We start from the raw sequence: 56,667 nt of genomic DNA, 5'->3' as shown, positions 1-56,667 counted from the left end.
CCCGCCTGCTGGCCGAACTCGCCGAGCTCAGGCTGATCGAGACGACCCCGGCCGGCCGCTACCGCTACCGCCCGGCGGTCCGCAGGCACGCGGAGGAGGCCGCGGCGCGCGAGGACGGCCTCGCGGCGTGCGCCGCCTCCGTCGACGCCACCGTCGGGCGGCTCGTCCGCTTCGCCGTCCAGGCGGACTTCGCCGCGCTGAAGCAGCGCTGGCACATCGGCCCGCTGTACGACGAGCTCGGACCCGGCCCCTACCAGGACGAGGGCCGGGCGCTGGCCGCCCTCGCCGACGAGCTCGGCAACCTGGCCGAGGCCGTCCGCGCCGCCGAGGACTTCGACCGGCCGGACCGCGTCTGCGAACTCGTCGAGGCGCTCTGGGCGTTCCAGCTCAAGGTGGGCCGCCAGGAGGACCTGCTGCCCGCCCTGCGGGCGGGGGCCCGCGCCCAGGCCCGCTACCCGGACCAGCGGATGGCGGGCCGGATGCACGGCCAACTGGCTCTGGCCCTGATGGAGTTGCACGCCCACCCGGAGGCCGAGGAGCACCTGCTCGCGGCCGCCGACGCCGAGGAGCGGGCCGGGCACGCGCGGGGCCGGGCCACGGCCGTCGAGTCGCTCGGCCTGCTCCGGCTGCGCCAGTGGAGGTTCCAGGAGGCGTACGACTGCTTCGAGCGGGCCGACCGGCTGCTCGACCGGATCGGGCCCGAGGACGACGGCGCCGCGGACCTGCCGCGCGCCCGCGCCCTGCTCGAACGCCACCGCGGCCGGGCACTGCGCGGCCTCGGCCGGTTCGACCGGGCCCGCGAACGGCTCTCCACCGCGCTGCTCTTCTTCCGCGGCAGCGGGGAGAGCTTCAACAGTGCCCGGATCCTCACCGACCTCGCCGAGATCCGCCTCGACGAGGGCCGCCCCGAGGACGCCCTGGCGCTGGTCGACGAGGCCGGCGCCGCGCTGGCGCGGGAGAGCGCCGAGATCCACCTCGGCTACCTCGCGGCCCTGCGCGGGCGGTGCGTCAGCGCAGCGGGGTGACCCGGACGCGGTGCACGGCCGGGCCGGTCCGGACGATGAGCCCGCTCGCGTACAGCTGCGCCGGGTCGCGATGCGCGCCGGGCGGGCCAGGTCTGCCGGGCTCGGTGCGCTCGCCGGGCTCGCCTAGGCCACCGCTGCTCAGCCACGCGAACAGCGCGGAGGCGAGCGCGGCGGGGTCGGCGGCGCCTGCGGCCTCCGGCGCGTCGGCGCTGGTCAGCCGGACCAGCAGCCCGCTGCGGTGCAGGACCGTACAACTGTCCCGCGCCGTGACATAGGCGGCGAGCGCACAGGACGGGTACCGGGCGAGCACCTCGGCGGCCCACTCCTGCGGCCGTCCCAGGCGGGGGTCGTCGGCGTCGCCGTAGCGGTAGATGACGTCGGCGAGGGCCGGCATCCCGGGGTCGAGGGTGTCCTCGTGCACCGCCAGATGACCACCACCGCCGGGGCCGTCGGGCTCGTACGACGGATCCCCGAAGCGACGGACCTCCACCTCGCCGCCGGCCGTGACGGCGGTGAGGACTCGCAGCGGCGCCGTGCGCAGCGGCGGGTCGTACGGTGGCAGGGGCAGCGGGTCCAGGACGGCGGGCCCGGCAGGCTCGGGGATGCCGATCAGACCGTAGAAGATCCCCCGCAGCAGGCGGGCCGCCCGGCCGGGCACCGAACTGGTCAACTCGCGTGGCCCCGACATGGGCTGATGATGGTTCAGCACCTTCTCCAGTTGCGGCAGCAGCTCCGCGTACGGGTCCAGGACGGGCGCCTCACGGACGAACGCGGCCACCGGGGTCGACGGCCCAAGGCCGTCCGTCGACGGCGCACCGAGCAGGACGGGCGTCCCGCAGGCCGCCGCGTAGTAGCTGACCGAGCCGAAGTCGCCCAGCACCAGGTCGGCGGCGATCAGCGCCTGCCGCCAGCCCTCCAGCGGATCGACCAGGGCGAGCCCGGCCCGGCGGGCCCGGTCCAGCCAGAGCCGGATCTGCCCCGGCCCGTGCCCGTGCCAGATGTTGGGGTGCAGCACGGCCGCGACGCGGTACTCGTCGGCGGGCAGCTCCGCGGTGAGCCGGGGGAGCAGCAGTGGCAGCACGTCCTCGGGCCCGCCGTCACCGAAGAGCGAGGAGGGGTTCCAGGTGGAGTTCAGCAGGACCAGGCGCTGTCCGTGGCGCACCCCCAGCGCCCGGCGGTACCGCTCCCGGTGGCGGGCGGCCGCGAGGATCCGGTCGAAGCACGGGTCCCCGCCCAGCACGGCCGTCGGCACCGCCTCGGGGCAGGCCTCACTCAGCCGCTCGAACTGCTCGGGATGCGAGAGGACCATGGCGTCCGCGACCGGGACGCCGTCGGAGAGCAGCCACTGCGGCGCCAGTCCGAACACGGGCGCCGGGTGTCCGGTGTCCGGTGTCCGGTGTCCGGTGTCCGGTGTGGCGAGCCTCTTATTGTAGCCAACCCCGTGCGAGAGGACCGCCAACTTCCCCTGCACGGCGTCGAGTTCGCCGCCCAGGCTCGCCGACACGGCGAGGTCGACCGGCGTGCCCACCGCCTGCTCCCACGGCAGGACGGGCACCCCGACGGCCGCCAGCAGTTCCGCCACCCCCGCCTGGAACGGCGATGACCCCGTACACGTCGCCAGCAGCTGCACCCGCAGGTCGTCGCGGAACAGCGGAATCACATCCAGCAGCCGCGTCGCGGCCGTCACGTTGTGCACGATCAGCAGCACCCGCCGGCAGCGCCCCCGAGTGGCCCACCGCAACGCCCCGTCCCCGACCGGGACGCGCACCCACCCGTCCAACCGCTGCCCCCACCCCACCGCCGAGCCGGGCCCGAGGCCCGAGACCGAAACAGCCAACCTACCGGCTGGCCGTGATGACGTGGGCGCCGATGCCTCGTGCGGCCGCCCCCCGCCGTTCGCTGAAGGCCGGACCCGGAGGGTGCCACCCCCCCCGTAGTACAGTCCGCAAAGACGATCACCCGGGGGGAACGGATGACAGCGACGCGGCGCAGGCGAATCGCGTGGTGGCTCAGAGGTCTGGCGGTGGCGACGCTCCTGGCGTACCTGCCGGGCTTTCAGGCATCCCACTCGGGCGGGCTGGTGGAGGTCGAGCGTTGGTTCGACCACCCGGTGCTGCTGGTCGGGGCCGCGGTCGTGCTGATCGTGGCCTCGGTGGTGGTCGAGTTGGAGTTCCGTACCAGGCGGTCGCAGATCGGCGGCGCGGCCGCCCTGGTGGCCCTCGGCGCCGTCGGGCTGCCGATCGCGTTCCTGGCGTTCGTGCAGGGGGGAGACGGGCGGGCGGTCGACCGGAAGGCGGACCCGGACCACCCGGCCCGTGTACTGACCGTGACCGATACCGCCTTCTCGATCGACCCGGTCTACCACGTGGAGCTGGTGACCGGCAGCGGCTGGTCCGCCCGCCACTGGGATCTGGGCACCTGGGGGGAGGGCGGACGCGACGACTTCAAGCGCGCCGAGTGGTCCGGGCCGGACCAGATCACGGTGACCGGACGGAAGGAGATCACGGTCTTCACCGTGTCCCCGGCCGGCCGGCCGAGCGAGCCCCGGGTGGCGCCCCGGTAGTCCGCTCGGCCACGCCGGCGCGGCCGCGGGCACGCGCGGCGGCCTCGTCGGGCCGTCTCGTCGGGCCGTACTGCTCCGAGATCTGTTCCGTGCGGGTCCATGGCCCAGGGGTCCGCGGGCGGTACGTGGGCGGAACTCAACCGGCTGCCGTGCAGGCCGACCTGGTGCCAGGGGGCGCGATGCCGACGATCACGAAGGACTTCCACTCTCAGCGGCTGACCTCGCGGGTGCGGAAGTCCTCGACGGACTCGCGGCGGATCAGGAGGCGCGCGCGGCCGGCCTGTGTGGCTACGAGGGCGGGGCGGCCGACGAGGTTGTAGCCGGAGGCCATCGAGAGTTGATACGCGCCGGCGGTGGGGACGGCGAGGAGGTCGCCGGGGCGGAGGTCGGCGGGGAGTCGGGCGGCGCGGACCAGGACGTCACCGGCCTCGCAGTGGCGGCCGACCACGTCGACCTCGCGGGTCTGCGGGGCGCCGGGCCGGCCGATCAGGCGGACGGAGTACTCGGCGCCGTACAGCGCGGGGCGCGGGTTGTCGCTCATGCCGCCGTCGACGGCGGCGAAGGTCCGGCCGTCGCCGGTCTGCTTGACCGCCAGCACCCGGTAGACGGCCACGCCGGCCGGTCCGACGAGCGCGCGGCCCGGTTCGACCAGCAGCCGCGGAACGTCCAGGCGGTGGCGTTTGCACCGGTCGGCCAGCCGTACCGGGACCCGGACGGCGAACTCGTCCAGGTCGAACTCGGCGTCGCCCGGCGCGGGCGGCACGTACGGCACGCCGTGACCGCCGCCGAGGTCGAGCTCCGGCAACTGGACGCCGTGCCGGGCGTGGATGTCGGCGAGGAGCTCGACCAGGCGGTCGACCGCGGTCAGGTACGGCTCCACGGAGGTGATCTGCGAGCCGAGGTGGCAGTGCAGCCCGGTGAGGAGCAGACCGGGCTGCTCCAGGACCCGGCCGACGGCAGCCAGGGCGTCGCCGCCCGCCACGGTGAAACCGAACTTCTGCCCCGCGACTCCGGTGCGGACGGCGTCGTGGTGCCCGGCCGACACCCCGGGCACCACCCGGAGCAGCACCCGCTGCGGCGCATCGGCGCTGGTGAGGGCGGCCAGCCGGGGGATCTCGGCGAGGTTGTCGATCACGATCCGGCCGACCCGCAGCCGCCGGGCCAGCCGCAGCTCCTCGGGGCTCTTGGCATTGCCGTGCAGCAGGATCCGCTCGGGCGGGAAGCCGGCCGCGGCGGCGAGCCGCAGCTCTCCCTCGGAGCAGACGTCGAGTCCGAGGCCCTCCTCGGCGATCCATTCGGTGAGGGCGCTGCACAGGAACGCCTTGGCGGCGTACAGCACTTCGGCTCCGGGCAGGGCGGTGCGGTAGGCCCGGCAGCGGGCGCGGAACTCGTCCTCGTCGAGGAGGTAGAGCGGGGTGCGGAAGCGGTCGGCGGCCTCGGCGAGGTCGACCCCGCCGACGGTGAGATCCCCGGCGGGCGTGGTGCGGGCGGAGGCGGGCCAGGGGGTGCCGACGGGGACGGCGGCGGCCTCGTCGGTGTAGAGGCAGGCGCGTACGGGGGTGAGGCTCATGCGACGGCGCTCCTTGCGAGCTGAGGGGCGGAAGCGGCTGTGACGGCTGTGACGGCTGTGACGGCCGCGATCGGAAGCGCGGGGGCTTCGGGGAGCAGGCGGCGTAGGACCAGTTCGACCTGCACCCTGGCGGCGCCGGCCAGGCGGAGCTCGGCGACGACGGCGTGCAGTTCGTGCTGGTCGGCGCAGGCCAGGTGGAGTTCCAGGTCGGCGTCGCCCGCGAGGCTGAGGCCGGACTGGACGGCGGGAAGCCGGGCCGCCAGCCGGTGGAAGTCCAGTGGTACGGGCCCGTGGGTGACCCGGGCGATGGCCTGTAGCGGGCGGCCGAGCGCGCCCGGGTCGACCTCGGCGTGGACTCCGGTCAGCACGCCGCTGTCGGCGAGCCGACGCAGTCTGCTGCCGACCGTTGCCTCGCTGAGCTGGAGGCGGCGGGCCAGGGCGCTGGCGCGGACCCGCCCGTCGGCGCGCAGGGCGCTGAGCAGTTGGAGGTCCACCTCGTCCAGCCGCGCGGCCGGATGGGGAGCTGCTGGGGGAGCCGGCAGGGGCCCGCGGAGGTCCGTCGCGGGCTGTCCGGCGGTCACCACTGGTGCTGCAGGGCGGGGAGGACAGGGACGGCCGGGATCGCCGGGGTGATCGCCGCAGGTGTGGCAGGCGGGACGGCCGGCGGGGCGACCAGCTGCGGGTCGACGACCAGGGTGGTGACGCCGAGTGGTGCCGCCAGCGCCCGCAGGGCGGGCTCGGCGAGGCGGATGCACCGCTGGGCGGGGCCGAGCAGGTCGGTGAGCGCGGTGGCCGAGGTGAAGGCGACGGCGCAGCGGCCGCCATCACGTCGGCGGAAGAGCCGCAGGGCGTAGCCGCTGCCCACGGAACGGACCGGGACGCAGAGCGTGGGCCGGGGTTCCGCAGGCTCCTTGGGGGCGGAATCGGTGCAGGTCACAGCGGAGCTCCGGGGAGATGGTGGAGAGTGGCCGGGTCCTCGTCGACCCGAAAGGGGTACAGCTCCGACGCTAGGCGTGCCGGTGCGGCGCGCGAGCGTTCCTGACGCCCTGTTGACTGTGGGGTGCTCCTCGCTGACGACTTCTTGACGCGGGCTTCGGCCGAAGGGGTGGTGGGCGGCGGGGTGGCCGGGCCGCCGACGCGGGCAGGAGCCCCGTCACGTTCGATCCACAGCAGCAGCAGCAGCCGCAGCCGCAGCCGCAGACACAGACACAGACACAGACGTGGGCGTGGCCGGCAGGCCACGCCCACGCCGTGGTCTGCCGCCCACGCCCGCTCGTCGGGCGCCTCGGGGCAGCTCAGCCCCGGTCGTTCCCGTCGCCCCGGCCCGGCTCGCCGCCGGGGGTGTGGTGCGGCAGGTGCTCGGCGGGGATGACGCCGAGCCGGCCGGCCTGGTAGTCCTCGATGGCCTGCCGCAGTTCGGCCTCGGTGTTCATCACGAACGGGCCGTAGTGGGCCACCGGCTCTCCGATCGGCTGCCCGCCGAGGATCAGCACCTCCAGGTCCGGCGTGCGGCTGTCCTGCCGCTGCGCCGCTCCGACGGTCAGCAGGTCACCCGCGCCGAGGACGGCCAGCTGGCCGGTGTGGACGGGGCGTCCCGCCGTCCCCACCGTGCCCCGGCCGGCGAGCACGTACACCAGCGCGTTGAAGTCCGGCCGCCAGGGCAGGGTGAGCTCCGCTCCCGCGTTGACGGTCGCGTGGATCATGGTGATCGGGGTGAAGGTCGAGCCGGGGCCGGTGTGGCCGGCGACCTCGCCGGCGATCAGGCGCACCAGCGCGCCGCCGTCCTCGGACGCGAGCAGGACCGCCTCGCGGCCTTCGATGCCCTGGTAGCGCGGGGGGTTCCACTTGTTGGCGCTGGGCAGGTTCACCCACAGCTGGATGCCGTGGAACAGGCCTCCGGAGACCACCAGGTGCTCGGGCGGCGCCTCGATGTGCAGGATGCCGCTCCCGGCGGTCATCCACTGGGTGTCGCCGTTGGTGATCACGCCGCCGCCACCGTTGGAGTCGGCGTGCTCGAAGATGCCGTCGATCATGTAGGTGACGGTCTCGAAGCCGCGGTGCGGGTGCCACGGCGTGCCCTTGGCCTCGCCGGGCGCGTACTCGACCTCGCCCATCTGGTCCATGTGGACGAAGGGGTCGAGCTCCCGCATGCCCACCCCCGCGAAGGCCCGCCGGACGGGGAAGCCCTCGCCCTCGAACCCGCTGGGCGCGGTGGTGACCGAGCGCACCGGTCTCTGGGCCAGAACGGCGCCGTCGGGCCGTGGGATGCGCGGGAGGGCGAGGATGTTCTGCACGGTGATCGCGGGCATCGGACTCTCCTTGGGAAGCCGTCCCCGAACTGCTCTGGATGTTACGCCTCAACGCGTGTTGAACGTTGAACATTCCCCGGGCGTCAGCCGGCCGGGAGCCCGTCCGGGGCCGGCTGCGCATCGGGCTCGAACCGGGCCGAGGCCTGCCCGCGCGAGGCGCTGTCCAGCAGGACGAGGGACGCCACCTCCGCGACCGCGGCCGGCACCGCGAGCCGCCCGCCCTCCGGTACCGGCGCCGGGGCCGCTGCCGTCGCCGACGGCCGCGGCACCGCCCGCAGCAGCCGGTCCAGGCCCCGGCAGTGGCGGGCGAAGACCCGCCGGGGCGCCCAGCGCCCGCGGGCCCGCTGGCCCGCGAGGGCCTCGGCCGGCCCGACGTCCAGCAGCACCAGATGCAGCTCCCGCCCCCGGCTCCCGGCGCTACGGGCCAGCCAGCGCCGCAGCCACGGGCGGCTGCCGCAGTCGTGCACCAGCAGCGGCCCGCCCCGGCGCACCGCCGCGCGCAGCCGACGGGCGTGCTCCAGCCGAGCCCAGGGCCGGTACACGGCGTACGGCAGAGCCTCCGGCATCACCGCCTGGCAGGCCAGGTGGACGTCCCGGGGGTCGACCACGGGCACCGTCGCCGACCAGCGCCGCAGCAGGGTGCTCTTACCGCTGCCGGGCAGGCCGGAGACGACCACCACGGCGTCCGGCGGGTAGCCGAGGGTGAGCTCGGCGTCCTCCCGCCCGCGCAGATCCACCAGTCCACGCGGACGCAACACCGTCTCCCGCCGTTCCCCGGGTGCGACCCGCAACCGCGCCGCACCCGGCGCTCCCGTACCGCTCACTCACCGCTCCCTGCCCCGACCCGACGGCTTCAAAGCCTCGCACGGGTCGGGGCCGGCGTCCCGCACCGGGTCGCCGCAGCTCAGACGGCGTCGATCCGGTAGCGGTAGACGTCGGTCTCGCGGCGGCTGAACCCGGCCCTCTCGTACAGCCGGTGAGCCGCCGTCCGGCTGGGCCGGGAGGTCAGGTCGACCTGGCGGGCACCCCGGTCGCGGGCGGCCGCCAGCGCGGCCCTCACCAGCGCGAGACCGGCCCCCCGCCCCCGCGCGGCCTCGTCGACCACCACGTCCTCCAGCCGGGCGCAGACGCCGGTGGGCAGCGTCACGATGACCAGGGTGAGCAGGCCGACCGTCCGCTCCCCGATCCGGGCGGCCAGGACGACGTTGGACGGGCAGCCGATCACCCGGGCGAGCCGCGCGGCGTCCAGCGGCGGTGCGTTCTTGTGCAGCTGCGGGATGAGGCGGTTGAAGTCCTCGACGCTCTCCTCGTCGACACGGTCGACGACCGTGATGACCGGCTCCGGCACGGCGGTACCTCCTGGCAGACATGGGATCGGATGGGACGGGCTCCGCAGGGCGGGCGGTCCTGCGGGCGGACGGGCGCTACGACAGCGGGATGAGGTGGCCGCGCAGCGGGATGGCGCGGCAGCCCTGCAGCCGCTTGGTCGAACCGTGCCCGATGCCGTAGTCGATCCGGTCCAGCCGCTCGCTCGACGCGCTGCTCATCGGCGCGTGGTAGGTGGCGGCCAGGGGCGCGAACGGGGTGTCCCGGCCCTGCTCGGTGGTGCCGGTGTAGATGTTCTGCAGAGTCCGGTTCTGCGCGAGGAAGAGGCTGTGGGCGACGATCCGGCCCGCGCGCTCGGTGGTGTACAGCCGCAGGTCCGGGCCGAAGGTGTCGATCAGGGTGCGCAGCCGCCGCCGCTCGCCGGCCTCGTCCACGGGCTGCCCGTACCGGCGGACGAGTTCGCAGCGGGCCTCGATCACCTCCTCGAACCTGGCCTCCGGGTCGCCCTGCCCGACCTCGGCGCCGAGTTCGGCCAGCCGGTTCAGCTGGCGCTTCATCTCGGCGCGTCGGCGGCGGCCGATCGCCTGCCGGAACCCCTCGGCGTCCGTCCAGGTGACCTCGCGGACCGAACGGGTGGTCAGGTCGAAGCTCTCGCCGCCGAGCGCCGCCACGGCGGGCTCGACGGTGCTGGCGGCGGCGGGGGTGGTGTAGAGCACGGTGACGGTGGCGAGCCCCGCCGACCTGGCCCAGGCGCAGACGCCGGCCAGGCACGCCAGGACCTCCTCGGGCCGCCCGGCGGCCGGGCCCACCGGATCCCCGAGGTAGCCGGGGGCGGTCAGGACGAGGCCGGGCAGCATCCGCTCGGGGGCGGCGCCCAGCTGCGGAGCCACCTGACGGCCGGAGGCGTACACCTCCTTGAAGACCGGTTCCGGGCCGCGCAGGATCAGCCAGGGGTTGTACGCCTCGTAGGCCTCGGGGTCCTCGACCACCGCGCCGACGAAGCCCACCGCGCCCCGCGCGCCGTCCGGCCCGGCGTGCACGGCCGTCACCGGCCGGCCGGGCAGCCGGCTGAGCATGGTGCTCAGCCAGCGGCCGCCCTGCACCGCGGTGCCGGGCCGCAGCGCGTCCCAGCGTGCGGCGTCGAACGTGTCGGACACCGTCGTCGCCCGCATGTCTCTCTCGCTCTCTGTCGATCTCGGCCGGCTCGGAGCTCGGCTCGCCGTGGCGTCGGGCGCCGGGGTCATCCCTGAGCCGGCGTGACGTCGGGAGCGGGCGTCGCACTTGGCGCCGGGGTGGCGCCCGGACCGGTGGTGCCCGGCTCCGGGCCGGCGTCCTGGGGCGGGGCGCCGCTCAGCCTCCGCACGCTCGGCGACAGCAGCGCCGCCAGGCTGACGCAGGCCGCCGCGGCGCCGGCGGTCAGGGCGGCGCCGCCGGCGTCCAGGACGCCGATCAGCGGGCCCATCAGCAGCGCGCCGAGCGGCATCAGGGCGTTGAAGCCGAGCAGGGCGAAGCTGCCCACCCGGCCCATCAGGTGCTCCGGCACCTTGTCCTGGAGCAGGCTGGGGAAGAGGGAGTTGAAGAAGTGCAGGCCGACGCCGTACAGCACGGCCATCGCCAGTGCGCCGTTGCCGCCGCCGATCAGGCCGGTGGCCGCCAGCGAGCAGGCCATCAGCGCGAGCATCAGGTAGAGCGTCACCCCGAGCCGGCGGACCGTCAGCTTCACCAGGACGGCCGCGCCGAGCAGCGCGCCGACGCCCTGCAGGGTGTAGAAGCCGCCGAGCGAGCGGGCGTCCTGTGCGCCCTCCGGTGCCATCAGCAGCGGGACCGCGACGTCCAGGACCCCGGCGTAGACGGCGTTGGTGCAGGCGCCGACCACGATGGAGATCAGCAGCCAGCGCACCCCGCGGACGTAGCTCAGGCCCTGGGTGACATCGCCCAGCAGCTGCCGCAGCCGCCCGCCCCGCCCGCCCGAGGCGTCCTGCGCGTCCTGCGGGGCCTGCGCGTCGGGCACGGTCTCCTCGGGCTCGGGCGACTCCCCGGCCCTGGCCCCGGCGGCCGCCGGGGGCTTCCCGATGGCCAGCAGCAGCACGCCGGAGAGCAGGAAGGTGAGCGAGTCGAAGGCGAACGTCCACTGCGCGCCGGCGGAGCTCACCAGGAACCCGCCGACCAGCGGGCCGCCGATCAGCCCGATCTGCTGGCTGACCGACAGCGCCGAGTTGGCCGCGACCAGCTTCTCCTTGGGGGTGATCTCCAGCATGTACGCGAAGGAGACCGGCTGGAAGAACCCGTCCGCGATGCCGATCAGCGCGGCGAGCACCACCAGCAGCGGCACGCTGTCCGTCCAGAGCGTGCCGAGCGCGATCAGCAGCAGGGTCAGGAACCGGGCCGCGTCGGCGGACACCATGATCCTGCGCCGCGACCCGGCCCGGTCCCCGACCGCCCCGCCCACCAGGTAGAACAGCAGGGAGGGCAGCAGCAGTACGGCCGTCGCCGTGGCCAGCACGGACGCCGATCCGCTGACGGTGATGATGTGGGTCGCGAACGCCGTCCGGAAGGCGTAATCGCCGATCAGCGACAGCGTCCGGGCCGACCAGTAGCAGCCGAAGCCGCGCTCGCCCACGATGCCCAGGCGCCCTGTCGGTGCTGCTTGCACGGGCCTGCTCTCCCTCTCCATCAGTGTGTGTCCGGGCCGGCGGCGTCCGGCCGCACCAGGGCGCCGGCCAGCGCGGCCGCGGCTTCGCGGGCCGGACCGAACGCTGCCTGGTCCAGCGGCAGGACGAAGGACGTCACCTCGTCCAGCCGGCAGCCCCGTTCGAGCTTGGTCGCCTCTGCGCCGTAGCTGAACGACAGCTCCCGGCAGCCCGTCAGGTACGCCTCCTCGATCGGCGCGTGGAAGCCGAGCTCGAAGTACGTGCCGGGCGATCTCGGGTCGGCGTAGTCCGTCCCCGTCATCCAGGCGTGCCGGATGCCGCCGGCCTCCAGGAACAGGCAGAAGCCGATGGTCCGCCCGTCGGCCACCGCCAGCTGGAGCCGGCCGTGTTCGCCGAAGGACGCGCGCAGGGTGTGCAGCTGGCTGCGCTCCCCGGCGGCGTCCGGCCGGCGCCCGTACTTGGCCCGGTGCTTCAGCCGCAGCCCGACCAGTTCCTCGATCAGCCGGTCGTCCGCGTCGCGCAGCAGTTGCCGCCGGACGGTGACGCCCCGGGTGGCCAGGCGCCGGCGGATCCGGGCCACCCCTTTGCGGGCGTCGCGGCCGAGCGAGGCCAGGTAGTCCTCGAAGGTGCCGCCCGGCAGCCGCAGGTTGGCCCGCAGCGCGGTCGGCACCTCCAGGAAGCCGGCCCGGCGCAGGGCGGCGGCCAGCTCCGTCTCCTCCGGCTGGACGTACAGGAACGCCACGCTGCGCAGCGCCGCGGCCCTGGCCTCGGCCACCACCTCGGCGATGGCGCCGTCCAGGGCCGCCGCCGAGTACCGCCCGGGGCCCAGCGGGAAGCACTCCAGCCCGGGGTAGGTCAGCACGAGGGAGGGGAACCACTGCTCCGGCGCCGGCCCGGCCGCGCGGGCCGCGGCCTGCCGCTCCAGCGCCTGCCGGGTCAGCGACCGGGCGGTGCCCGGTTCGAACAGCAGTCGCCACGGGTTCTTGGCCTCGGAGATCGAGCTGTCCTCGCTCACCGAGCCGAAGAACCCGACCTCCGGCCCGTCCCCGCCCGGCCGGTGGACCAACCACCAGTGCGCCCCCTCGATCCGGTCGCCCATCGCGGCGAGCCAGCGCGCGGAGGCGAACAGCGGCGGGTCGGCGTCCAGCGCGGCCCACTGCGGCGGGCACTGGCCCGCGGCCCTCATCCGCGGCCCGTCAACGCGGTGCGCCCGGCCCAGGCCCAGGACGCCCGGAAGGGTGCCAGCATGTCGGTGACCAGCGCCGGGCACCGCTCGTCGGGGAAGGACAGGTACAGCTCCTGCGCCAGGTCCAGGACGAGCTCCAGCGCCTCCCGCTGCGGCAGCCGGTCGACGAACAGCAGCCGCTCCCGCTGCGCGAAGAGCGCCGGCACCGCGGACGCGCCGGCCAGCGCGGCCGCCCGCCGCATCAGGTGCTTGCCGTCGTGGGTGATCCGGCCGAAGGCGTTCACCCCCGACATCAGCAGTGCCTCGGCGGAGCCGCGCAGCATCAGCTCCCGCGAGGGGGACTCCAGCACCGTGGTGTCCTCCAGCAGGCTCATCGCCCCGACGAAGGCCAGCGCGGCGGCGGAGGCCCGCACCACCTCGATGTCCACCAGGCGCCGCAGCCGGTCCAGGCGTTCGGCGCCGGCCAGCGGTATGCCGCTGTGCACGCGCTGCGCCAGGCGCAGCTCCAGGCCCTGGAGGTTGGGCAGGTCCACCTGCCCGCCGTCGGTCACCGCCCGCATCACCTGGCCGAGGTCCTCCAGCCGCCCCTCGGCCACGTACTCGATGTTGACCGGCAGGTCCGCGACCAGCCCGTCGAAGCTGTCACCGAAGATGGAGGGGTGGTTGACCGTGCCGGGCACCCGGCGGGCGCGCGGGCGCCGGGTGAGCACCAGTACGTCCAGGTCGGAGGTCGGGTTGGCCTCGCCCGAGGCGTACGAGCCGGTGAGCAGCACCGGCTCGTCCAGGTCGGCGTCGATCAGGCCCGCCACGGCCGGCAACGCGACTCCGCGCCGGGCCAGTTCGGTCCGTACGTGATCCGGTAGCGCGTCCAGCAGCGCCACGTCCATGGGGTGGGTCCTCTCTAGCGGTCGGCGGGCAGCAGCGCCCGGCGCAGCCGGGCCAGGCCGGTGTCCAGCTGCTCGGCCGGCAGGGCGAAGGACAGCCGCAGGTGGCCGGGGGCACCGAACGCCGCGCCGTCCACCACGGCGACCCGGTGCTGCTCGGCCAGCCAGCGGGCCGGGGCGCGGCGGGCGTCCTCGGGCGCGGTGGCCAGCCAGCCGCGGATGTCGGGGAACAGGAAGATGCCGCCGGCCGGCCGGCGGCAGGAGAGCCCGGGGATGTCCGCGAGCGCCCGCAGCGCCAGGTCGAGGTTGGCGGCGAGCTCCTTGCCGATCCGCTGCCGTTCGTGCTCGCCGCCGGCCAGCACGGCCGCCGCGGTGTCCTGGGCCGGGCCGCTGGTGTGGCCGATGAAGTGCGAGGCGACGGCGGCGGCGCCGGCGGCCGTCGCGGGGGAGGCGATCGCCCACCCGAGGCGCAGGCCGGCCAGCGCGTGGCTCTTGGAGAGCCCGTCCACCAGGACGCAGTGGCCCGGCAGCTCGGGGTACAGCCCGGTGATCGAGGGGGCGGGCCGGTCGGTGACCGCGACCCCCCGGTACACCTGGTCGAACAGCACCGTGATGCCGTGTTCGCCGGCCCACTCCACCAGCGCGCGCAGCGACTGCGCGGAGGCGACGGCGCCGTCCGGGTTGCGCGGCGAGTTGACGACGACCGCGCCGGTCCGCCCGGTGCGGTGAGCCTCCAGCGCCTCGATGTCCGGTGAGGCGTCACCGACCTCCCCGGGTACGGTGACGGCCCTGCCGCCGGCCATCTCGATCAGGTGCGGGTAGCTGGCCCAGTACGGCGAGGGCACCAGGACCTCGGTGCGCCCGCCGGTGAGCACGGTGCGCAGCACGGCGAGGATGGCCTGCCGGGCGCCGGGGGCGACCAGTACCTGACCGGCGTCGAGGGCGGCGGCGCCGGGGGCGCTCGCGCTCGCGGCGATCACGGCCCGCAGGCCCGGGTCGCCGGCGGGCGCCCGGTAGTGCTGGTCGGCGCCCCGGGCCGGGGCGGGGGGCAGCGCCGGGTGCAGCGGGATGCGGATGTCGCCGGTGGACAGCACCAGGACGTCCTGCGCGTGGGCGGCCGCGGCGGTGGGGGAGAGCAGGGTCACCGGCCGGCCTCCGGGGCGTGCACCCGGCCGACCAGGCCCTCGGTCCGGCCGTCCAGCGCGGCGCGCACCAGTTCGGCGACCCGGCGCCGGCTGCTGGCCTCGGCCTCCTCGGACAGGAAGGCCCGGTGGCTGGTGACCACCACGCCGGGGTGCTTCAGGACGGGGTGCCAACGTGCGTCCTGGTGCGGGTTCTCCGGCGAGAAGACGTCCAGGCCGGCGCCGGCGATCCACTGCTCGTCCAGCGCCCGGTACAGCGCCTCGGGGTCGATCAGCCGGCCGCGGGCGGCGTTGACCAGGAAGGATCCGGGCTTCATCCGGCGCAGCGCGGCGGCGTCGATCAGGCCGTCGGTCTCGGGGTTCAGCGGGCAGTGCAGGGTCACCAGGTCGGACTGGGCGAGCAGCTCCGCCAGGGTGTCGACCGCCTGCGCGCCGTAGCCCTCGGCGAGGTCCCGCCCGATGTACGGGTCGTAGACCCTGACCCGGCCGTAGAACGCGCCGAGCCGGCGGGCGACGGCCCGCCCGATCCGGCCGAAGCCGACGATGCCCAGGGTGCGGCGGTTGGTGCGGTGCGGGGTGCCGCCGGCGTAGATGTCGAAGGTGCCGCCGGCCAGGGTCTGGTGTTGCGGCACCAGTTGGCGCTCCAGCGCGAGGGCCAGGGCGGAGGTGTGGGTGGCCACCTCGTCGACGCAGTAGTCGGGCACGTTGTAGGCGGGCAGGCCGCGGGCGGCGAGCAGGCCGGCGTTGAGGTTGTCGACGCCGACGCCCTGCCGTACCACCACCTTGAGGCCGGCGCCGGCCGCGTCGAGCAACTCCTCGGTGACCTGGGTGCGGTAGACCACCAGCACGTCGCACCCGGCGGCCTGCTCCAGCATCGCGGGGTCGGTGATCTGGTAGCGCCCGTCCCGGTGCGGGCCGAAGCGCAGTTCGACCTCGGGCCCGAGCACCTCGCGTTCGACGCTCGCCAGCGCCGGGTCCGGGCGGCCGCCGTCGATGAGCCACGGCGGGTCGGTGTAGAGCACGCGGGGCTGAGTCATGGTCAGGGACCCTTCCTTCAGACGAGAAAGCGCAGGACGTCGGATTCGGTGAGCACGCACGGGTTGTTGCCGGCCCGGCCGGAGCCGAGGGCGGCGGTCAGCGGGGCCCGCCAGCGTTCGGCCGGCAGGGCGAGTCGGCGCAGGTCGGTGGGTTGCCCGCCGAGGGTGAGGAGCCGTACGAGCAGTTGCTGGACGTCGCCGGGGGTGTGCCGGGCGGCCAGCTCCTGGATGTGCGACACCCGGCGGCGCAGGGCGGCTGCGCCCTCCGGGTGGCGGCACTGGTCCTCGGTCGCCGCCGCGTGCCGCCCCAGCAGCCACTTCAGGTGGAGCGCGACGGCGGTGCCGTGCGGCAGGCCGAGCGCGGCCGTCAGCTCGTAGGACAGGGCGTGTGCGGCGGTGGTCCTGGTGAGGTCGATGGCGGCGCCCGCCAGGGAGGCGCCGTGCGCCATCTCGGCCCGCACCCCGGGGTCGTCGAAGCCGGCCCGGTCGGCGGCCCGGGCGAGCGCGGGCAGCAGCAGGTCCAGCGCGCCGAGCGCCAGCTCCCGGGAGGTCTCGGTGGCCGCCACCGCCCAGTAGGACTCGATGGCCTGGCTCAGCGCGTCCAGGCCGCCGGTGACGGACTCCCGCAGCGGCAGCGAGGCGCTGAGCGCGGGGTCGACCAGGACCAGGTCCGCCCGCACCTGGTCCTGGTCGAGCGAGTGCTTGACGCCGTCGACGTACACGGTGGCGAAGCGGGTCAGCTCGCTGCCCGAGCCGGCGGTGGTGGGCACCAGGACCAGTGCGCTCCACCGGGGTTCGGTGATCAGTTCGGGCCGCAGCAGGCAGTCCCGGGGGTCGGCGTCCTGTGCGCCGAGCACGGCGACGGCCTTGGCGACGTCCAGGCTGCTGCCGCCGCCGATGCCGACCACGACGTCCGGCCGGAACCGGCGGGCCAGGGTGAGGGCCTCCCGCACCTGGGCCAGCTCCGGGTTGGGCCGGACCCCGTCGTAGTGCTCCGTCTTGTACCGGCCGGCCCACTGCTCCACCAGCTCCTGGGCGCCCGAGTGCCGGTAGGAGGCGCGGCCGTGCACCAGCAGGACCTTCTCGGCGCCGAGTGCGGTGAGGGCGTCGCCGAGCCGGCCCGCGGCGCCCTCGCCCAGGTGCGCGGCGGGGTGCCCGGGCAGTGGCAGCAGGCCGGCCCGCGCGGCGGTGGCGGGGAGAGCGCTCATCAGGGGCGCCTCCCCCGATCGCCGCCCGCGTCGCCGTCGCCGCTCACGCTGCCGTCGCCGTCGCCGTCGCCCTCGTCGCCCGCGCTGCCCGCGGCGGCGAAGGAGGCGCCGAACCGGGTGCTGAGGTCCGTCACCGACAGGCTGCTGGAGGCCCGCTCACCGGGTGAGCCGCCGACCCTGCCGTCCACCACCAGCAGCGCGGGCCCCTGTGCGTCCAGCGCCACCCGCAGCGCGGGCCGCAGCCGGGCCACCGAGCCGATCCGGCTGACCTGGCGGTAGCCCGCGCCGCGGGCGATCGCGTCGAAGCTGACCGTCTCGGAGGTGGTCGGCTGGCCGCCGGTGGAGTCGTACGCCTGGTTGTCGAAGACGATGTGGACCAGGTTGCGGGGCGCGTGGTGGCCGACCGTGGCGAGCGTGCCCATGTGCATCAGCACCGAGCCGTCGCCGTCCAGGACGACGAAGCGCTCCTCGGGGCGGCTGAGCGCGGCGCCCAGCGCGATGCCCGACACATGGCCCATCGAGCCCTGCATGTAGAAGTTGCCCGGCCGGTCGCCGCGGTTGAACAGGGTCCGGGAGAGGTAGCCGGTGGTGGAGAGCACATGCTCGTCGCGCAGTTCGGCGACCAGCGCGTCGACCAGGTCGTCCCGGTCGGGCACCGTACGGTCCACCGCCGGGGCGGAGGCCGGCGCGGGGGCCGGGTCGTTCGCCAGCGCGCCCTTGGCGACCAGGACGAAGGCCGGCCGCCCGGACTCCAGGACGGGCCGCGCCTGCTCCAGCACGCTCTCGAACGAAGGCCCGTCCGGGGTGAGCATCCAGTGCGGGACCTCCAGCGAGTCCAGCCACCGCGGCACCACCTTGCCCATCCAGTGGTGCTGCGGCTCCCCGGCGTCGGCCTTCGGCCAGCCGCGCATGCTGACCAGCACCAGCAGCGGGATCCGGTACGGCAGCACCAGCGAGGTCAGCGGGTTGACCAGGTTGCCGAAGCCCGAGTTCTGGGCGAGCACGGCGCTCGGCCCGCCGGACAGCCGCGCGCCGGCGGCGATGGCCAGCGCGCTGCCCTCGTTCGCCGCCGGGACGTAGCGCACCCGCGGGTGGTCCTCCAGTAGCCGGATCGGTGCCTTGAAGTACGAGCAGGGCACCCCGGAGACCAGGCCGACGCCCTCCTTCTCCAGCGCGGCCACGAAGGCCGGTGCGGCGGTCACGGCTTGGTGCGGTAGTCGGAGGGCATGCCCTGCAGTGCGAACACCTCGGACATCGGGGCGATCCGCTCGCCCACCGCGCGGGCGTTGCCGGCGGTGTTGAGCTCCCGCAGCACCTCCTGTGCGCCCCGCACGGCGGCCCGCAGGCCCTGGTTGGCGTAGATCACCACGCGGTAGCCGGCCTGGTACAGCTCGTCCTCGGTGACGCTGTCGTAGGTGGTCGGGACGGCGACCAGCGGCACGTCCACGTCCCAGCGGGAGGCGAACTCCAGTACCTCGTCGGGCCGCCGGCTCTTGCTGTGCACCAGCACGGCGTCCGCCCCGGCGGCCGCGTACAGCCGGCCGCGGTCCAGCGCCTCCTCCATCCCGGCGCCCGCGATCAGGGCCTCGGTTCGGGCGATCAGCAGCATGTCGGGGTCGGGCTGGGCCTCCTTGCCGGTCTTGATCTTGAGGGCGAAGTCCTCGGCGGGCAGCAGGTCCTGGCCGTCGGCGGCAAAGCTGTTGATCTTGGGGAACAGCTTGTCCTCGATGCACATCGCCGCGATGCCGATCCGCGCGTAGCGCTTCACCGCGTACGCGACGTTCATCGGCCCGCCGAACCCGGTGTCGCAGTCCGCGATCACCGGGACGTCGGTCACGGCGTCCATGGCCGTGGCCGCGTCCAGGTACTGCGTCATCGTCACCAGGCTGGCGTCCGGCAGTCCGTGACTGGCCGAGATCTCGAAGCTCGACGCCCAGACGGCCTCGAAGCCGGCCTGCTGCACCAGCTTCGCCGACAGTCCGTCGTGCGCTCCCACCGCCCGCACCGGCGACGGCCCCCGCAGCAGCGCGCGCAGCGCCTGCGCCTTGTTCGCCGGCGCGCCCGGCGCCTCCGGCAGCCCGCTGGTCTCCTGTGTCACCATCAGTTCCCCTCCTTGCTGTACCAGAGCCGGTCTTCGGCGATGTACCTGTCCGGGCCGCCGGCCGCCATGGTGCCCAGCGCGTGGCGCACCTCGGGCGTGACGGCCCCCGCGATGCGCAGCAGCAGCAGCCTGGGCCGCCCCCCGTCCGGCGCGGTGAAGGTCACCGGGACCTGTGGCCGGATGTAGGCGGAGGCGCCCGCTTCGAGCACCTCCTCGAAGTGCTCGCCGGCGAACTCCCAGCGCACCCGTACACCCTCCCGGCCGAGCACGTAGACGTACTGGTGCTGGTAGGTGGTCAGCGGGGAGGGCCGCGCGGCGTCCGAGCCGAGGACGTCGAGCTGCAGGGCCGAGGTGTGCGGGTGCAGCGGGTCGCCGGCCAGCCTGGTGACCAGGTACGCCGGCCGCCCGTCCTCGCCCGGCAGCTCCCAGCGGCGTGCGTCCCGGGCGTGCTGGATCGCCACGCCGCCGTCGGTGCCCGTCCTGGGCGGCAGGAGATCCCGTACCGAGACGCCCAGTCCGAAGGCCAGCAGCGCCAGTTCGTCCGGGCCCGCCGGCTCGGCGCCGCCGACCAGCGCCTCGGTGCGCCGCTGCGGCAGGCCGGTGCGCCCGGCCAGCTCGGTGGCGGTCAGCGCGCCGGCGTCCATGAACGAGCGGATCATCCGGGCGGTCACCGAGGGATCGGCGGTCACCGGCAGCGCCAGGGCGTGGGCGGCGGAGCGCCCCAGTACGGCCAGCTCGCGCTGGGCGTCGCCGGTCAGACCGCCGCCGTAGGTGAGGGCGAGGATGTAGGCGGGCTCGGCGTCGGTGCGGGCGGCGAAGGAGTGCGGCGCGAAGGGCAGGCCCCACACCGAGTCCCCGGTCTCCATCGGGACGCAGCGCGAGCGGCCCTCCCAGCGGCAGTAGTAGTTGACCGGGCCGACGAAGTACGTGAACTGGTACAGCAGATGGCCGCGGTTCCACTGGACCAGCGGGTTGTCCGCCTCGTCGTCCCCGACCACCTGGAGCATCCGGATCCACTCCGGGCGGTAGGACGCGATCCGGGACATCGCGGTGTCCCGGTACTCGTAGTAGGGCCGGCCGGCCCGGCTGAGCACCCGGGCGCCGGCCATCGAGTCCTTCTCCCGCATCACGGCCAGGCCGCGCGGGCAGTCGTCGTGCGCCGGCAGCAGGTCCCGCTCGTTGAGTGGCCAGACCTCCGCCGCCCGGCGGATCAGCTCCCAGTCGAGCGGCCGCTGCCCGTCCGTGTAGCTGCGGAACGTGCCCCGCTCCAGGCCGAGATCACGCTCGGCGTGCTCGTCGTCGCGCTTGAGGTCGTTGGCGGCCGAGCGCAGCAGCGCCCCGGCCCGCCGTGCGAAGCCGTCTCCTTCTGGTGGCACGCGAAATCCCCCTGTCCTTGGCGTAACAGCTCGATGGGCGGCCCGCCGGGCCTGGTGGGGCCGGTCGGGCCGGGTGTGCCCGGCGGCGCGCCGCCGGTGCGGGCGCCGCTCCCCGCTCAAGGCGCCGCTCTCCGCTCAGGCGCGGCACACCGCGCGGGCCAGCCGGTGGGGCGTGAGGCCGTAGCGGGTCTTGAACACGTCGTTGCGCCGGCCGCACTCCAGCACCGGCAGCCCGGAGGCGAAGCCGGCCTCCAGCTCGGCGGCGAAGAGCACGTACTGCGGGCTCCAGTTGAGCTCCGGCGGGTACTCGCAGCCGCCGGCCCAGGCGTGCATCCGGCTGCCGTCGTACATGCAGATGGAGGCGGCCAGCAGCCGGCCGTCCAGTTCGATGCGCAGGATCCGGCAGGCCTCGCCCAGCCGGCGGATCAGGGCGCCCAGACGGTCCTGCGGGTAGTAGCCGGGCGCGTGCTTGTCGGCGGTGCCCAGGCACAGGTCCAGGACGGCCTGGTCCAGACCGTCCCGGCCGGTCACCAGCGTGGTCCGGGCGCCGGCCCGCTCGGCCCGGCGTACGTACTGGCGCAGGGTGCGCCGGGAGGGGCGGGAGACCGTGCTCAGGTGCTCGTCGAGGTCGGCCGGGCCGCCCGCGATCGGGAGCCGGTAGCGCGGTACGGTCTCCTCCAGCTCCACTCCGATGGCCTTCAGTTGGCTCGCCAGCTCGCTCTCCACGGCGATGTTGACCAGCCCCCACAGCTCGGCGCCGTGCTCGGCCGCCAGCGCGCCGAGTGCCGTCCAGAACTGCTCGACCAGCCAGGCGGTCAGCGGCTCGCGGCTGAGCAGTGTGGTGTCGTAGCAGTGCCAGACATGGCCGACCAGCGCGTTGAGGACGGGGCCGCCGCCGGGCTCGGTGGAGAACGGGTCCCTGGTCTCCTGGAGGTAGAGGGGCAGTGCCGCGACCAGCTCGCCGGTGGCGTCCCGGGCCATCAGGTAGCGGGCGCGGGAGGGGAAGGTGAGCGGCAGGCTCTCCACGCTGCTGAGGAAGTCGTAGCGGTAGAAGACGGACGCGTCGCAGGCATCGGCCAGGGCCGTCCAGGCCTCGCGGCCCGCGGCCTCGACGGAGTCCTCGACGGTGATCCACAGCTCGGCTGCCGCTCCGGCGCTCGGCGCGCCCGCGGACGCCTTCGATCCGGTGCCGGCGGTCGTCGCTCCGGCGGTCGTCGCTCCGGCGCGCCCTTCGGCTCGCCCGCCCGGTGCCGCGCCGGTCATCCGGCCACCTGCCGGCTGGCCCGCAGCGGCGGGAAGTGCAGCGAGGACTCCAGCACCACGCGCTCCCAGGCGTCGAGTGCCACACCGTGCACGCGCAGGGCCGCCTCGGCGGTGCCGATCCGCATGCCCTGCGCACCGCCGTTCATGCCGTCGTCCGTGCCGTCGTCCGCACCGCCGTCCGTACCGCCGTCCGCCGCACCGTACGCGCTGCCGTGTTCGAACTCGCAGCGCAGGGTGGCCAGCAGCGCGGCCGGGGCGTGCCCCTCCAGCAGAGCGGCGAGCCGTTCGCCGGCGCCGATCACGCCGAGGCCTCCGGCGCCGGGGAAGGCGGTGCGGATCCCCCGCCGGGCGGTGTCCGGCAGCTGCTCCCAGAGGGCGGCGAGCGCCCGGGTGCGCACGGAGGCGAGCACCTGCTCGAAGTCCCGGTGCTCGGGGGTGTGCGGGGTGATCAGCCGGCAGAGGTAGTCGATCTCCTCGGCCGCGCGGTCCGGGTCGGCGATGGCATCCTGCTCGGTCAGGCCGAAGACCGCGGCCTCCCGCTCGGACTCCACCGGGCCGTCCGAGCTGTGCATCAGCCCGACGATGCTGTTGATGGCGCCGAAGTCCCGTCGCAGGGTGCCGTGTTGGGCCTGTTCGGGGTGCTGGTAGCCCTTGCGGCGGGCCAGCAGCCCGTGGACGTCCTCCTCCTGCTCGTCCCCCTCGTACCGGCAGATCAGGGCGACGGCGGGCCCGAGCGCCAGGACGGCGTCCACCAGCCGGTAGCGCCAGGTCTGCCACTGGCCGGCGATCAGGTCGGCGTAGAGGTCGTCGATCAGCTCGGGGTCGGCGTCGATCGCCCGGGCGGCGACCGGTGCGAAGCCCTCCTTGCGAAGGCGCGCCACCATCTCGCCGTGGACGCCCCGGTACGCGGCGTCCGAGCTCAGGAGGACGAAGACATGGCGGGACCAGAAGCCTGGAGCGGGCACGGAACAGCTACCTTTCGGCCGAACGGCGGGCATGGGGGCGGAGCGGTGGGGGCGCGGTTGACCGGGGCGCGCGGCCGTACGCGATCGGCGGGTGGTCAGTGGGCGGTCAGTGAGCGAACGGGCAGGGCGAGGAGCCGACGGACTGGTCGTCGGGGAGCACGTACTGGCGCCACTTGTGGGCCGAGGACAGCGTCGGGTCGCCCAGGTAGGGGTGCGGCGCCACCTCGTCGTAGCTCAGCAGTCGCTCACGGATCCGCTTCTTGCCGGCCTTGCCCGCGACGGTGGAGCCGCCGAGGCCCTCGAAGACCCGCCTGGTCTGGAAGATGACGGTCAGGCAGGGGCCGAGGTTGCGGCTGCGCCGCTGCCGGTAGCCGGGGCTTGCGGCGAAGATGAACCACGGCTCGCCGCCGTAGCACCACTGCCAGCGCGGATCGTTGGTGTCCTGCGGCACGTCCGCCGGCCAGGGGGCCTGGTCGAGCGCGCCGAGTTCGTTGAGCAGATCCCAGAACCGGGCTTCGTGCGTCGCGAGATCCGCCTCGGGTTCCGGTGGGCCGATGAACGCGATCAGGGTCTGACGCTTGGCGCCCGACCAGGCGCGTTCCCGGAATTCCAGCAGGGTGCGACCGAGCTGCTCGACGCCGTACTCCCCCGGGTGGCGCGGATCGACGGCCGTGTACCAATTGTGGCCGCGCTGCTCACCCTGGATCCCGAAATGGCAGGGATAGTCGTCGGCCGGATCGAGAAGCCTCCGAGTGAATATGTTCCAGGTCTCCGGGAGCCAGTCCAGGGATTTCCCGGCGGCCTTTGCAGAAGATTCACCAGCGGTGGACCAAAGAGGAATATCGGACATCTCTACCAGCTTCCCCGTTCATGCGGCACACGAAGGACCCCTGCCGCAGCTGATGGTTCATCACAACATCACGATTGTTCGAGTGCTGTCAAGGATTGATCTTGAAACTTCTACATCACTGCAGATCAGCCGGGGTGAATGGTTGATCAACATTGTCTCCGGCGGGCCTGCCGGCCCGAACGCAGGGTGAATTCGGAGTGAAGTGCTCCGCTTGACTTCCCTGGACAGCCCCCTAGGTCCGTGTAAGTATCGGTGATCGCTTCGGCCGCACTGCCGATCCACACCTGAACGGGGAATGGGGGGATCCAGGTGTCTTTGGACGACCAGACGCCGAAAGTTCCTGTGGTACTTCTCGACCGAATCGGCTATGCCTTCTACCGGGATGCCGAAGGGCGGGCCTTCCTGCCCGCCGGCCAATTCGACGTAAGGCTGGTGACCTCGCTCGCCAAGGCCGGCGAGGCGAGCGGCGACGAGCTGGCTTCGGTCCTCGCCGTCGACGGCCACGACGAACGGGCGCTCATCGAGGCCGTCCGCTTCCAGAGCACCTTCGGCGGGCGCAAGGCGGCGCGCCTGGTCGCCGTCACCGAGCGCTTCCTGCTGCTCGCCGCCCGGCTGCGCGACGAACTCGGCATCCCGGGGCAGGGTGTGGCGCAGACCCTGCCCTTCCGGGACAAGGTCGTCATGAAGGAGCACCTGGCGCGGCACGGCATCAAGGTGCCCGCGTTCGCGCCCTTCACCGAGGCGGCCGCCCGCGAACTGCTGCGCTCCCACCGGGCCGTGGTCGCCAAACCACGGCTGGGCACCGGCTCGGTGGAGATCACCGTGCTGCGCGACGAGGCCGAGCTGGCCGCGTTCACCGCCGCCCACGCGGGCCGGCTGGCGGACTTCGAGGTCGAGCAGTTCGTCACCGGCCGGCTGTACCACGTGGACAGCATGGTCCAGGACTCCAAGGTGGTCGCCGCGATCGCCGGCGGGTACATCGACGAGACCACCTCGTACCAGCGGCTGCGCCCCTGCCGGGACGTCGCCGTGCCGCCCGGCCCGCTGCTGGACACCCTGCTGGCGTTCAACCGGCGGGTGCTGGAGACGTTCCCGGGCTTCACCGGCGTCACCCACCACGAGATGTTCGTCGCCGAGGACGGTGAGGTGTACCTCTGCGAGATCGGTGCCCGGGCGGGCGGCGGCGGCGTCATCGCGGGATTCCTCTCCCGCACCGGGATCAACCTGGACGAGGCGATGGTCCGGGCGCAGTTGGGCGAGCCCCTGCCCACCACCGAGGGGCCCGCCGACCACCTCACCGGGTTCATCGCCGTCTACGCCGGGCCGGGCACCGTCCGCGAGCCGATCGCCGCGCCGGACGAGCCCTGGGTGCTGGAGAGCCAGATCCTGGCCGAGCCCGGCGAGGTGCTCGACGGACCGCAGAACTGCAACGACGCCGTCGCCATCGTCTCGGTGCGCGGTGACTCGCCGGAGGAGGTCGTCCGCCGGCTCGACCGGGTCCATGACCACATGGCCGTGGCGCTCGGCTCCATCGCCGCCGGATGACCGGCCCGGCCGGCCCGGCGCCGGTACACGGCCCACTCAGTCGAACGAAGGGAAGCCCCCACATGTCCACCGCCCAGGAGCGCACGCTCGACCCGGCCGACTGGACCACCGGCCCCGTGGCCGACCTCTACTCCTCCTACGTCGCGGCCGCCGCCCTGTCCGCGGCGCAGGAGCTCGGCCTGCTCGACGAACTCGCCGAGCAGGGGAAGACCTCGTACGGCAACGGCGACCACCCGCACCTGGACGACGAGGTGGTCCGCACCATCCTGCGCGCCCTGCACTGGGCCGGGGTGGTCGTGATCGAGCCGGACGGCCCGGTCATGACCGGGCCCCGCTTCGCCGAGGCCTACGCGGCCCGCGGCTACTTCTACTGGCTGGTCAAGGGCTGCGGCGAGCTCTTCAGCATCGCGCCGCAGGTGGCGCGGCTGGAGAACAGAGTCGGGGACTTCTACCACCGCGACATGCGGGCGGTGGCGATCGGCTCGCGGATCATCGGCGAGGAGGAGGTGGAGCGGCTCTTCGACCGGGTCCTCGCCGCCCGGCCCGCGCGCAAGGTCGCCGACCTCGGCTGCGGCTCCGGCCAGCGGCTGATCCGGATCGCGGGCAACCACCCGGGGGTGAGTGGTGTCGGCGTGGACATCTCCCGGGCCGCCGTCCAGCTGGCCACGGAGTCCGTGGCGGGCGCGGGCCTGGCCGAGCGGATCTCCATCCAGCGCGGCAACGTCCTGGAACTCGACCCGTCCCCGGCCTTCGCCGACGTCGACACCATCACCTGCGTCTTCATGGGGCACGACTTCTGGCCGTACGACAGCTGCGTGGCGACACTGCGCCGGCTGCGCGCCGCGTTCCCCCGTGCGGAGCGGCTGCTGCTCTGCGACGTGGTGCGCACCACCGAACTCCCCGGGCCAGGCACCACCGTCTTCACCCTCGGCTTCGAGGGCGTGCACGCGTTGATGGGGGACTACCTGCCGACCCTCGACGAGTGGCGGCAGGCGTTCGCGGAGAGCGGCTGGGAGTGCCGCACGATCCACCCGACCGTCACGCCGCCGAACGGCCACTTCTTCGAACTGGCCCCGTCGGCCGGGTGAACCGGCGCCCGTTGCGCCGAGCCGGGGTGGGCAGCGCGCGCACCCCGGCCGCGCCCGGCCCGGCCGCGCGCACCCCGACTGCTCCCGGCCCGCGTCACAGCGCGCGCTCGCGCCCGTCGTGCGGAGCGAAGATCTTGAACGCGTCCTCCTCGGTGGCCCGCGCGTTGAGGCAGTAGTCCGCCCACTCGGCCGCCTGCCGGAACGTGGAGTCCTCGGCGATCCGGGCTGCCGCGCCGTCCACGTCGAAGCGGGTGGAGCGCAGCTGGACGCCCGGGCCCAGCAGGGCCCAGTGCGCACCGGCCCGCCCGTACGGCATGCCCAGACTGCCGGGGTTGACCACCAGCCGGCCCAACGCCAGCCTGGTGTAGGGCATATGGGTGTGCCCGCAGACGATGGTGGTGACGGCCGGGTCCACCCCGGCGAGGACCTCGCCCCAGCGCTCCAGGCTGGAGTCGACCAGCACCACCTCCTCGTCGTCCCGTGGCGTGGCGTGGCAGAACAGCACCTCGCCCAGCCCCCGGACCTCAAGGGTCAGCGAGGTGGGCAACCGCTCCAGCAGATCGACCTGGTCCTCGCGCAGCTGCTCGGCGGCCGAGGGCGCGATCGGGTCCGGGATGGAGTCCCGCAGGCCGCGCCGGTACTCGACCAGCTCGCGGTCCGCGTTGCCGCGGATCCACACCGCCCGGTCACCGAGCCCGGTCAGCAGGTCGAGCACCTGCACCGGCTGCGGCCCGCACGCGATGTCCCCGGTCAGCACGATCAGCTCCGCGTCCCGCACCTCGGGCTCGGCCAGTACGGCCTCCAGCGCGGGCAGTACGCCGTGGATGTCGGACAGCACAGCTACCTGGTTCACCATGGCCGCCAGTATTCAACACGGCGGCGCCCGGACAGGGCGGTTCGTGGAAAGAGGACCACGGGCCCGCCCGCCCGCCCGCCCGCCGGCCCGCCCGGGACCGGCGGGTGGGCCGGGCGCCGGAGGTGGGCACCGGGGCGGGTGGCGCGCCGGTGCCGGGCGGGCCGGTCGCTGCGTGGTACACCGGGCCCGGAGGAGGCGCGAACACCTTGGACGCCGTACTGCACGCCCTGTCCATCACCGGCTCGATGACCTGGGAGATCACCTGGGCGCTGGTGCTGGGCTTCGCCCTGTCCGCCGTGGTGCAGGCCGTGGTGCACCGGGCCACCGTCGTCCGCCTGCTGGGGGACGACCGACCGCGGACGCTGCTGCGCGCGGCCGGCCTGGGCGCGGCCTCCTCGTCCTGCTCCTACGCCGCCGTGGCGCTGGCCCGCTCGCTGCTGCGCAAGGGCGCGGACTTCACCGCCGCGATGGCCTTCGAGATCGCCTCCACCAACCTGGTCGTCGAACTCGGCGTCCTGCTGGCGCTGCTGATGGGCTGGCAGTTCACCGCGGCCGAGTTCACCGGTGGCCCGGTGATGATCGTCGTCCTGGCGGTACTGTTCCGGCGCTTCCTCCGTGACCCGCTGCTGCGCGAGGCGCGCGATCAGGCCGCGCGCGGGCTGGCGGGCTCGATGGAGGGGCACGCGGCGATGGACATGTCCATCCGGCGGCCGGGCTCCTTCCGGCAGCGGCTGCTGTCCGGCGAGGGGTTCACCGCGGTGGCGCACGTCTTCGTGATGGAGTGGGCCGCGATCGTCAAGGACCTGGTGGTCGGCCTGCTGATCGCCGGCGCGATCGCCGCCTGGGTGCCGGACTCGTTCTGGCAGGCGTTCTTCTTCACCGACCACCCGGTGGTCTCCAAGATCTGGGGTCCGCTGATCGGCCCGCTGGTGGCGATGGCCTCGTTCGTCTGCTCGATCGGCAACGTGCCGCTGGCCGTGGTGCTGTGGCAGGGCGGCATCAGCTTCGGCGGTGTGGTCGCGTTCATCTTCGCCGACCTGCTGATCCTGCCGATCCTCCACATCTACCGCAGGTACTACGGCGCCCGGATGGCGGCCTTCCTGCTGGTCACCCTCTACGTGGCGGCGGTGGTCGCCGGCTACGTGGTGGAGCTGCTGTTCGGCGCACTCGGCCTGGTGCCGGACCAGGAGGACGCGAAGGTCCCGACGGAGGGCGTCCGGTGGGACTACACCACCTGGCTCAACATCGCGTTCCTGCTGCTCGCCGCCGTGCTGGTGGCGCGCTTCCTGCGGACCGGCGGGCGGGGCATGCTCCGCGCGATGGGCGGCGGGCCCGGCGGCGGCTCGGGCGGTGGCCCGGGACACGGGCCGGACCCGGCGGGTGGCGACCACGGCGGCGGGCGGCAGCAGGGCGCCCGGCCCTGACGCGCGATCGCGGCCGCAGAGGTGGCCCCGCGTCAGGGGGAGCGGAGGACATGGGGTGGAGACACCGTGAAGACCACGGCCCCGCCGGTTTCCGCCCCGCACGGTGAGAACGTACCCGACCCCCCGGCCACTACGATGGGGAGGCGGTGGCACGGGAACGGGGAGGCGTGTGGTGACTGCCGAGGAACCCGGTGGGGCTTCGCTCGCGGACCGGATCGAGAGACTGTTCCAGATCGTCCGACGGCCCGGCGGTGACGCCTACAGCAACGAGGAGGTCGCCCGGGCCTGCCGGGAGGCGAGCGGCGAGAGCTTCTCCACCACGTACCTGTGGCAGCTGCGCACCGGACGCCGGGACAATCCGACCAAGCGTCATCTGGAGGCACTGGCCCAGTTCTTCCAGGTGCCGCCCGCCTACTTCTTCGAGGACGGCCAGAGCGCCCGGATCGCCGAGGAGCTGACCCTGCTCGGCGCGCTGCGGGACGCCGGGGTGCGCGAGGTCGCGCTGCGGGCGGTGACGCTCTCACCGGACGGTCTGGGCACGATCAGCGACATGATCGAGGCGATCGCCCGCCGTGAGCGCGAGGCGGGAACCCGCCGTCCGGCGTGATGCCCCGGGCGGGCGCGGCTTCTAGGATCGATCGCCGACGGCCGAATCCTCGGCCCGGTGGTGCGGTGGGGAGCAGCGGTGGCGGACCTGGGCCGGCGTAGGGCGTTATGGCGGCGGTGTCGGCGGGTGGCGGACACGCTGTCGTTGCCCGAGCCGTTCGATCTGGTGGCGCTCGCGGTGGTGCTGTCGGAGCGGCTGGGGCGCCCGGTGGAGTTCGTGCCGCTGCGCGCCGGGGGCTTCGGCCCGTGCGGGGTGCTGGTGAGCACAGAGCGCGCCGAGTACATCGGGTACCCGGACGACACCTCGCTGCTGCACCAGCGGCACATCGTGCTGCACGAGGTCGGCCACCTGCTGTACGGGCACGGGGACGGCACCGGGCTCGCCCCCGCCACGGCGCGCACCCTGCTGCCGAACCTGTCGGACGAGCTGGTGCGCCGGGTGCTGGGCCGCAGTGCCTACAGCGAGGTGCAGGAGCGGGAGGCGGAGCTGTTCGCCTCGCTGGTGCTGCACCGCGCCGGTGCGCGCGGTGCGCCGGAGCCGGCCGTCGCCGCGGCCGACGCGGGCGCGGCCGAGACGGTGGCCCGGCTGGGCTCCCTGTTCGACGTACCGGCCCGGGGGCACCGGGCGGCGGCCCCGGAATGATCGACTCGGCCGGATACCTGACCTGTCTCCTCGCCGTGCTGGGCGGCCTCAGCCGGCTCCGGCCGGGCCGGCGGGCCGGGAGCCACCGGCGGGAGCCGGCGCTGGTGGCGGGCTTCGCGTTCTGCATGGGGGCGTCCGCCGCGCTGCTGGCCCCGGCTTCGGCCGCCGCCGTCCAGGGGTGGCCGATGCTGCACCGGGCGCTGCCGCTGATCGGCCTGGAGTGTCGGTTCGCCGCCGAGTGCCTGCTGGCGGTGATGGCGTACACGGTGCAGGCCGCCGGCAACGCCCGGGCGCGGGTGAGCCGGCAGACGGTGGGGTCGGCGCTGGCGATGGCCGCCGCCGCCGGGCTGTACCTGGCGGCGGACGCGGGCCCGGTGGCGGGCCGGCTGACGGCCGGGCCGGGCGGGCGGGCGCCGCTGGCGGCGTACAACGTCCTGTTCACGCTGCACAGCGCGTGGTGCGCCGGCCTGTTCGCCGTGGTGATCCGCCGGGCGGTGCGGCACGTCGGCCCCGGGCTGCTACGGGTGGGCCTGCGGCTGGTGGCCGCGGCGGGGGCGGCGGGTCTGGTGTGGACGGCGCTGAGCGTGATCCCGCTGGCCGATCAGCTGTCGACCGGCCGTCAGGACACCGCGGAGGACGTCTACTCCGCGCCCGTCGCGGTGCTCTGCCTGACCCTCGGGATCGGCGGGGCGACCCTGACGGCCTGGGCCGGGAGAGCGGTGGCGCCGCTGCGCTGGCTGCGCGCCTGGCGCAGCTACCGCCGGATCGGCCCGCTCTGGTCGGCCCTGCACGCCGCGCGCCCGGAGATCGCCCTGGAGCCCTCGGCGCCGTGGTGGAGCCGGGGCGGGGCCGGGCGGAACGCGGAGTTCGCGCTCTACCGGCGGGTGATCGAGATCCGCGACGGCCAGCTGGCGCTGCGCGCGTACGTCCACCCGAGTACCGCGCGGTGGGCGGGTGAGGCGGGGCCCGGGCCGGACGGGACGGGGTGTTCGGCGGTGGTCGAGGCGGCGACCGTAGCGGCGGCGCTGGAGGCGGCCGCCGTCGACCGGCGCTTCGGCGGCGCCGCGTTCCCTGCCCCCGGGCCGCGGCCCGACCTGGCGGCCGAGGCGGCCTGGCTGGAGCTGGTCGCCGAGGCCTTCACCGGGTCGGCGCGGGTGGCGCGGGTACGCCGGCGGGTACGGGCGGAGCTGCGCCGGTGAGCCCGCCGCTGCCCGGCCCGGGGGCGTGGCCTGTCGGGGGCCCGTGGCCGGGTGCCCTGCCCGGCGGGATCGGCCGGGCAGGGCGGTGGCGCGCGTGGTGCAGCCGGCCGGCGGACGGGCCGGCCGACGGGCTAGCTGGGGAAGGGCCAGACCGGGCACCACGGCGGGATGACCTGGCCGGGGTAGGGCGGACCCCACGGCGGGCAGGGCAGGGGGACCTGGGCGGGCGGCGCGGAGGTCCAGAGGATCTTGCCGTTCAGCTCGACGGCGATGGCGCCCTCGTTGTAGACGGTGAGTTCGGCGCCGGGGTGGCCCTCGGTGTGGCTCCACCAGATCGGCCGGTTGTCGGCGGCGTACAGGACGAGGTTGCCGTCCCACTGCATGACGAGGTGGTCGCCGTTGGGGATGGCGCCGGGGGCGGCCCAGATCGCCTTGCCGTCGCGGTAGAGGACCACGTTGCCGTCCCACTGCATGACCACGCGGGAGCGGCCGGACGGCGAGTACCAGCTCTGGTCCTTCGTCAGAAAGCTGTTGCCCGGGATGCGGGTCGGCGGGGCGAGCGCCGAGAGGGCCTCGGCCACCTCGGGGGCGACCTCGGCGGGGGTCGTGGCGGCCCGCGCCGCGGGTGCGGGTGCGGGGGAGGACGACGGTGCGGCGTGGGCGGCGCCGGCGCTCAGGGTGCTGAAGCCGATCACGGCGACGGCGGCCAGGGCCGCGGCTCTTGCGCGGAGACTGCTCATGGGGTTCCTTCCGGGGGCCGGATGACGGGTGCGCGGGCGTACTAGCTGGGGAAGGGCCAGATCGGGCACCACGGCGGGATGTACTGGCCGGGGTAGGGCGGGCCCCACGGCGGGCACGGGAAGGGGTTGGGCGCGGGCGGCGCGGAGGTCCAGAGGATCTTGCCGTTCAGCTCGACCGCGATGGCGCCCTCGTTGTAGATGGTCAGCTCGGCGCCGGGGTGGCCGCCGGTGCCGCTCCACCAGAGCGGGGTGCTGTCGGCGGCGTACACGACGAGGTTGCCGTCGCCCTGCATGGCCAGGATGTTGCCGTTGGGCATGGCGCCGCGGGCCACCCAGATCGGGGTGGTGTCGCGGTACAGGACCACGTTGCCGTCGCCCTGCATGGCCAGCAGGATGTGGCCGTTCGGCGAGTACCAGCCCTGGTTCTTGGACAGCACGCTGTTCATCGGGATGCGGGTGGGCGCGGACAGCGCTGCGGCTGCGGCGGCGGGCGCCTCGGCGGTCGCGGCGGCCGGCGCGGGGGCGGGTGCGGGTGCGGCATGGGCGGTGCCCGTGGTCAGGGTGCCGAACCCGATCGCGACGGCCGCCAGGGCGGCGGTTCGTAAGCGGATACTGGTCATGGCGAGCTTCAGATCCTTCCGGACGTAGCGGGCTTGCAGGACTGCGTATCTGATGACGCGTCAGTCTGTGCTTGAGCGCCGGGCGTCAGGCTATGGCAGCTGAAGTGGAGATTCTAGAGGCAGATTCACCGGCAGATTCATCTCAGCTGATCCGACGGTGAGGGAGGTGCCACGGGGTCTCGCGGTGGGTGCGCCGAGGGACGGGTGTGCGGTCGGTGGCGCCGGTCGATGGCGGGGCGGCCTCGCGGCGCGGGGCGGCGCAGCGGGAGGGCGCGCGGGCACGCTGGGGGCCGGGGAGTGGAAAGTCGGACCCGCCGACTTTCCACTCCCCTCCGGTCAGTCCTGCGAGCGGCGGAGCAGATAGGTGTCCATGATCCAGCCCTTGCGCTCGCGGGCCTGCTCGCGCAGCTCGCGGATCTGCGGGGCGGTCTGCGCCAGCGGGCCGGCGGCCAGGATCTCGTCGGGGGTGCCGAGGTAGGCGCCGTAGTAGATGTCCAGGCCCTCGGGGTCGATCTCGGTGAAGGCGGCGCGCCCGTCGAGCATCACCACCACGTCGTCCACGCCCTCGGGGAAGCCCGCGGCGAGCCGCCGACCGGTGGTGATCTGCACCGGGCGGCCCACCCTGGTGAGGGTGGTGCGGTGTCGCGCGGCGAGCGCCGAGACGCTGCTGATGCCCGCGATCACCTCATACTCGAACGCCGGTCCGCCCCGGGCGAGGACCTCCTCGACGACGGCGATCACACTGTCGTACAGGCTCGGGTCGCCCCAGACCAGGAACGCGCCCGTCTCGTCCGGCCCCAGATGCTCGGCGACCAGCTGCTCGACGATGTCGGCGCGGCGGTGGCGCCAGTCGTCGACGGCCGCCGCGTACGCCGGGGTGCTGCGGTCGCGCTCGGCGTCGGGGACCTCCACCAGGCGGTGGTCCGGGCGGGCGTGGTCGGCCAGCATCCGGCGGCGCAGCCGGATCAGGTCCTGGCGTTCCTCGTTCTTGTCGAGGATGAAGAAGACGTCGGTGCGGGCGAGCGCCTTGACCGCCTGGAGCGTCAGGTGGTCGGGGTCGCCCGCGCCGATGCCGATGACGAGGATGTGCTGCATGGCTGAGATTCTGCCGTGCCGCCGGCCCGGGCGGCCCGCCGGGGCGTCCCGCCCGGCGCGACGGCGGCCGGGGTGGGGCGCGCAGCGAGGTGCGCACCCCACCCCGGCGGTGGGTCAGGCCGGCCGGCCGGCAGACGTGTCGGCCGCCGGGGTGAGGCGGGCGGCGCGGCGCAGCAGCAGGGCGGCCAGCAGGCCGCCGGCCAGGAGCCGGCCGGCGGCCCCCGGCCCGGTGCCGGCCCCGGTGCCGGCCGTCACCGCCGGGGGGCGAAGCGGGCCAGCGGGTTCTCCAGCTCCCCGACCAGCTGGAGGGCCGCGGACGGGTCCGCCAGGTCGACCATCTGCTGGTTGTCGCGCAGCTGGAGCCGGTTGAGGCAGGACAGCGCGAAGGTGTCGGTGAACGCGTCGTAGCGGGCGAACCGCCCGGCCAGCTGCGGGTTGGCGTCCTGGTAGTCGCCGACACACTCGGCGACCGTCCGCCAGAAGGCCTCCTCGCTCAGTACGCCCTCGCTCGCCAGGATGGCGTTGAGGTAGCGGAAGAAGCAGTCGAAGACGTCGGTGAAGATCGACAGCAGCCGCATCCGCTCGGGCACGTCCGCCTGGATCCGCCGGACCTCATCCGGCAGCTCCACCGCCGGGTCCATGACGACGATCTCCTCGGCGATGTCCTTGAAGACCGCCCGCTCGACCGTGCCGCCGTCCAGCACCAGGATGACGTTCTCGCCGTGCGGCATGAACGCCAGGTCGTAGGCGTAGAGGCTGTGCAGCAGCGGCGTCAGGTACGCGTCCAGGTAGCGCCGCAGCCACACCTCGGGGGCCAGGCCCGACTGCGCGATCAGCGCCGCGGCCAGGGAGCGGCCCTGCTGGTCGGTGTGCAGCAGGGAGGCCATGGTGGCCAGCCGTCGGCCCGGCTCCAGCGCGGGGACGGGGCTCTCGCGCCACAGCGCGGCGAGCATCTTGCGGTACGGGGAGTACCGGTCGGTCGCGGCCTCGTACTGGCGGTGGCGGTAGCCGATGGCGGCCCGCTCGCGGATGATCGTCAGCCGGGTGGCCCTGAAGACCTCGTCGGTGGCGACCAGCCCGGCGAGCCAGTCGTTGATCGCCGGGGTGGCCTCCATGTACGCGGCCGACAGGCCCCGCATGAAGCCCATGTTGAGCACCGAGAGCGCGGTCTTGACGTAGTGCTTGGACGGTGCGCTGGTGTTGAAGAAGGTGCGGATCGACTGCTGGGCCAGGTACTCGTCCTCGCCCTCGCCGAGGCAGACCAGCCGCTGCTGGGCGACCTCGGCGGCGAAGGTCACCGACAGCTTGTTCCACCACTGCCAGGGGTGCACCGGCATCAGGTGGTAGTCGGCGAGGTCGAGTCCGAGGCCGGACAGGGTGTCCGCGAAGCGGGCGAGCTGCTCCTCACCGAGTTCGCCGCGCACCAGGGTGTCGTAGTCGAGGTCCGCGCAGGAGGTGAAGGTGGAGTGGTCGCGGTGGGCGGCCAGCCAGACCAGCCGGATCGGGCTGGCCGTCTCGGGGGCGTACGCGTGGTACTCGTGCACGCCGAAGCCGATCCGCCCGTTGTTGGCGACGAAGCCGGGGTGGCCCTCGGTCATGCCGGTCTCGATCGCCTGGAAGTCGGCGGCGGCCAGCTCGGCGGCGCCGGGCTGCGGCTTGGCGAGCTTGTAGGCGCTGCCGGCCAGGGTGGAGCTGATCTCCTCCAGGTAGACCGGCAGGATCTGTTCGCTCAGGCCGAGGGTCTCCCGCAGTTCGATGCAGAAGTCGATCGCGTCGAGCGGCAGTTCGTGGTCGCCGCGGTGGCGGGTGATGCTGTCGGCGTCGATCTGCCAGTGGTCGAGCATCAGCCGCCGGGCGGTGAAGCGGTACGCCACGGCGTCGTCGTCGCTGCGTACCTCGTACCGGCCGTCCTGGCCCTGCTCGGGGGTGAGCAGCCGCTCGTGCGAGAACTCGGCGAGAGCCTTGCGCACCAGCAGCCGGTTGGCGCGGGCCCAGTGCTGCGGGGTCAGGTGGGCGACGGCCGCGATGGGGGTGGTGCTCACGCGTTCGCTCCTCGGGTGGCCGCGAACTGCTCGCGGGTGCAGGTGCCGAGCAGCGCTTCCTTCTCGGGCTTGGCGATCGGGCCGTGGACCTCGAAGCCGACGGCCGCGTTCAGCGCGTGGACGGCGGTGTTGCGTACGTCGGGTTCGACCACGATGCGGCGGGCGGCCGGGTCCTGGAAGAGGAAGGCGAGCACGGTGGTGATGACGGCGCGGGTGAAGCCGTGCAGCGGGGTGGCGGTGGGCGCGCACAGGAAGTGCATGCCGACGTCGCCCTCCAGGGCCTCGTACAGGCCGACCAGCTCGACCCGGGCGGGGTCGTAGCGTTCGACGAGGAAGGCCGGGCGGCCCCGGTGCAGGCCGATGAAGGCGTCGTGGTGCGGGTGCTCGTCGATCTTGCGGTACTCGTCCGCGACCTCGGCGAGGTCGGCGTCCTGCATCATCCAGAAGGACGCCTTGGGGTGGGTGACCCAGCCGTGCAGCAGCTCGGTGTCCGTCCCGAGGTCCAGCGGGCGGACGGCGAACTCGCCGAGCCGCTGGTCGGTGCGGGTGAAGAGGATGTCGCGCATGCTCGATTCCGTGTTCATCGGGTGATGCCCTCCGGCGCGCCGAACTCCTGGAAGGCGATGGACTTCTCGATCGGGTAGACCTCGCGGCCGAGCAGGTCGCGGATGATCCACGCGTTGCGGTACGCGCCCATGCCGAGGTCGGGGGAGGTGATGCTGTGGGTGTGGGTGCCGGCGTTCTGCAGGAAGATCCCGCGGCCGGTGGTGTCGATGCTGTAGTTGCGGGCGACGTCGAAGCGCCCGTGCCCGTCCCAGCGGATCCGGTCGCGGACCGGCTCCAGGAAGGCGGGGGTGCTGTAGCGGTAGCCGGTGGCCAGCACCAGGCCCTGGGTGGCGAGGGTGAAGTCCCGCTCCTGCTCGGTGTGGTGCAGTCCGAGGGTGTAGGTGCCGCGCTCCTCGTCCCAGGTGGCGCTGGAGAGTGCGGTGTTGGTGATCAGGCGGGTGGGGACGGCGCCCCGGATGCTCTTCTGGTAGAGCAGGTCGTAGATCGCGTTGATCAGGTCCGCGTCGATGCCCTTGAAGAGCCCCTTCTGCTCGGCCTCCAGCCGGTAGCGGGTGTCCTCCGGCAGGGCGTGGAAGTAGTCCACGTACTCCGGGGAGGTCATCTCCAGGGTGAGCTTGGTGTACTCCAGCGGGAAGAACCGAGGGGACCTGGTCACCCAGTTCAGCCGGTAGGTGTCGTGGCCGGCGTCGGCGAGCAGGTCGTAGTAGATCTCCGCGGCGCTCTGGCCGCTGCCGACCACGGTGATGCTCTCCTTCGCCTGGAGGGCGGCCTTGCCCTCCAGGTAGCCGGAGTTGTGGATCAGGTCGCCGCCGATGCCCCGGCAGGCCTCGGGCAGGTACGGCGGGGTGCCGGTGCCCAGTACCAGGTGACGGGCGCGGTGCTCGGTCCGCTCGCCGGTGGCGGTGACGAGCGCGTGCACGGTGTACAGGCCCGCGCTCTCGTCGTACTCGACGGAGGTGACCTGGCGGCCGAAGCGCACGCCGGCGAGCCGGTCGGCGGCCCAGCGGCAGTACTCGTTGTACTCGCTGCGGACCGGGTAGAACATCTCGCGGATGTAGAAGGGGTACAGCCGCCCGGTCTCCTTGAGGTAGTTCAGGAAGGAGAACGGCGAGGTCGGGTCGGCCAGCGTGACGAGGTCGGCCATGAACGGTGTCTGGAGGGTGGCGGACTCCAGCAGCATCCCCGGGTGCCAGTCGAACTCCGGCTTGCTCTCCAGGAAGAGGCCGTCGAGTTCCTCGATCGGCTCGGTCAGGCAGGCGAGGCCGAGGTTGTACGGGCCGAGCCCGATGGCGATGAAGTCGTGCGTGGACATGCGGTGTTGTCTCTCCCGGGTGGGGGCGTTCAGCCGGCGGCGCGCTGCGGGACCGCGGTGGTGAGCTGCTGGTGGACGTACCGGCCGGCGTGGCCGGCGAGCAGGTCGAGGACGTGGGCGATGTCCTCCAGTGAGGTCTCCGGGTTGAGCAGGGTGAACTTCAGGAAGTGCCGGCCGTCGACCTTCGTCCCGGCGACGACTGCCTCGCCGGAGGCCGCGAGCGCCTCGCGGGCGTACAGGTTGGCGGCGTCGGCCAGCTCCTCGGCGCCGGCGGGCGGCAGGTAGCGGAAGACCACGGTGCTCAGCTGGGACTTGGTGACGACCTCGAAGCGCGGGTCCTCGGTGAGCATCGCCCAGGTGTCGGCGGCGCGCTGCACGACCTCGTCGAAGAGGCCGCCGACGGCGTCCGCGCCCATGACGCGCAGCGTCAGCCAGAGCTTGAGCGCGTCGAAGCGGCGGGTGGTCTGGATGCTCTTGTCGACCTGGTTGGGGATGCGCTGCTCGGCCATCCGGGCCGGGTTGAGGTAGTCGGCGTAGTAGGTGGCGTGCCGTAGCGTGGCGCCGTCGCGGACCAGTACGGCGCTCGAACTCACCGGCTGGAAGAAGGACTTGTGGTAGTCCACGGTGACGGAGTCGGCCCGCTCGATGCCCGCGAGCAGGTGGCGTCTGGTCGGGGAGGCCAGCAGGCCGCAGCCGTAGGCGGCGTCCACGTGCAGCCAGAGCCCGGCCCGCTCGCACTGGTCGGCGATCGCGGGCAGCGGGTCGATGGTGCCGAAGTCGGTGGTGCCGGCGGTGGCGACCACGGCCATCGCGAACAGGTCCTGCTCGCGGCAGCGTTCGATCTCGCGGGCCAGCGCCTGCGGCCGCATCCGGCGGTCCGGGCCGGTCTCGATCAGCACGACCGCGTCCGGGCCCAGGCCCAGCATCCGGGCCGACTTGGTGACGCTGAAGTGGCCGGCGGCGGAGGCGAGGATCCGCAGGCGCGGCAGGATCTCGTGCTTCTCCAGCGGGAGCCGGGAGTTCTTGGCGGCGAGGATGCAGGCCTCCTCGCGGGCCAGCAGCAGGGCCTGGAAGTTGGACTGGGAGCCGCCGCTGGTGAAGACGCCGTCGGCGTCCTGGCCGAGGCCGATCCGCTGGGCCGTCCAGTCGATCAGGCGGCGTTCGATGAGGGTGGCGCCGGCGCTCTGGTCCCAGGTGTCCAGCGAGGAGTTGACGGCGGTGAGGACGGCCTCGCCGAGCAGCGCCGGTATGACCACCGGGCAGTTCAGGTGGGCCAGGTAGCGCGGGTGGTGGAAGTAGACCGCGTCGCGCAGGTACACGTCCTCCAGCTCGTCCAGGGCGGCGGCCGGGTCGCCGAGCGGCCGCTCCAGGTCGACGGCGGCGATCTCGGGGGCGAGGGCGGCCGGGGTGATGCCGCTGAACGGCCGGGTGGTGCGGGTGATCCGGGTGGCGACCCGGTCGATCCCGTCCGCCATCGAGCGGCGGTAGCCCTCGACGGTGCGGTCGTTGAAGAGGTGTGCTCTGCCGTCCACCGCGCGGGCCGCGCTCCCCGGTGCGGCCTCCGCCGAGGGAGGTTCGGCGGTCTGCCCCTGGAAACTCATGGTGCTGTGGATCCTTCCGGTCGCGGACGCGGGCGAATGCATTGCTAAGGTTAGCCTAACCTAAGTAGCGTGAGATCGTGGCCACCCCCGACCCTGAGGGGTGGTCACGCCCCTTACGCTCAGCCCTCGTCGGACGCCGGGCCCGGCGAGCCGCCCGGCCCGGCGCCCGGCCCGGCGCCCTACTCCGCGTCCGGGCCGGCGTCCGCCGACGCGCCGGACTCGGCGGCGGAGATCGCCTCCGCCCGCAGGTCCTCCTCGGAGGCGCCCAGGCGCCAGTACCCCGAGAAGGTGACACTCCGCCGGTCGAAGCCGCGTTCGCCGACCAGGTGGCGGCGCAGCGCCTTCACCGCGCCGGACTCGCCCGCGATCCACGCGTACGGGGTGCCCTGCGGCAACTCGGCGGCGCGCACGGCGTTCAGCAGCGGCGCGGTGCCGGCGTGCTCGCGGACCAGCCAGGTGGCCGCCACCTCGCCCGCGCAGGGCAGGTCCTGGATGTCCTCGGCGTGCGGGACCTCGATCCAGACCCGCGCCCTGGCCCCGGCCGGCAGCTGGTCCAGGATGCCGCCGATGGCGGGCAGCGCCGTCTCGTCGCCGGCGATCAGCATCCAGTCGGTGCCGTCCGGCGGGCGGAAGCCCACGCTCCTGTTGTCGGCCACGGCCGGGCCGAGCAGGATCACCCGCTCGCCGGGCCCGGCCGTCGCGGCCCAGCGCGAGGCCGGGCCGAGGTCGCCGTGCAGGGCGAAGTCGACGTCCAGCTCGGTCCCCCCGGCGGTGTCGGTGCGCTGCTCGCGGATGGTGTACGAGCGCATCACGGCCCGGACGTCCTCGGGCAGGGCGCGCCATTCGTGGAACCAGCCCTCACCCGCCTCGACGGGCAGGACCGGGGCGTCCTGCCCGGGGTGCGGCAGGAACAGCGAGAAGCTCTGGTCCCGTCCGCCGCTCGCGAACGCCCGCAGCTGTTCACCGCCGAGGGTGACCCGGACCATGGTCGGCCCGAGGCGGCGGCTGCGGACGACCTGGGCGTCGAAGAAGCGGAACTGGACCGCGATGGCGGCGGATTCGGTGGTCATGGGGTGTCAGCTGACCTTCTTGGCGTTCTGGACGGCCTTGGCGAGGTTCTCCAGCAGCGGCGCGGCGCCGGCGTAGGAGAAGCGGGGGACGGAGTCCCAGGGGGTGATCTGGTTGGCCCTGACGGCGGGCAGCTGGGCCCAGGCGGGCTTGGCGGCGAGGTCGGCGGGCTGGAGCGCGGTGCTCCGCTTGTCGAGCAGGATCAGGTCCGCGCCGTACTTGCCGGCGTTCTCCCAGCTGAGGGCCTCGAAGTAGTCGCCCGCCTCCAGCTTCTCGGGAACCACGAAGGTGACGCCGAGTTCGCCGAAGTACATCAGGTCGGTGGAGACCTTCGGGTTGGAGACGTACAGCAGGTCGGCGCTGCCGGAGGCGGCCATGACCTTCAGCCCGCCGCTGGCCTTGGCGGCCTGGCGCAGGGTCTCGGCGGCGGCCTCGAAGCGGGCCTTGGCGTCGGTGACCTGCTTGGCCTTCAGGTCCGCGCCGAGCGACTCGGCCAGTGCGGCGTAGCGCTTGATCGGCTCCGGCAGCGGCACCCGGGCGGCGGTGACGGCCACGCTGGGGGCGAGCTGGAGGATCTTGTCCTTGCTCTCGTCCGGCACGTACCAGAGCGCCTCCGGGTCGTACATGTGGGTCACCAGCAGCTCGGGGGCCAGCGCCGCGTACTTCTCGATGCTGAACTCGCCGTAGACGTTGCCGAGTACCTCGACCTTGTCGACCTTGAGGTCACCGGCCTGTGGGTCCGGCTTGCCGTCCGCGAGCTTGGTCTCGCCGAACACGCCGACGATCTGCCGGTCGACGCCGAAGTCCACCAGGGCCGCCGCGGCGCCGGTGTAGGCGACCACGCGGGTCGGCCTGCTCTTGGCGCCGACCTCCTTCCTCCGGTCGTCGGTGAAGCTCCACGGGCCGCTCTTGGCACCGGACGCGGCCGAGCCGGAGCCCGAACCCTTGCTCCCCCCGCAGGCGGTGAGCGCGGCACCGAGTGCGGCGGCGCCGCCGGCGGCGAGGACGCCGCGACGGGAGAGCTGGGGGGTGGTTCTGAAACGCGGCATGACGGTGTCTCTCTCGCGATCGAAGGCGGTGCGCGGGGGCCCGCGGGCCCGCAGCGTGCATTAGGTTAACCTAACCTTAGTAGTTGTCCAGAGCGGGCCTCGCCGCCCCCGCCTGCACCGGAGCCCCTGTGTCAGTCACCAAGTCACCACCGGACGAAGGGGTTCCGGCGGCCTCGCAGCCACCGCCGGGCCGGCCGCCGGGCAGCCGCGACTCGCTGCGCGCCGCCGGCCTCGGGCTCGCCGTCCTCGCTCTGCTCGCCGTCCTGGGCCTGAGCATCGGCGTCGGCGCCAAGCAGCTCGCGCCCGGCGCGGTGTGGCAGGGCCTGCTCGACAGCGCCTCGCCCGACTACACCGTGGTGCACCGGATGCGGCTGCCCCGCACCCTGCTCGGCCTGCTCGCCGGGGCGGCGCTGGGCCTGGCGGGCGGCGTGATGCAGGCCCTGACGCGCAATCCGCTCGCCGACCCGGGCCTGCTGGGCATCAACGCCGGCGCCTCGGCCGCGGTGGCCACCGCCACCTTCCTGGGCGTGGCCGGCTTCACCGGCTACGTCTGGTTCGCGCTGGCCGGCGCCGCCCTCGTCTCGGTCCTGGTCTACGCCGTCGGCGGCGGGCGCGGCGCCACCCCCGCACGCCTCGCGCTCGCCGGGTCCGCGCTCAACGCCACCCTCTTCTCCTACGTCAGCGCCGTCATGCTGCTGGACACCGGCTCGCTGGAGAAGCTGCGCTTCTGGACGGCCGGTTCGCTGGCGAGCGCCCAGCCCTCGACGGTGGCCGGCCTGGCGCCCTTCGTCGGGGTGGGGCTGCTGCTCGCCCTCGCCCTGGCCCGGCCGCTGAACGCCCTCGCGCTCGGGGACGACTCCGCCCGGGCGCTCGGCGCCAGCCCCGCCCTGGTGCGCGGCGGCGCCATCGTGGCCGTCACTTTGCTGTGCGGGGCGGCCACCGCGGCCTGCGGGCCGGTCGTCTTCGTCGGGCTGATGGTGCCTCATCTGGTCCGCGCCCTCACCGGCCCCGACCTGCGCTGGATGTTCCCCTACTGCGCGGTGCTCGCCCCCGTGCTGCTGCTCGGTGCCGACGTGCTCGGCCGGGTGCTCGGGCGGCCCGGCGAACTCCAGGTCGGGATCGTGACCGCCGTCCTCGGCGGCCCGGTCTTCCTCCACTTCGCGCGACGTGGGAAGGCGGCACGGACATGAGGGTGATCCGACTCGGGAGCGGCCTCTCGCTGCGCTACCGGCCGCGGGCCCTGGCGGTGGGCGCGGGCTGCGCACTGCTGGCGCTCGCCGTCGCCGTACTCGCGCTCGGCAGCGGCGACTACCCGGTCAGCGTCGGCGAGGTGCTGACCACCCTGACCGGTGGCGGCACCCCGGCCCAGGACTTCATCGTGAACCAGCTCCGGCTGCCCAGGGTGGTCACCGCCCTGCTGGTCGGCGCCGCACTGGCGCTGGCCGGCGCGCTGTTCCAGTCCCTGGTCCGCAACCCCCTGGGCAGCCCGGACATCCTCGGCTTCACCCAGGGCGCGGCCACCGGCGCGCTGACCGTGGTGGTGGCCGGCGGCAGCAGCCTGGCGCTGTCGGCCGGCGCGGTGGCCGGCGGCCTGGTCACCGGCGCCGTGATCTACCTGCTCGCCTGGCGGGGCGGGGTGCACGGGCACCGGCTGGTGCTCGTCGGCATCGGCAGCGCCGCCATCCTCACCGGCGTCAACAGCTACCTGCTCACCCGGGCGCAGCTCACCGAGGCCGCCCGGGCCGTGCTCTGGCTCACCGGCAGCCTGGACGGCCGGGGCTGGGGCGACGCCCGGCCGCTGCTGGTCGCCCTCGCCGTGCTCGTCCCGCTGGTGCTGCTCGGCTGCGGCCGCGCGATGCAGCTGATGGAGCTGGGCGACGACGCGGCGAACGCGCTGGGCGTACCGGTGGAGCGGCTGCGCCTGACGCTGCTGGCCTCCGCGGTGCTGCTGGCCTCGCTCGCGGCGGCCGCCGCCGGGCCGGTCTCGTTCGTGGCGCTCACCGCGCCCCAGCTGGCCCGCCGGCTCACCCGGGCGCCGGGGCCGAACCTGGCCGCCTCGATGGGCGTCGGGGCCGCCCTGCTGGTCGGCTCCGACTGGGCCGCGCAGCGGGCGTTCACCGGCCACCAGCTGCCGGTCGGCGTGGTGACCGGTGTGCTCGGCGGCGGGTACCTGATCTGGCTGCTCGCCACCGAGCGCAGGGCGGGCCGGATATGACCGACGCCCGGCCCCCGGAGCCGCCGGCCCCGGCGCCCCATCGCGAAGCCCCGCACGACGTACCCGCAGGAGTACCTGCGGGCAAGCCCGCAGACCCACCCGCGGGAGGACCTGCGCACAACGAGGAAGACGGAGAGCCGACCATGGAGCACGGCCAGGCGCGGCTGAGCGGCAGCGGGCTGACCCTCGCGTACGAGCAGCGGACCATCGCCGAGGACCTCACGGTGGCGATCCCCGACCGGTCGTTCACCGTCATCGTGGGCCCGAACGCCTGCGGCAAGTCCACCCTGCTGCGGGCGCTGTCGCGGATGCTGAAGCCGGCCGCCGGGACGGTGCTGCTGGACGGGCAGGACATCGCGGGGCGGCCCGCCAAGCGGGTGGCCCGGACGCTGGGCCTGCTCCCGCAGTCCTCGATTGCGCCGGACGGCATCACCGTCGCCGAGCTCGTCTCGCGCGGGCGCTACCCCCACCAGGGGCTGCTGCGGCAGTGGTCGCGCGAGGACGAGCGGGTCGTCGATGAGTCGATGGCCGCGACGGGCGTCGCCGACCTGGCCGAGCGTCAGGTGGACGAGCTGTCGGGCGGTCAGCGCCAGCGGGTCTGGATCGCGATGGCGCTGGCCCAGCAGACGCCGCTGCTGCTGCTGGACGAGCCGACCACGTACCTGGACATCGCCCACCAGATCGAGATCCTGGATCTCTGCGCCCGCCTGCACGAGGAGCAGGGCCGCACCCTGGTGGCCGTGCTGCACGACCTCAACCACGCCGCCCGCTACGCCACCCATCTGATCGCGATGCGCGCCGGCCGGGTGGTGGCGTCGGGCCCGCCGGGGGAGATCGTCACGGCCGAGCTGGTGGAGGAGGTCTTCCGGCTGCCCTGCCGGGTGATCGACGATCCGGAGACCGGCACGCCGCTGGTGGTGCCTGCCGCGCGCCGGCGGTCTGGCACGTCCGTCCCGGCCTGAATTGCCCACCCGGAGGGCCGTGCCACAACTCAGGCAGGCCTTACCGAATTGAGACGAGGAGTGGCGTGAGCATCGAGGTCTTCCGGGACGCATGGGGGATACCCCACCTGCGCGCGGGCAGCGCGAACGAACTCGCCTTCGCCCAGGGCCGCAACGCCGCGGTGGACCGGGCCTGGCAGCTGGAGGTCGAGCGGCACCGCGCGCAGGGCAGTACGGCCGCCTTCCTGGGCGCCGACGCCGTCGAGTGGGACCGCTTCGCCCGGCAGGCCCGGCTGGCGGACACCGCCCGGCGCTGCTTCGACGCGCTCGACGAGGACACCGCGGCCTGGGTGTCGGCGTACGTCGACGGCGTCAACGACGGCCTCGCCGAAGGCGCCCGCCGGGCGCCGCAGTTCGCCGCCGCCGGGCTCGCCCCGGGCCGGTGGCGGCCGTGGACGCCACTGGGCCTCTGGCTCTCCACCCACATCCTCTTCGCCGGGTTCCCCACCAAGCTCTGGCGCGAGCAGGTGGCCCGCGCGCTCGGCGAGGACCTCGCCGAACTGTTCGCCACCGACGGGCCCGGCACCTCGGGCAGCAACGGCTGGCTGGTGAGCGGCGGGCGCACCGCCACCGGCGCCGCGATCATCGGCGGGGACCCGCACCGCTTCATCGAGGACCCGGGCGTCTACCAGCAGATCCACCTCTCCTGCCCCGAGTTCGACGTGGTCGGGCTGGCCGTCCCCGGCGTCCCCGGCATCGGCCACTTCGGGCACACCGGCACGGTGGCCTGGGCGATCACCAACGCGATGGCCGACTACCAGGACCTCTACCGCGAGCAGCTGCGCCGGCGCGGCGAGCAGCTGGAGGCGCTCGGCCCGGACGGCTGGCGGCCCGTCGCCCGGCACACCGAGACCATCGAGGTCGCCGGAGCCGAGCCGGTCGAGGTCGAGGTGATCGAGACCGACCGCGGCCCGGTGATCATCGGCGGCCCCGAGGACGCCGAGGCGATCAGCCTGCGCTACCCGCCGCGGGTCAGCGGCGAGTTGGGCTTCGCGGCGCTCCCCGCCCTGCTGCGTGCGAGCACCGTCGCCGACGTCGACCGCGCCTTCGACGGCTGGGCGGAGCCCGTCAACGTCGTCCAGGCCGCGGACACCGGGGGCGGCCTGCTGCACCGGACGGCCGGGCGGGTGCCGCTGCGCCACCGCGACAACCGGCTGCGGGTGGTGCCGGCCTGGGAGCCCGGGCACGACTGGCAGGGCTGGCACCACCCGATGCCGCGGGAGGACGTCGAGGGCGTCGCGGCGATGGCCAACCAGCGTGGCCTGGCCGCGCCGCTGGGCGTCGAGTTCGCACCCCCGCACCGGGCCGAGCGGATCCGCCAGCTGCTGGACACCTCCACCGCGTGGACCGCCGAGGACATGGCGTTCATCCACACCGACACCCACCTCGCCTCCGCCGCACCGCTGCTGGCCCTGCTGGAGGGACTGGAAGGTCCGCAGGGTCCGGCCGGGCCGGAGCGGCTCGACCCGGCGGCGCGGAGGCTGCGGGAGCGGCTGCTCCGCTGGGACCGCCGGATGGCGGCCGACAGCACCGACGCCACGGCGTACGCGCGGCTGCGCGCGGCCGTGGTGCGCCGGCTGGCCGCCGATCCCGCGCTGTCCGCACTGGCCGGACCCGCGCCGTACCCGGCGGTCTTCCAGCCCTGGCTGGTCCTCACGTCCCGGGTCGGGTACGCGCTGGGGACCTTGCTGACGGGTGCGCGGCCGGCCGGTATCGACCGGAGCGCGCTGGTGGCGGCGGCCCTGCGGGAGGTGGCCGAGGCCGCCGAGCCGGATGTCGCCTGGGGCGAGCTGCACCGGCTGGCGCCCTGGCAGGCGCTGCCCGGTGCCACACCCGAGGAGTGGCCGGGCGTGGCCGGTGACCACGACTGCGTGCTGTCCACGTCGAGCGTCCCCGGCCTCACCGACCGCTTCGCGCGCGGCCCGGCCGCACGCTACGTGTGGGACCTGGCCCGGCGTCAGGACAGCCGCTGGGTCGTGCCGCTCGGCGCCGACGGCGCGCCCGGCGCCCACCACCGCGACCAGCTGCCGCTGTGGCTGGCCGGCGACCTGGCACCCGTGATCACCGACTGGAACCAGCTCACCGAGGAGCGACATGACGTCTGAGTCCGCCACCCGCCGCGAGGCCGTGCACGAGCAGGCCGTGCCCGGCTTCGGGACGGTCCGGATCCTGCCGCTGGAGCCGGCCCTGGACGCCGAGCTGCTCCACGGCTGGGTCACCCAGCCGCGGGCCCGGTTCTGGGGCATGCTCGACGCCGACCGCGAGCGCGTCCAGGAGATCTACGAGTACGTGGACTCGCTCACCACCCACCACGCCTACCTGGTGCACCGCGACGGCGAGCCCGTCGCGCTCTTCCAGACGTACGAACCCGAGCACGACCCGGTCGGCGAGTGCTACCGGGTGCGGCCCGGCGACTTCGGCGTCCACCTGCTGATCGGCCCCACGGCCGGCGCGGCGGAGCAGGGCTTCACCACCACCCTGGTGTCGGTCTTCCTCGCCCACGTCCTCGGCGACCCGGCCCGGCTGCGGATCGTGGCCGAGCCCGACGCCCGCAACGACAAGGCGATCAACCTGCTGCTGCGGACGGGCTTCGAGCTCGGCCCCGAGATCGAGCTGCCCGAGAAGCGGGCCCGGCTGCTCTTCCTGAGCCGCGACGGGCAGAGCCGGGTCGCGCACGACTGAGCCCGGCCGCCGGCCGGCGGGGCACGGCCGGATCCCGCCGGCAGGCCCGCCCGGCCCTCGCGGCGCCGCTACCCTCGGTTCACCCGGCGAGCCCGTGGCCGGGCACCCGGCGGTGAGGGGAGCAGTGTTGGCGATCTCCACGCACCGGAGGGTACGGCGCACTCCCCGCCGCGGCACCCGGACTGCGCCCGCCCCGGCGGCGGCGCGCTACTCGACCCGGCCGACCGGGCGGGCCCCGGCCAGGCTGACGTCGCCACGGACGAGCGCGGCGGCCTGCTCGCCGGTGAGCGGGCGGGCGAACAGGTAGCCCTGCCCGAGCGGGCAGCCCATGGCGGCGAGCAGGTCGCGCTGCACGGTGTTCTCGATGCCCTCGGCGATGACCTGCACGCCGAGGGTGTCGGCGATCCGGGTGATGCCCTCGACCAGGGCGTACTGCTGCTGGGAGAGCCCGAGGCCGTCGATGAAGGACTTGTCGATCTTCAGGATGGAGATCGGGAACTCGCGCAGGTAGCTCAGCGAGGAGTACCCCGTCCCGAAGTCGTCGATGGCGATCCCGACCCCGAGATCGCCGAGCGTCTGCATGTCGGTGCGCACCCGCTCGTCGCGCCGCATCAGGACGCTCTCGGTCAGCTCCAGCACCAGCGATCCCGGACTCATCCCGGAGTTGCGGACCGTCTCGCGGACCACGTCCACGAAGCCGGCGTCGCGGAACTGCCGGGCCGAGACGTTGACGCTCACGTGCAGCGGCGTACGGCCCTGGGCCAGCCGGCGCCGGGTGCTCAGCCGCTGCCAGCCGGCCGCCTCCTGGGCGGCTCGCTCCAGTACCCACGCGCCGAGCGGCACGATCTGGCCGCTCTCCTCGGCCAGCGAGATGAACTCGTCGGGCAGCACCATGCCGCGCTGGACGTGCGGCCAGCGCACCAGCGCCTCGAAGGCCACCAGGTCGCCGGAGGAGAGGTCGACGATCGGCTGGTAGTAGATCGCGAACGCCGACTCCGCGATCGCGGTGTCCAGGTGTTCGTTGAGCTCGTGCCGCTCGACCAGCCCCGCCTGCTGGGCCGGCTGGTACTGGCACCACTGGCGCTTGCCGGCCGCCTTGGCGGAGTAGAGGGCGAGGTCGGCGTGGGTGAGCAGTTCGGCGGAGTCCACGCTGTCCTCGGTGGTGGCGACGCCGACGCTGGCCGAGACCCGCACGGCGCCCGCACTGAGCCGGAACGGCTCGGCGAACGCGCTCAGCACCGCGTCGGCGATCGCCCCGACGTCGGCCGGCCGCAGCGCGTCCTCCACCAGCACCGCGAACTCGTCGCCGCCCAGGCGCGCCGCCGTGTCGGAGGTGCGCAGCGCGGTGGAGAGCCGCAGTGAGACGGCGACCAGCAGTTCGTCACCGACGGCGTGGCCCTGGGTGTCGTTGACCACCTTGAAGTCGTCCAGGTCCAGGAACAGCACCCCGGTGACGGCTCCGCTGCGCTCGCTGCGGGAGAGGGCGTGGCCCACCCGGTCCTGGAACAGCACCCGGTTGGCGAGCCCGGTCAGCGAGTCGTGGAAGGCCTGGTGGGTGAGCTCTCGCTCCATCTGGCGCTGCTCGGTGACGTCGCGCAGGGTGAGCACCAGGCCGCCGACGGTGGGGTCGTCGCGCAGGTCGTTGCAGCGCACCTCGGCCTCGATGGGGGTGCGGTCGTGGCGCAGCAGCCGCCAGTGCTCCCGCTGCTCGGCGTGGTCGCGCGAGCGCATCAGGGCGAGGGCGTTGCCGACCGAACGGGTGTCCTCGGGCGGGACGAGGTCGGTCATCCGCACGCCGTCCAGGTCGGGGTAGCCCAGCACCCGCTGGGCGGAGGAGCTGGCGTACCGGATGCCGTCGTCCGTGTTGAGGATCAGGATCACGTCCGAGGCGCTCTGCACCAGCGTGCGGAAGTAGGCCTCACTGTTGCGGCGGGTGAGCTCCTGGCTGAGTGTCACCCGTTCCACGGCCAGGGCCGACTGGGCGGCGAGGATCTCCAGGGAACCCCATAACGCGATGAGTTCCTGCTCGGTACCGGTGACGATCAGCGCCCCGATCAGCGGGTCGCCGGAGGGGCGCTCCTCGAGGGTCAGCGGGCAGAGCAGGGCGCTGGGCATGCCGTTGAGGCGGGCCGCCAGGTCGTTGCCGAGCTCCTCGACGGGCAGCAGCCTGGTCTCGCGGATGGTGGCCAGGGCGAGCACCTCGTCGGACGGGTCGCCCACGGGGTGCTGGTCCGCGCCGCGTTCGGCGTGCCGTACGTGCAGCATGCCACCCTCCGTCACGGCCAGGAGCGCCACGTGACCGGGCTCGGTCGGCATCAGGGTCGAGGCGGCGGTCTGGACGGCGTCCGCGACCTCCTCCACCGCCACCGCCGAGGTGAGCGAGGCACCGGCCTCGCGCAGGGCCCGCTCGCGGGCGATGGCCTGCCGGTGCGCGAGCACCACGCCGGCCAGCCGGGCGAGCACCAGCAGGAACAGCACGGCGGAGAACGCGCCGATCACCCCGACGTTGGTGGTGTTGCCCTGGACGGCCTCCAGGATCAGGATGCCGGGAGCGATCAGCGAGGCGAGGGTGAGCAGGGTCAGCCGCCCGGCGCTGATGTCGGTCTGCTGGGTCGGGATCGGCCGGGTCAGCTCGACCATCGACGGATGCAGGGCCGCGGCGCCCCACGCGCAGTAGAAGGCGGCCCAGCCGAGGTCGACCGGTGTGCCGATCCGCCAGGTGCCGTGCAGCAGGATCAGCCCGTACAGCACGTCGGAGATCAGGATGCCGACCGTGCCGATGGCGAGCAGTTGGAGCGAGCGGCTCTTGCCGCCGCGCGGCACCAGCAGCCGCATCAGCATCGCCAGCACCAGGACGTCCCCGAGCGGATAGGCGATCGAGATCGCCTTCTGCATCCAGGTCAGTTCAGGGTTCCGGGCGTAGGGCAGGATCAGGTAGATCCAGGACAGCAACGCCAGGCCCACGGTGAGGGTCAGTGCGTCGATCAGGCTGCCCCGGTCCTGATGGGCCGTCCGCCAGCGGATGAATCCCAGCACACCCGCCGCGTACAGCAGGAACTCGGCCAGGTAGAAGGCATCGGCGACCGAGGGGAACGGATTGTTCAGGTGCAGGAACTCGTTCTGGATGACCTGCACCACCTCGCCGGCGGTGAAGGTCAGGTTCGCCACGGCCAGGAGGTACCACGGCAGGGCGTGCGCAGGGCGGTTGATATGGACCCCGACGATGATGGCGACCCCGCTGCCGAGGCCGATGACCGTCCACCAGATGATCCGCTGACTCGGATTGATGTAGTAGACGCAGGTGAACAGCACCATCCACGCGATATAACAGGCCATCAACCGCTGTCGTCGACGTGTCAAAGAAAGCTACCCCCTTCGCGACATCACCGACGGGAACGGTGGGATTCGGAGGCGGGATTCGGAAAGGACTGACGGCGCCCCAGGAATCCCTTCCCCGGGCCTCCGTTCTCGGGTCTCCCGAGTATAGTCGGGAGGGAAAGCGCAGTGCTTGATTCGAGTCGCCCGAGGGCCGGCTTCGAAGATCTGCACCTCTAGCATTCTGCCGACACATCCCGAGGTCAAGCCGGTGGACGCTCTGACAAGCCCTGTACGCGACAATTCCGGGCGGGGTGTCGTTCTGTGTAACAGTGATGAACAGTATGCGATCTGGCCCGCCGAATACCCGGTGCCCACGGGGTGGCGGCAGGTGTACGGGCCCGCCGGGCGTGACGCGTGCGTGGCCCAGGTCGAGGAACTCTGGACCGACCTCCGGCCGGTCCGCCGGGGCCCGCCACAGGGTGGCCCCGGGACCGCGCAGCCCACCGGGCAGCAGCCCCCGCACCGGTCCGCCCACCAGTCCGTCTACCGGCTGTTCCGGGCCCGGGCCGCGCTGGCACCCGACGCCGTGGCGGTGCTCGCCGACGACAGCCGCCTGACCTACCGCGAGCTCGACCGGCTCAGCGACCGGTTAGCCCTGGCGCTGCGTGGCCTGGGCGTGCGCGCGGAGAGCGTGGTGCCCGTCTGCATCGACCGGAGCCCCGACATGGTCACGGCGCTGCTCGCCGTCCTCAAGGCGGGCGGCGCCTTCCTGCCACTGGACCCGGCCCACCCCGACCTGCGGCTCGCCCAGCTGGTCGCGGACTGCCGGTGCGAGCTGCTGCTCACCACCCGCGCCCACCAGGGCCGGTTCGAGGGCCTGCGGGCCCGCGCGGTCGCGGTGGAGGAGTACCGGGAACCACCCGGACCGCCGCAGGCGGCCGGGCACGCCGCGCAGCCGTCCGGACACCCGGCGCAGCCGTCCGGACACCCGGCGCAGCTGCCCGACGACTCGGCGCCCGAGGACGCGGCCTACCTGATCTACACCTCCGGGACCACCGGCACCCCCAAGGGCGTCCTGGTGAGCCACCGCTCCCTGGCCTTCACCCTCGCCCGGGTCGCCGCGGCGTACGAGCTCACCCCGGCGGACCGGGTCCTGCAACTCGCCGCGCTCGGCTTCGACACCTCGCTCGAACAGATCCTGGCGACGCTCACCAGCGGCGCCACCCTCGTCCTCGCCGGCAGCCACACCTGGGCGCCCACGGAACTGCTGCACCGGCTGCCCACCCTCGGGCTGACCGTGGCCGACATGACGCCCGCCTACTGGCACCACTTCCTCGGCCTGCTGCCCGACGACGGGCCCCCGCCCGCCGGCCTTCGGCTGGTCATCGTCGGCGGCGACACCGTGCACGCCGACGACTGCCGCAGCTCGCTGCGCCGACTGCCCGGCACCCGCCTGGTCAACGCGTACGGGCTGACCGAGGCCGCCATCACCTCCACGCTCTGCGAAGTCACCCCGGCCCTGCTGCACACCGCCTCCACGGCCCCGGTGCCGATCGGCAAGCCGCTGCCCGACGCCCGGGTGCACGTCCTGGACACCAAGCTCTGCCCGGTCCGGCCCGGGGAGAAGGGCGAGATCTACCTCGGCGGCCCCGGCGTCGCCCGCGGCTACTGGCACCGCCCGGGCCTGACCGCCGAACTCTTCCTGCCCGACCCGTACGCGGTCGGCGCCGGCGAGCGGATGTACCGCACCGGGGACGCCGGCCGCTGGCGCCCGGACGGCAACCTGGAGATCCTCGGCCGGGTCGACGACCAGGTGAAGGTCCGCGGCTACCGGGTGGACCCGGCCGAGATCGAGGCCGTCCTCGCCGCCCACCCGGCGGTCCGCCTGGCCCGGGTCACCCCGGTCGAACAGCGCGGCAACGGCGTGGCCCTGACGGCGTACTACACCCTGGCCGACCGCGGCGGCACGGACGCCAGGGCCCGCCGGGACGCCATCCGGGAGTACCTGGCCGAGCGGCTCCCGGACTTCATGGTCCCGGCCGAGTTAGTCCTGGTCGACCAGATGCCGCTCACCCCCGCCGGCAAGATCGACCGCCGCCGGCTGCCGCACACCGAACCCCTGGTGCACCGGCGCGGCGCCGGAGCCGCCGCCGGCAACGGCAGCGCGGTGGAGTCCGGCGTCGCCGAGCTCTGGTCCGAACTGCTGGACGTCCCGGACGTCGGCACCGAGGACGACTTCTTCGAGCTGGGCGGCAACTCCCTGCTCGCGATGGAGATGCTGGCCCGGGCCCGCATCATGTTCGGTATCGACGTCACCGAGATCCGCTTCCTGACCCGCTCGCTGCTGCGCGACTCCAGCCTGCGCTCCTTCGCCGAGGCCACCCGCTCGGCCCGGGTCGGCACCCACAGCACCGACGGCCGGGCCGTCGACTTCGCGGCCGAGGCCGAACTCGGCGTGCCGGTACGGCGATCCGCCCTGCCGTCGCCCGACCGGAAGCGGCCCGCGCAGATCCTGCTCACCGGAGCGACCGGCTTCTGCGGCGCCCACCTGCTCAAGACGCTGCTGACCGACACCGAGGCCCGGATCCACTGCCTGGTCCGCGCCCCGGACGAGGAGCACGCGTGGGAGCGGATCCGGGCGGCGCAGCAGCGCTTCCTGCGCCACGATCTGAAGGACGAGCGGGTCGTCCCGCTGGTCGGCGACCTCACCGAGCCGCTGCTCGGACTGACGGAGTCCCAGTTCGACACGCTGGCAGACTCCCTGGACGCGATCCACCACCTGGGCGGCCAGGTCAACTTCATCTACCCGTACCACCAGCTGCGCCAGGCCAACGTCGGCGGCACCCGCGAGGTGCTGCGCCTGGCCGGCCGCTCCCGGGGCATCCCGGTGCACTACCTCTCCAGCCTCGCCGTCCTGGCCGGCTTCGGCCCGGCCGGCGTCGGGTCCGTCACCGAGAGCACGCCGCTGGACCACGCCGACCGGCTCTCGGTCGGCTACGTGGAGAGCAAGTGGGTCGCCGAGGCGCTGCTGCACAACGCCGCCCGGGCCGGGCTGCCCGTCACCATTCTGCGCACCAACGACGTCACCGGGGACCTCGCCACCGGCGTGCTGAACACCAGCACCGAGGTGTGCGCGCTGATCAAATACCTCGCGGACAGCGGCACCTGCCCCGACGTGCGGCTGCTGCTGGACTTCGTGCCCGCGGACCGCTTCACCCGCGCCGTCGTGCACATCGCGGCCCACGCACCGGCCGGCGGCGAGGCCTACCACCTCACCAGCCCTCGCCCCGCCGTGCTCGCCGTGCTCGCCGAACGCCTGCGGGCCAGGGACTACCCGGTCGAGGAACTCCCCTACCAGCAGTGGGTGCAGGGCCTGGTCCGGTTCGCCGCCGGGCACCCCACGCACCCGATCACGCCCTTCGTCCCGCTGTTCGTGGACCGCTGCCCCGGCACCGAGCTCTCCATCAGCGAGATGTACTTCCGGCCGACCTTCCCGCTCTTCGACCGTTCCAACACCGTCCGGGCCCTGGAGGGCAGCGGCATCGAACTGCCCGCCGTGGACCACGGCCTGCTCGACCTCTACCTCGACCAGCTGCAGAGCAGCGGCTACCTGGCACCCGCCGAGGTGCCGGACCGGCGGCTCTGACGGCACCGACAGCCCTGTGAGCCCCAGCGGCTCCACCGGATCCGAGACCTCTGACAGCTCCGACAACTCCGACAGTTCTGACGGCTCTGACGGCGGGAGGACCGCGCCATGGTGACCACGTACAGCGGCTGGCACACCGTCGACCTCGCCCGCGCCCCCGCCGACGCCCCGGCGGCCTTCTGCGCGGACCTCGGCCCCGAGGGCCTGCTCGCCGCCTATCGGCGCGGCCTGTTCCCGATGCCCGCGCCGGACGAGTACGCCGCGGCGCTCAACGAGGCGCTGTTCGAGGACCGGGTGGCGGCGGGGGAGATCGCCGTCCTCGGCCCGGCGCAGCCGCCGGAGGCCCCGTACGAGGTCGCCTGGTGGTCCCCCGACCCGCGCCCGGTCATCACCGTCGAAGGCGCCCGCCTCGGAAGCCGGCTGGCCCGGCGGCTGCGCAACCGGCTCGGCTGGTCGACCAGCGCCGACCGGGCCTTCGCCCGGGTCGTCGAGGAGTGCGCGCAGGGCCGGCCCCAGCAGTGGCTCGGCCCCGGACTGCGGGCGAGCCTGCGGAGTCTGCACCGCGGCGGCTGGGCGCACAGCGCCGAGGTGTGGGACGACGGCGGCGAGCTGATCGGCGGCGTGTTCGGCATCCGGATCGGGCCGGTGCTCAGCCTGGACTCGATGTTCAACCACCGCACCGACGCCGCCCGCGTCGCCGTCGCGGACCTCGCCGCCCGCTTCGCCGAGGCGGGCGGCGAACTGCTGGACGCGCAGTGGGACAGCCCGCACATCCGCAGCCTCGGCGCCGAGCCGATCCCGCGTGCGCGCTACCTGGCGGTACTGGGACAGCCCGCCGCGCCGCCGTCGGCACCGTCACCGCTGCCGCGGGCCCTGCTGCCGGCCGGCCGGCTGGCCGGCCGGCAGCGTGAGCCGCGCTCGCGGCCACCGAGGCGTGCTCGGGTGATCGGCTAGGGGAGCGTGATCACGACCTTGCCGAACGGGCTGCCGTCCCGAAGGTGCCGGTATGCGGCGATCGCCTCGTCGAACCCGAAGACCCGGTCGATCACCGGCCGCAGCCCATGCCGTGACAGCGCCGCGTTCAGCTGCTCGAAGCTCGTCCGGCTGCCCACCGCCAGGCGCTGGAGGTGGAAGAACCGCCCGTTGAACAGATTCGGATCGAACGCCGCCCCGCCCGCCGGGAAGGCCCCGACCAGCGAGATCTGCCCGTTGAAGCCGATCGAGGCGACCGATCTGGCGATGGTCGGCGCGCCGACCGCCTCCACCACCAGGTCGGCGCCGCGCCCGCCGGTGAGCGCGGCGACGGCCTGCTCCCACTCGGGCGTGGCCCGCCGGTCCACCACCTCGGCGGCGCCGAGCTCCCTCAGCCGTCGGGCCTTCTCCTCACCCGAGGTCACCGCGATCACCCGCCCGCCCAGCGCCGCCGCCAGCTGGACCCCGAACAGTGCCACCGCGCCGGAGCCCACCACCAGCACGGTGTCCCCGGCGGCCAGTGGGCGCGCCCCCGTGGTCAGCGCGGCCCAGGCGAGCACGCCGGCGCAGGGTAGCGTCGCGGCCTCCTCGTAGGACAGGTGGGCCGGTATCCGCACCACCGACTCCTCGTCGACCACCTGATACTCGGCCAGCATGCCGCCCAGGCTCGCCCCGTACTGCTCGCTGATCAGCGGCAGCGTCATCGGCCCGTCGATCCAGCGGCGGAAGTACGTGACCGCGACCCGGTCCCCGGCCTCCGCCCGCCGGACGCCCTCGCCGACGGCCACCACCTCGCCGGCCCCGTCGCTGAGCGGTACCACCCCGGCCGCGGCGCGCAGCGGGTACGTTCCGTCGAGGATCATCAGGTCCCGCCGGTTCAGCGAGGCCGCCCGCACTCTGATCAACACCTGCCGCGGGCCCGGCGGCGGCAACTCCTCCGCGCGCATGACGAGGCGATCGACGCCGTCGAGGCCGTCGACGCCGTCCTGCGGCTTGTCGAGGTGGTAGCCGGTGGAGGTCCGGGAGTGCGCCATGGTGGTCCGTCCTGTCTCCTCGCAGGAGCCGTTCTCCCGCTGGCGAGAACGGTACGGACGTCCGGCTGGCAGTGAATCAGTCGTGGATAGGTATCGCCCGTCGTCTGACGTGTGTTCAGAATCGCCTGTCGGCAGGCATGTTCATGCCTTGCTCGCTGCCCGCCTGCGGAGTCGACCGGCCGGAGCGCCGGCTCTCCGCTCGTCCGGAGGGCCGGCGCCCGGCTGGTGGCGCTCTGCACCGTCGGCGCGGCGTCCGCCTGCGCCGGGCGTGGAACCGTCCGCCGAGGGGTCGGCGGGGGCGCCGATCGGGCGGCTCTCCCGAGCGGACAGGGAGGGCCGGTGCGACGGCCCGATCGGCGCCGAGGTCGGCCCGGCGCCGAGGTACGGGGCCGGCCGTGGGTGGGCCGGCTACGTGGCCTGCGCGGTGAGCAGCCCCACGCTGTAGCCGTCCTCGTCCACCACCGGCCAGGCGGCCAGCCGGCGCTCACGCATCGTGGCGGCGGCTGCGCCGGCGAGCATGCCCGCCGTCGCGAACGGGCGACCGTCCTGGACGATGTCGCGTACCGCCAGGCGCTCGGTGTACCAGGAGGTCACGCGGAACGGGGCGAGCTGAGCCCAGGTCAGCATGCCGGTGCAGCGTCCGTCGTGGCCGCGTACCAGAATGTGGTCGACGTGGGCACCCTGCATCACGGCGATGGCCGTGTCGACCAGGACGTCGTCGCTGATCTGCAGGTCCGTCGGGCGCATGCGGTCGGAGACCATGACGGAGACGGTGGCCGCGTGGAGTGCGGGTTCGGGCAGGCAAGTGGTCATGACCCGCCTCCGTTCACCATGACGGCCGTCGCGCGAGGCCCGTCCGAGATCAGCTCGCTCGCGGTGCGGGTGTTG

At 74.0% G+C, this 56,667-nt stretch carries 50 protein-coding genes (2 of these 50 cut by a window edge); 15 read left to right on the top strand and 35 right to left on the bottom strand.

Annotated features, from left to right (window positions below; genetic code table 11):
- Nucleotides 1-1,025: the 3' end of a tetratricopeptide repeat protein gene (locus ACIBH3_RS05860; protein WP_396310635.1), read on the top strand. Its footprint begins 1,144 nt before the window's first position; only the last 1,025 of its 2,169 coding nucleotides appear in the window; its start codon lies beyond the left edge, outside the window; it ends in the stop codon at nt 1,023-1,025.
- On the opposite strand, the gene ACIBH3_RS05855 is transcribed toward ACIBH3_RS05860, so the two are convergent.
- Nucleotides 1,009-2,823, bottom strand: a complete 1,815-nt coding sequence (locus ACIBH3_RS05855; protein ID WP_396310673.1) for a hypothetical protein — start codon at nt 2,821-2,823, stop codon at nt 1,009-1,011. The genes ACIBH3_RS05860 and ACIBH3_RS05855 overlap by 17 nt on opposite strands.
- A 225-nt stretch (nt 2,824-3,048) precedes the next feature.
- Between ACIBH3_RS05855 and ACIBH3_RS05850 the strand changes: the two genes are divergently transcribed.
- The gene (locus tag ACIBH3_RS05850) at nt 3,049-3,588 is read left to right on the top strand and encodes a hypothetical protein (RefSeq protein ID WP_396310634.1); all 540 of its coding nucleotides are present in this window, start codon (nt 3,049-3,051) and stop codon (nt 3,586-3,588) included.
- A 208-nt stretch (nt 3,589-3,796) separates the two neighbouring features.
- Here the strand turns inward: ACIBH3_RS05850 and lysA are convergent, their stop codons facing one another.
- The 19 genes from lysA to ACIBH3_RS05755 form a co-directional block, all read right to left on the bottom strand.
- The gene (gene lysA / locus ACIBH3_RS05845) at nt 3,797-5,158 is read right to left on the bottom strand and encodes a diaminopimelate decarboxylase (RefSeq protein WP_396310633.1); all 1,362 of its coding nucleotides are present in this window, start codon (nt 5,156-5,158) and stop codon (nt 3,797-3,799) included.
- Nucleotides 5,155-5,739 (bottom strand): Lrp/AsnC family transcriptional regulator, encoded by a 585-nt coding sequence (locus tag ACIBH3_RS05840; protein WP_396310632.1) that lies wholly within the window; start codon nt 5,737-5,739, stop codon nt 5,155-5,157. The genes lysA and ACIBH3_RS05840 overlap by 4 nt, the downstream gene beginning before the upstream one ends.
- Nucleotides 5,736-6,095, bottom strand: coding sequence for an SAV_915 family protein (locus ACIBH3_RS05835; RefSeq protein ID WP_396310631.1), 360 nt, complete (start codon nt 6,093-6,095; stop codon nt 5,736-5,738). The genes ACIBH3_RS05840 and ACIBH3_RS05835 overlap by 4 nt, the downstream gene beginning before the upstream one ends.
- Before the next feature lie 358 nt (nt 6,096-6,453).
- Nucleotides 6,454-7,467 (bottom strand): pirin family protein, encoded by a 1,014-nt coding sequence (locus ACIBH3_RS05830; RefSeq protein WP_396310630.1) that lies wholly within the window; start codon nt 7,465-7,467, stop codon nt 6,454-6,456.
- 83 nt (nt 7,468-7,550) lie between these two features.
- Nucleotides 7,551-8,291, bottom strand: coding sequence for an AAA family ATPase (locus ACIBH3_RS05825; RefSeq protein ID WP_396310629.1), 741 nt, complete (start codon nt 8,289-8,291; stop codon nt 7,551-7,553).
- A gap of 80 nt (nt 8,292-8,371) precedes the next feature.
- A complete protein-coding gene (locus ACIBH3_RS05820; RefSeq protein ID WP_396310628.1) occupies nt 8,372-8,815 on the bottom strand; it encodes a GNAT family N-acetyltransferase in 444 nt (147 codons plus the stop codon).
- Nucleotides 8,816-8,891: 76 nt separating this feature from the next.
- Nucleotides 8,892-9,965, bottom strand: a complete 1,074-nt coding sequence (locus ACIBH3_RS05815) for a GNAT family N-acetyltransferase (protein WP_396310627.1) — start codon at nt 9,963-9,965, stop codon at nt 8,892-8,894.
- A 68-nt stretch (nt 9,966-10,033) separates the two neighbouring features.
- Entirely contained in the window at nt 10,034-11,446 is a 1,413-nt protein-coding gene (locus tag ACIBH3_RS05810; RefSeq protein ID WP_396310626.1) for an MFS transporter, read from the bottom strand.
- Nucleotides 11,447-11,466: 20 nt separating this feature from the next.
- Nucleotides 11,467-12,630: a GNAT family N-acetyltransferase gene (locus ACIBH3_RS05805; protein WP_396310625.1), complete on the bottom strand. Its 1,164-nt coding sequence runs from the start codon at nt 12,628-12,630 to the stop codon at nt 11,467-11,469.
- Nucleotides 12,627-13,517 (bottom strand): nucleotidyltransferase domain-containing protein, encoded by an 891-nt coding sequence (locus ACIBH3_RS05800; RefSeq protein ID WP_396310624.1) that lies wholly within the window; start codon nt 13,515-13,517, stop codon nt 12,627-12,629. The genes ACIBH3_RS05805 and ACIBH3_RS05800 overlap by 4 nt, the downstream gene beginning before the upstream one ends.
- A gap of 14 nt (nt 13,518-13,531) precedes the next feature.
- Entirely contained in the window at nt 13,532-14,659 is a 1,128-nt protein-coding gene (locus tag ACIBH3_RS05795) for a pyridoxal phosphate-dependent aminotransferase (RefSeq protein WP_396310623.1), read from the bottom strand.
- Nucleotides 14,656-15,693, bottom strand: a complete 1,038-nt coding sequence (locus tag ACIBH3_RS05790; RefSeq protein ID WP_396310622.1) for a C-terminal binding protein — start codon at nt 15,691-15,693, stop codon at nt 14,656-14,658. Before ACIBH3_RS05790 ends, ACIBH3_RS05795 begins: the two co-directional genes overlap by 4 nt.
- 17 nt (nt 15,694-15,710) lie before the next feature.
- Nucleotides 15,711-16,901: a phosphonoacetaldehyde reductase gene (locus ACIBH3_RS05785; protein WP_396310621.1), complete on the bottom strand. Its 1,191-nt coding sequence runs from the start codon at nt 16,899-16,901 to the stop codon at nt 15,711-15,713.
- On the bottom strand, nt 16,901-18,103 hold the full coding sequence (aepY, locus tag ACIBH3_RS05780; RefSeq protein ID WP_396310620.1) for a phosphonopyruvate decarboxylase: 1,203 nt from the start codon (nt 18,101-18,103) through the stop codon (nt 16,901-16,903). Before aepY ends, ACIBH3_RS05785 begins: the two co-directional genes overlap by 1 nt.
- Nucleotides 18,100-19,002 carry an isocitrate lyase/phosphoenolpyruvate mutase family protein gene (locus ACIBH3_RS05775; RefSeq protein WP_396310619.1) on the bottom strand — a complete coding sequence of 301 codons (903 nt, stop codon included), beginning with the start codon at nt 19,000-19,002 and terminating at the stop codon, nt 18,100-18,102. Before ACIBH3_RS05775 ends, aepY begins: the two co-directional genes overlap by 4 nt.
- Nucleotides 19,002-20,378, bottom strand: coding sequence for a hypothetical protein (locus ACIBH3_RS05770; RefSeq protein ID WP_396310618.1), 1,377 nt, complete (start codon nt 20,376-20,378; stop codon nt 19,002-19,004). Before ACIBH3_RS05770 ends, ACIBH3_RS05775 begins: the two co-directional genes overlap by 1 nt.
- Nucleotides 20,379-20,513: 135 nt before the next feature.
- Nucleotides 20,514-21,641 carry a GNAT family N-acetyltransferase gene (locus ACIBH3_RS05765; protein WP_396310617.1) on the bottom strand — a complete coding sequence of 376 codons (1,128 nt, stop codon included), beginning with the start codon at nt 21,639-21,641 and terminating at the stop codon, nt 20,514-20,516.
- Nucleotides 21,638-22,606, bottom strand: a complete 969-nt coding sequence (locus tag ACIBH3_RS05760; protein WP_396310616.1) for a nucleoside-diphosphate kinase — start codon at nt 22,604-22,606, stop codon at nt 21,638-21,640. The genes ACIBH3_RS05765 and ACIBH3_RS05760 overlap by 4 nt, the downstream gene beginning before the upstream one ends.
- Before the next feature lie 106 nt (nt 22,607-22,712).
- Nucleotides 22,713-23,456 (bottom strand): YqcI/YcgG family protein, encoded by a 744-nt coding sequence (locus tag ACIBH3_RS05755; RefSeq protein ID WP_396310615.1) that lies wholly within the window; start codon nt 23,454-23,456, stop codon nt 22,713-22,715.
- A gap of 342 nt (nt 23,457-23,798) precedes the next feature.
- Here ACIBH3_RS05755 and ACIBH3_RS05750 point away from each other — a divergent pair, with 342 nt between their 5' ends.
- Complete coding sequence (locus ACIBH3_RS05750) at nt 23,799-25,001, top strand: ATP-grasp domain-containing protein (RefSeq protein ID WP_396310614.1); 1,203 nt, start codon at nt 23,799-23,801, stop codon at nt 24,999-25,001.
- A 62-nt stretch (nt 25,002-25,063) separates the two neighbouring features.
- Nucleotides 25,064-26,089 (top strand): SAM-dependent methyltransferase, encoded by a 1,026-nt coding sequence (locus tag ACIBH3_RS05745; RefSeq protein WP_396310613.1) that lies wholly within the window; start codon nt 25,064-25,066, stop codon nt 26,087-26,089.
- Between the two features lie 94 nt (nt 26,090-26,183).
- Here ACIBH3_RS05745 and ACIBH3_RS05740 read toward each other — a convergent pair whose 3' ends face one another.
- Nucleotides 26,184-26,945: a metallophosphoesterase family protein gene (locus tag ACIBH3_RS05740; protein WP_396310612.1), complete on the bottom strand. Its 762-nt coding sequence runs from the start codon at nt 26,943-26,945 to the stop codon at nt 26,184-26,186.
- Nucleotides 26,946-27,151: 206 nt separating this feature from the next.
- Between ACIBH3_RS05740 and ACIBH3_RS05735 the strand changes: the two genes are divergently transcribed.
- The 4 genes from ACIBH3_RS05735 (at nt 27,152) to ACIBH3_RS05720 (ending at nt 30,817) form a co-directional block, all read left to right on the top strand.
- Nucleotides 27,152-28,369 (top strand): permease, encoded by a 1,218-nt coding sequence (locus ACIBH3_RS05735; protein WP_396310611.1) that lies wholly within the window; start codon nt 27,152-27,154, stop codon nt 28,367-28,369.
- Between the two features lie 172 nt (nt 28,370-28,541).
- The gene (locus ACIBH3_RS05730; protein WP_396310610.1) at nt 28,542-28,976 is read left to right on the top strand and encodes an XRE family transcriptional regulator; all 435 of its coding nucleotides are present in this window, start codon (nt 28,542-28,544) and stop codon (nt 28,974-28,976) included.
- Nucleotides 28,977-29,102: 126 nt separating this feature from the next.
- Nucleotides 29,103-29,618: a ParH-like protein gene (locus ACIBH3_RS05725; protein WP_396310609.1), complete on the top strand. Its 516-nt coding sequence runs from the start codon at nt 29,103-29,105 to the stop codon at nt 29,616-29,618.
- Complete coding sequence (locus tag ACIBH3_RS05720) at nt 29,615-30,817, top strand: MAB_1171c family putative transporter (RefSeq protein WP_396310608.1); 1,203 nt, start codon at nt 29,615-29,617, stop codon at nt 30,815-30,817. Before ACIBH3_RS05725 ends, ACIBH3_RS05720 begins: the two co-directional genes overlap by 4 nt.
- Nucleotides 30,818-30,948: 131 nt before the next feature.
- Here ACIBH3_RS05720 and ACIBH3_RS05715 read toward each other — a convergent pair whose 3' ends face one another.
- The 10 genes from ACIBH3_RS05715 to ACIBH3_RS05670 all read right to left on the bottom strand — a co-directional run bounded on the left by ACIBH3_RS05715 (nt 30,949) and on the right by ACIBH3_RS05670 (nt 40,911).
- Nucleotides 30,949-31,557, bottom strand: coding sequence for a hypothetical protein (locus ACIBH3_RS05715; protein WP_396310607.1), 609 nt, complete (start codon nt 31,555-31,557; stop codon nt 30,949-30,951).
- A gap of 41 nt (nt 31,558-31,598) precedes the next feature.
- Nucleotides 31,599-32,177: a hypothetical protein gene (locus ACIBH3_RS05710; RefSeq protein ID WP_396310606.1), complete on the bottom strand. Its 579-nt coding sequence runs from the start codon at nt 32,175-32,177 to the stop codon at nt 31,599-31,601.
- Between the two features lie 336 nt (nt 32,178-32,513).
- Nucleotides 32,514-33,272, bottom strand: a complete 759-nt coding sequence (cobF, locus tag ACIBH3_RS05705; protein ID WP_396310605.1) for a precorrin-6A synthase (deacetylating) — start codon at nt 33,270-33,272, stop codon at nt 32,514-32,516.
- Between the two features lie 114 nt (nt 33,273-33,386).
- On the bottom strand, nt 33,387-33,527 hold the full coding sequence (locus tag ACIBH3_RS05700; RefSeq protein ID WP_396310604.1) for a hypothetical protein: 141 nt from the start codon (nt 33,525-33,527) through the stop codon (nt 33,387-33,389).
- Nucleotides 33,524-35,314, bottom strand: a complete 1,791-nt coding sequence (locus ACIBH3_RS05695) for an IucA/IucC family protein (protein ID WP_396310603.1) — start codon at nt 35,312-35,314, stop codon at nt 33,524-33,526. The genes ACIBH3_RS05700 and ACIBH3_RS05695 overlap by 4 nt, the downstream gene beginning before the upstream one ends.
- Complete coding sequence (locus ACIBH3_RS05690; RefSeq protein WP_396310672.1) at nt 35,311-35,880, bottom strand: GNAT family N-acetyltransferase; 570 nt, start codon at nt 35,878-35,880, stop codon at nt 35,311-35,313. The genes ACIBH3_RS05695 and ACIBH3_RS05690 overlap by 4 nt, the downstream gene beginning before the upstream one ends.
- A 14-nt stretch (nt 35,881-35,894) precedes the next feature.
- On the bottom strand, nt 35,895-37,193 hold the full coding sequence (locus ACIBH3_RS05685; protein ID WP_396310602.1) for a lysine N(6)-hydroxylase/L-ornithine N(5)-oxygenase family protein: 1,299 nt from the start codon (nt 37,191-37,193) through the stop codon (nt 35,895-35,897).
- 29 nt (nt 37,194-37,222) lie between these two features.
- Entirely contained in the window at nt 37,223-38,794 is a 1,572-nt protein-coding gene (locus ACIBH3_RS05680) for a pyridoxal phosphate-dependent decarboxylase family protein (protein ID WP_396310601.1), read from the bottom strand.
- Nucleotides 38,795-38,973: 179 nt separating this feature from the next.
- Nucleotides 38,974-39,864 (bottom strand): siderophore-interacting protein, encoded by an 891-nt coding sequence (locus ACIBH3_RS05675; RefSeq protein WP_396310600.1) that lies wholly within the window; start codon nt 39,862-39,864, stop codon nt 38,974-38,976.
- 6 nt (nt 39,865-39,870) lie between these two features.
- Complete coding sequence (locus ACIBH3_RS05670) at nt 39,871-40,911, bottom strand: ABC transporter substrate-binding protein (RefSeq protein ID WP_396310599.1); 1,041 nt, start codon at nt 40,909-40,911, stop codon at nt 39,871-39,873.
- A 128-nt stretch (nt 40,912-41,039) separates the two neighbouring features.
- Between ACIBH3_RS05670 and ACIBH3_RS05665 the strand changes: the two genes are divergently transcribed.
- The 5 genes from ACIBH3_RS05665 to ACIBH3_RS05645 all read left to right on the top strand — a co-directional run bounded on the left by ACIBH3_RS05665 (nt 41,040) and on the right by ACIBH3_RS05645 (nt 46,809).
- Complete coding sequence (locus tag ACIBH3_RS05665; RefSeq protein WP_396310598.1) at nt 41,040-42,101, top strand: FecCD family ABC transporter permease; 1,062 nt, start codon at nt 41,040-41,042, stop codon at nt 42,099-42,101.
- Complete coding sequence (locus ACIBH3_RS05660) at nt 42,098-43,126, top strand: FecCD family ABC transporter permease (RefSeq protein ID WP_396310597.1); 1,029 nt, start codon at nt 42,098-42,100, stop codon at nt 43,124-43,126. Before ACIBH3_RS05665 ends, ACIBH3_RS05660 begins: the two co-directional genes overlap by 4 nt.
- 143 nt (nt 43,127-43,269) lie before the next feature.
- Nucleotides 43,270-44,088 (top strand): ABC transporter ATP-binding protein, encoded by an 819-nt coding sequence (locus ACIBH3_RS05655; protein WP_396310596.1) that lies wholly within the window; start codon nt 43,270-43,272, stop codon nt 44,086-44,088.
- Between the two features lie 65 nt (nt 44,089-44,153).
- Nucleotides 44,154-46,232: a penicillin acylase family protein gene (locus tag ACIBH3_RS05650; protein ID WP_396310595.1), complete on the top strand. Its 2,079-nt coding sequence runs from the start codon at nt 44,154-44,156 to the stop codon at nt 46,230-46,232.
- Nucleotides 46,222-46,809: a GNAT family N-acetyltransferase gene (locus ACIBH3_RS05645; protein ID WP_396310594.1), complete on the top strand. Its 588-nt coding sequence runs from the start codon at nt 46,222-46,224 to the stop codon at nt 46,807-46,809. Before ACIBH3_RS05650 ends, ACIBH3_RS05645 begins: the two co-directional genes overlap by 11 nt.
- Before the next feature lie 207 nt (nt 46,810-47,016).
- Here ACIBH3_RS05645 and ACIBH3_RS05640 read toward each other — a convergent pair whose 3' ends face one another.
- A complete protein-coding gene (locus ACIBH3_RS05640; protein WP_396310593.1) occupies nt 47,017-50,124 on the bottom strand; it encodes a putative bifunctional diguanylate cyclase/phosphodiesterase in 3,108 nt (1,035 codons plus the stop codon).
- A gap of 271 nt (nt 50,125-50,395) precedes the next feature.
- Here ACIBH3_RS05640 and ACIBH3_RS05635 point away from each other — a divergent pair, with 271 nt between their 5' ends.
- Entirely contained in the window at nt 50,396-53,773 is a 3,378-nt protein-coding gene (locus tag ACIBH3_RS05635) for an amino acid adenylation domain-containing protein (protein WP_396310592.1), read from the top strand.
- Between the two features lie 108 nt (nt 53,774-53,881).
- Nucleotides 53,882-54,727 (top strand): leucyl/phenylalanyl-tRNA--protein transferase, encoded by an 846-nt coding sequence (locus ACIBH3_RS05630; protein WP_396310591.1) that lies wholly within the window; start codon nt 53,882-53,884, stop codon nt 54,725-54,727.
- Here the strand turns inward: ACIBH3_RS05630 and ACIBH3_RS05625 are convergent.
- The 3 genes from ACIBH3_RS05625 to ACIBH3_RS05615 form a co-directional block, all read right to left on the bottom strand.
- The gene (locus ACIBH3_RS05625; RefSeq protein ID WP_396310590.1) at nt 54,724-55,779 is read right to left on the bottom strand and encodes an NAD(P)-dependent alcohol dehydrogenase; all 1,056 of its coding nucleotides are present in this window, start codon (nt 55,777-55,779) and stop codon (nt 54,724-54,726) included. The genes ACIBH3_RS05630 and ACIBH3_RS05625 overlap by 4 nt on opposite strands.
- 408 nt (nt 55,780-56,187) lie before the next feature.
- Nucleotides 56,188-56,592, bottom strand: coding sequence for a CBS domain-containing protein (locus tag ACIBH3_RS05620; protein ID WP_396310589.1), 405 nt, complete (start codon nt 56,590-56,592; stop codon nt 56,188-56,190).
- Nucleotides 56,589-56,667 carry the end of a DUF5994 family protein gene (locus tag ACIBH3_RS05615; protein WP_396310588.1) on the bottom strand. 419 nt of this gene lie beyond the right edge of the window, so only the last 79 of its 498 coding nucleotides appear in the window; its start codon lies beyond the right edge, outside the window; it ends in the stop codon at nt 56,589-56,591. The genes ACIBH3_RS05620 and ACIBH3_RS05615 overlap by 4 nt, the downstream gene beginning before the upstream one ends.

This window comes from Kitasatospora sp. NPDC050543, assembly GCF_044457565.1.
Classification (GTDB): domain Bacteria; phylum Actinomycetota; class Actinomycetes; order Streptomycetales; family Streptomycetaceae; genus Kitasatospora.
Note: the sequence above shows the minus strand (reverse complement) of the source record. Positions and strands in the feature narration are given on the sequence as shown.

What these genes read in the sequence shown, in the direction of transcription:
- lysA (WP_396310633.1), bottom strand. Translation starts at nt 5,158, where the DNA reads ATGAGCCTCACCCCCGTACGCGCCTGCCTCTACACCGACGAGGCCGCC.
- ACIBH3_RS05830 (WP_396310630.1), bottom strand. Translation starts at nt 7,467, where the DNA reads ATGCCCGCGATCACCGTGCAGAACATCCTCGCCCTCCCGCGCATCCCA.
- ACIBH3_RS05815 (WP_396310627.1), bottom strand. Translation starts at nt 9,965, where the DNA reads ATGCGGGCGACGACGGTGTCCGACACGTTCGACGCCGCACGCTGGGAC.
- ACIBH3_RS05805 (WP_396310625.1), bottom strand. Translation starts at nt 12,630, where the DNA reads ATGAGGGCCGCGGGCCAGTGCCCGCCGCAGTGGGCCGCGCTGGACGCC.
- ACIBH3_RS05800 (WP_396310624.1), bottom strand. Translation starts at nt 13,517, where the DNA reads ATGGACGTGGCGCTGCTGGACGCGCTACCGGATCACGTACGGACCGAA.
- ACIBH3_RS05790 (WP_396310622.1), bottom strand. Translation starts at nt 15,693, where the DNA reads ATGACTCAGCCCCGCGTGCTCTACACCGACCCGCCGTGGCTCATCGAC.
- ACIBH3_RS05785 (WP_396310621.1), bottom strand. Translation starts at nt 16,901, where the DNA reads ATGAGCGCTCTCCCCGCCACCGCCGCGCGGGCCGGCCTGCTGCCACTG.
- ACIBH3_RS05775 (WP_396310619.1), bottom strand. Translation starts at nt 19,002, where the DNA reads ATGGTGACACAGGAGACCAGCGGGCTGCCGGAGGCGCCGGGCGCGCCG.
- ACIBH3_RS05765 (WP_396310617.1), bottom strand. Translation starts at nt 21,641, where the DNA reads ATGACCGGCGCGGCACCGGGCGGGCGAGCCGAAGGGCGCGCCGGAGCG.
- ACIBH3_RS05755 (WP_396310615.1), bottom strand. Translation starts at nt 23,456, where the DNA reads ATGTCCGATATTCCTCTTTGGTCCACCGCTGGTGAATCTTCTGCAAAG.
- ACIBH3_RS05745 (WP_396310613.1), top strand. Translation starts at nt 25,064, where the DNA reads ATGTCCACCGCCCAGGAGCGCACGCTCGACCCGGCCGACTGGACCACC.
- ACIBH3_RS05740 (WP_396310612.1), bottom strand. Translation starts at nt 26,945, where the DNA reads ATGGTGAACCAGGTAGCTGTGCTGTCCGACATCCACGGCGTACTGCCC.
- ACIBH3_RS05720 (WP_396310608.1), top strand. Translation starts at nt 29,615, where the DNA reads ATGATCGACTCGGCCGGATACCTGACCTGTCTCCTCGCCGTGCTGGGC.
- ACIBH3_RS05715 (WP_396310607.1), bottom strand. Translation starts at nt 31,557, where the DNA reads ATGAGCAGTCTCCGCGCAAGAGCCGCGGCCCTGGCCGCCGTCGCCGTG.
- ACIBH3_RS05710 (WP_396310606.1), bottom strand. Translation starts at nt 32,177, where the DNA reads ATGACCAGTATCCGCTTACGAACCGCCGCCCTGGCGGCCGTCGCGATC.
- cobF (WP_396310605.1), bottom strand. Translation starts at nt 33,272, where the DNA reads ATGCAGCACATCCTCGTCATCGGCATCGGCGCGGGCGACCCCGACCAC.
- ACIBH3_RS05690 (WP_396310672.1), bottom strand. Translation starts at nt 35,880, where the DNA reads ATGCGCGACATCCTCTTCACCCGCACCGACCAGCGGCTCGGCGAGTTC.
- ACIBH3_RS05685 (WP_396310602.1), bottom strand. Translation starts at nt 37,193, where the DNA reads ATGTCCACGCACGACTTCATCGCCATCGGGCTCGGCCCGTACAACCTC.
- ACIBH3_RS05680 (WP_396310601.1), bottom strand. Translation starts at nt 38,794, where the DNA reads ATGAGTTTCCAGGGGCAGACCGCCGAACCTCCCTCGGCGGAGGCCGCA.
- ACIBH3_RS05675 (WP_396310600.1), bottom strand. Translation starts at nt 39,864, where the DNA reads ATGACCACCGAATCCGCCGCCATCGCGGTCCAGTTCCGCTTCTTCGAC.
- ACIBH3_RS05670 (WP_396310599.1), bottom strand. Translation starts at nt 40,911, where the DNA reads ATGCCGCGTTTCAGAACCACCCCCCAGCTCTCCCGTCGCGGCGTCCTC.
- ACIBH3_RS05660 (WP_396310597.1), top strand. Translation starts at nt 42,098, where the DNA reads ATGAGGGTGATCCGACTCGGGAGCGGCCTCTCGCTGCGCTACCGGCCG.
- ACIBH3_RS05655 (WP_396310596.1), top strand. Translation starts at nt 43,270, where the DNA reads ATGGAGCACGGCCAGGCGCGGCTGAGCGGCAGCGGGCTGACCCTCGCG.
- ACIBH3_RS05645 (WP_396310594.1), top strand. Translation starts at nt 46,222, where the DNA reads ATGACGTCTGAGTCCGCCACCCGCCGCGAGGCCGTGCACGAGCAGGCC.
- ACIBH3_RS05640 (WP_396310593.1), bottom strand. Translation starts at nt 50,124, where the DNA reads ATGGTGCTGTTCACCTGCGTCTACTACATCAATCCGAGTCAGCGGATC.
- ACIBH3_RS05630 (WP_396310591.1), top strand. Translation starts at nt 53,882, where the DNA reads ATGGTGACCACGTACAGCGGCTGGCACACCGTCGACCTCGCCCGCGCC.
- ACIBH3_RS05625 (WP_396310590.1), bottom strand. Translation starts at nt 55,779, where the DNA reads ATGGCGCACTCCCGGACCTCCACCGGCTACCACCTCGACAAGCCGCAG.
- ACIBH3_RS05620 (WP_396310589.1), bottom strand. Translation starts at nt 56,592, where the DNA reads ATGACCACTTGCCTGCCCGAACCCGCACTCCACGCGGCCACCGTCTCC.